Origin of the sequence: Enterobacter cloacae complex sp. I1M, from assembly GCF_014982425.1 — a bacterium.
In the GTDB taxonomy this organism is placed as follows: domain Bacteria; phylum Pseudomonadota; class Gammaproteobacteria; order Enterobacterales; family Enterobacteriaceae; genus Enterobacter; species Enterobacter intestinihominis.
Window position 1 is genome coordinate 184,509 of sequence record NZ_JADCLG010000010.1, and the last position, 57,671, is coordinate 242,179.

The window sequence follows — 57,671 nt, forward strand, 5'->3', positions numbered from 1 at the left end:
CGATGGCGAAAGCCAGCCAGGCCGCGTGGATCCATTCAAACTGCTGCATGGGTCTGCTCCTTCTGCTGTTTGGCTGGTTTGCGCGTACCCGATTTAATCAGCACGATACCTGCGACCAGGGTCGTCAGCCCGGCAATTTTCATTGTCGTCAGGGTTTCATCAAATATCATGACGCTGAACAGCGTAATCAATAAAATACCAACACCTTCCCACAAAGCGTATGCCACGCCCAGCGCGATTTTTTTAACCGCGAAAGAGAGGAATATATAGGAAAGCGTAATCATGACCAGCATCAAAATAAATCCGGTGCTGCCGTCACTCACGCTCGCCCATTTCATCGACAAGGTGCCGGTAATTTCAGCAACGATAGCCAGAGCTAATAAAATCCAGTAAAACATGTTTTTCTCCTGCTTGAGAATATAATCCATCGAGGCTCGCTGCGAACAGCAAACCAAAAAAGTGGGAATTAAATCAGTTAGCTAAGCGCATAGCGCCAGCTCAGGCAGAAGACGTGACTATAGCGCGGAACGCCAGTGTTGTTCACCGGAAAGCGTGCAGAGGGAGGTAGAAAACAGAGCAGAGTTGTTTGAAAAATACGTCCTGAACAAATTGTCCATAAAATTACAATTATCCGCGGTGTTGCTTCTCGTCTTTGCGGATGAAAATTGTCCTCAGTAGTTGAACACGCCTGATTTGTATCATAAGCCAGGAATTTACTCAAAGCCTTTTCATTTCTTTACCCAGTCTGTTTGATTTTGGTTAGTTTTTTTAATCCGCTTTCCCCTCTATTATAAATAAAAAACTGTTCAGGAACGTCCATGGCCAAACCCATTATCACCCTCAACGGGCTTAAGATCGTCATCATGCTGGGCATGCTGGTGATCATTCTGACCGGCGTTCGTTTTGCGGCCGATATCATCGTGCCCTTTATCCTGGCGCTTTTTATCGCGGTGATCCTCAATCCACTGGTGCAGCGAATGGTGCGGCTGCGCATCCCGCGTGTGCTGGCGATAAGCCTGCTTATCAGTATTATTATCGTTGCGATGGTGCTGTTAGTCGCCTATCTGGGAACCTCCCTGAACGAGCTGGCGCGGACGCTGCCGACATACCGCTCTTCCCTGGCGACCCCGCTGCTGCAAATTGAACCCTGGCTGCAACGCGCGGGTATCGAAGTCTCGGTTGAGGAACTGCTTAAATACATCGATCCGAATGCCGCCATGACGATTGTCACCAGCCTGCTGGCACAGCTCTCCAACGCCATGACCTCGATTTTCCTGCTGTTCCTGACGGTTGTGTTTATGCTGCTGGAAGTTCCACAGCTGCCTGCAAAACTCCAGCACATCATGGTGCGTCCGGTAGAGGGAATGGGTGCTATTCAGCGCGCGCTCGACAGCGTTTCACGCTATCTGGTGCTGAAAACGGCCATCAGCCTGGTGACGGGATTAGTGGTCTGGGGGATGCTCGCCGCGCTGGATGTGCGTTTTGCCTTCGTCTGGGGGCTGCTGGCCTTTGCGCTCAACTATATTCCTAACATCGGCTCCGTGCTGGCGGCGATCCCCCCTATCCTTCAGGTGCTGGTTTTCAGCGGTTTGTATGATGCCCTGATTCTGCTGGCAGGCTATCTGGTGATTAACCTTGTCTTCGGGAACATTCTCGAACCACGGATAATGGGACGCGGGCTGGGGCTTTCAACTCTTGTTGTGTTCCTGTCCCTGATTTTCTGGGGCTGGCTGCTCGGGCCTGTCGGCATGCTGCTCTCCGTTCCGCTGACAATTATTGTCAAAATTGGCCTGGAGCAGACCGCCGGTGGACAAAGTATCGCTGTACTGCTGAGCGACATGAGCCATAAGGCCGATTAATTGTCCATCGACAGCATAGGCTTGCCCGTTCTTCCCGCTTCGCGGTAGTTGCCCACTGCCCGCTGCCATTCCGACAGCGGGTAGAGGGTAACATCGCTGCACTGGCTGGCGCGCAGTTTAGGCCAGATGCGCCGAAACTCCGCCTGCCACGCCTCAGCGCTCAGCGCGTCCAGATAGTTACGAATGTGAAACCACGCCACGCGCGGCAACGGCCGCTGCTGCCGGAAGGTCTGCCCGGAGAGTAGCCCGTAGCAGACAAAGGTACCGGTTTCGGGCATCACGCTCAGGATCGCCTCCGCCAGGCTGCCGCCCGTGGCGTCGTACACCACCTCCGCTTGCGCGGCGGCAGCGTTGACGGCGGCCGTATCATCTTGCGCAATCGGGACGATCCCCATTTCAGCCAGACGTTGAGCGTGCACGGGCGAGCGATGGATCCCGTAAACCGCCTCTGCACCCGCCTGGCGTGCCCATTGCCCGAGCAGAACGGCGCAGTCAGAACCGGCAGCGGTGAGCAGCACCGTTTTCCCGACCGGAGGATAACGGTCCAGCATCATCTGAGCGGCAAGCGGGTTGATATACGCCCGCGCGGCAAGAAGCGAGTCGACGTCGTCCGGGACGGGAACCGCATACGCCACCGGGCAGTCGACATAGCGCTGCCAGGTTCCCTGCCCCCGTAACGGCAGGACCCGCTTGCCCAGCAGCGCCGGGTAAGCGGCGGGCGTTTCGGTCACTATTCCGACCCCTTCATAACCGGCTATTGCGGGCAGCGGCGTGCGATGGCGATATGCCCCGGTGATGGGGATGAGATCGGAGGCGTTCACCGGAGAAAAAAGCATGCGCACACGTATCTCTCCCGGCTGTCGCGGTGACAATGGTGTGGTTTCCGCTTGCAGTACCGATTCAGGCTCACCAAACCGGCGATACCAGAGGGCCAGATTACGCATTGCGATCGCGCCATCCCATTTCCGGTGCGACATGTTTCAGGATGGACTCGATCACATGTGCGTTGTATTCCACGCCCAGCTGATTCGGCACGGTAAGCAACAGCGTATCCGCTTCCGCGATCGCTTCATCCTTTTTCAACTGTTCAATCAGCTTGTCTGGCTCTGCGGCATAGCTGCGTCCGAAAATGGCCCGCGTTTTCTCATCCAGATAGCCAACGCTGTCGCTCTCATTGCGGCTTGAACCGAAATATATCCGGTCGCGATCGTCCATCAGGGCAAAAATACTGCGGCTGACCGAAACGCGTGGCTGACGGGTATGCCCTGCCTCGGCCCAGGCCTGTCGGTAGGCACGGATCTGTTTTGCCTGCTGAATATGGAACGGCTCGCCGGTTTCATCATCTTTCAGCGTTGAGCTTTGCAGGTTCATCCCCAGTTTTGCCGCCCATACTGCCGTTGCATTGGAGCCAGCCCCCCACCAGATACGATCGCGTAAGCCCTCTGAATGCGGCTCCAGACGCAACAATCCCGGCGGGTTTGGGAACATCGGCTGTGGGTTAGGCTTCGCAAACCCTTCACCGCGTAATACATCAAGCAGTACCTCAGTGTGACGGCGCGCCATATCAGATTCGTTTTCCCCGTCCTGCGGCACGTAACCAAAATAACGCCAACCATCAATCACCTGCTCCGGGGAGCCCCGGCTGATACCAAGCTGTAATCGCCCGCCGGAGATGAGATCTGCCGCGCCAGCATCTTCCGCCATATACAGCGGATTCTCGTACCGCATGTCGATCACGCCCGTACCGATTTCGATGCGTTTGGTTTTCGCGCCTATCGCAGCCAGCAAGGGGAATGGCGAACTGAGCTGGCGGGCAAAGTGGTGCACGCGGAAATAAGCCCCGTCCGCGCCCAGCTCTTCAGCGGCGACAGCCAGATCGATGGACTGTAGCAGCGTGTCAGCTGCGGTTTGCGTGCCGGACTGGGAAGACGGCGTCCAGTGACCAAACGACAAAAATCCGATCTTTTTCATAGTGGAGTATCCTGATAAAGCATTGCGTTATCCCTACTCTACGCATTAACCGATGAGAATAAATGGTGATTATTTAACGGAATGCTTCAAATAAACTGACAGAAATACGCAAATCGCACGCTGCCTTCCCGCAGAGGAGGCATTCTCCTGGCATCTCAAAATGGGATATAGTGTGAACTATTCTCTTTTTTAACAGGTAACATCAGCAATGGCTCTGATCCCCAAAAACTACGCACGGCTGGAAAGCGGCTACCGTGAAAAAGCCCTAAAAATTTACCCGTGGGTCTGTGGACGCTGCTCGCGGGAGTTTGTGTATTCGAATCTTCGTGAACTCACGGTCCACCATATCGACCACGATCACACCAATAATCCGGAAGATGGCAGTAACTGGGAGTTGTTGTGCCTGTTTTGCCATGACCACGAACACTCAAAGTACACCGAAGCGGATCAGTATGGCACCACCGTTGTCGCAGGTGAGGATGCGCAAAAAGACGTGGGTGTCGCCACGTTTAACCCCTTTGCCGATCTCAAGGCGATGATGAACAAGAAGAAGTAATATCGGCGGCTTTACTGCCCATACCTGCCGTATGGGCAGTCAGAAAGATAAAGGTAATGTATTCCAGTCACAGATTGAACAAGGAGACGGCCTTAATATCGGCTTCAGGATTCACGCGTTTTACAGCCTCTAAAAACGCAGCAAAGTTTTGATTAAACACCGTCAGATTATTATAAAATTGCACCTGTTTTTCACGGGTTCCCTCAAGATAGCTCACAGACCAGATCCGCCTGTTATTTACCACTGTCGAGCCCGGCTTAATTTTTACGATAGCCGCCAGCTCAATTTTACGGGTGACGCTATTTATGACCTCATATAAATACTGCTCATCATAAAAGTAGGTTTTACCTGACGATCCGCCAAACCAGGAAGGATGGGTAGAGATTTTTTTCATTCCCCGGCTGTCGGCAACGATGCGCTTTGGATGCCGAATACGCCTGATGAAAAAGCGCATCAGCGTAATCAGTGCCGTGAAAGACAGCACCACGAAAATAAAATTAATGCTCTCCCGCATATTTCGTTACCTGCCACGCATAACTCAAAGTGGCGAAGTATAGCGTAGCCCGGTAGCTCAGGGAACGTACGCGATGCAATCGCAGATGGAACGGGAAATGCTCTTACCTCGCCACGCAACATGATGTGCGGATCTCCTCACGGTTAAGTGATATTAACAATTGCTGCTAAGTTGTAAGTTTCTCCTTGCCGGACAGGACAAATCAGTTATCGTGCCAGGCAACTTTTTCAGCAATAAAAAACAGTGGGATGCGCTATGGCGATTTTTGATGGTCACAATGACCTGTTGCTTAATTTATGGCTTCACCATCGCCAGGATCCGGTAACGGCCTTCTTCTCCGGCATTGAGAACGGACACCTCGATTATCCGCGCATGCAGCAAGGCGGATTTTCCGGCGGGCTGTTCGCGCTGTTCGTGCCGCCGCAGGAGTATATCGCCCGCATGGCGCCGCACTACGCCAGCGAGCCGTGGCAACCGATCGACATTCTCTGGCAGCAGTTGACGATCCTCAAGCAGCTTGTCGCACACTCCGATGGACGGGCGCGATTGTGCCTGAGCGCGGCAGATATCGAACGCTGCCGTCAGGATAAGGTGCTGGCGATGGTGGCGCATATTGAGGGTGCGGGCGGTTTTGACGGCGAGGGTGGCGATCTACAGGCTTTCTATGCCGCTGGCGTGCGCAGCATTGGGCCTTTCTGGAACATTGCTAACCGTTTTGGCACCGGCGTTAACGGAGCGTTTCCCGGCAGCCCGGACAGCGGCCCAGGGCTTACCGCAGAGGGTATCGCCCTTATTAAGCACGCTAACGCCCTGAACATGCTGATTGACGTTTCTCATATGAATGAAAAGGCGTTCTGGGATACTGCTCGTCATTCCTCTTCACCGCTGGTCGCCACCCATTCCAACGCCCATACGCTGTGCCCGCAACCGCGTAATCTGACCGATCGGCAACTGCTGGCTATCCGCGACAGCGGCGGCGTGGCAGGGGTCAATTTCGGCAACGCCTTTCTGCGCGCCGACGGTAAACGCGATAGCGATACCCCGCTGAGCACAATCGTTCGCCATATCGACTATCTTATTAACATCATGGGCGAAGATCATGTCGCGCTGGGCTCCGATTTTGACGGCATCACGTTACCTGATGATTTGCATGATGTGAGTGGTTTACCGCGGCTAATCAGCGCGTTGCGTGACAGCGGCTATGATCAATTTGTGCTGAATAAGCTGCTGTGGGGCAACTGGCAAAAGGTATTGCAAAATGTTTGGCAACAATAGGTTACGTTGTAAACATTACGTTAATTCCTTACATCTTTCGGGTTGAGCTTTGCCCCACTGTGACGCATTATTTGATGACCATCACAAAACTGGCACAAACAATGGTGTTGGTGCTGCATTTTTAAAGAGGAAAATACGATGTGGAAGAAACCTGCTTTTATTGATTTACGTCTTGGCCTGGAAGTGACGCTGTACATTTCCAACCGCTAATCGCTCAGCCCGCCATCCGTGCGGGCATTTTTGTTTTACTACCTGGCCTATCTTCATGTTTATTAAAGTCCTCGGTTCCGCCGCCGGCGGCGGTTTCCCTCAGTGGAACTGTAATTGCGCCAACTGTCAGGGTTTGCGCAACGGTACCCTTCAGGCGACCCCCCGCACCCAGTCGTCGATCATCGTCAGCGATAACGGCGAAGAGTGGATACTGTGTAACGCCTCGCCCGATATCAGCCAGCAGATTGCCCATACGCCAGAATTGAATAAGAAAGAGGTTCTGCGCGGCACGCATATTGGCGGCATTATTCTCACCGACAGCCAGATTGACCACACCACCGGGCTGCTCAGCCTGCGCGAGGGGTGTCCGCATCAGGTATGGTGTACGCCGGAGGTGCATGAAGATCTTTCCAGCGGATTCCCGATTTTTACCATGCTCCGGCACTGGAACGGCGGCCTGGTTCATCATCCGATTGCGCCGCTCACCGCCTTTAGCGTGGAAGCCTGCCCTGATTTGCAGTTTACCGCTGTCCCCATCGCCAGTAACGCACCGCCCTATTCGCCGTGGCGCGACCGCCCGCTGCCGGGGCATAACGTGGCGCTGTTTATCGAAAACCGCCGCAACGGTCAGACGCTGTTCTACGCGCCGGGTCTCGGTGAACCCGATGCCGCCATCCTGCCGTGGCTTAAAAAATCGGACTGTCTGCTGATTGACGGCACCGTCTGGCAGGACGATGAACTGCAGGCCGCTGGCGTCGGGCGCAATACCGGCCGCGACATGGGCCATCTGGCGCTCGGCGATGAACACGGCATGATGGCGCTGCTGGCCTCACTGCCGGCAAAGCGCAAGATTCTGATTCACATTAATAACACTAACCCGATCCTTAACGAGCAGTCGCCGCAGCGTCACGCCCTCACGCAGCAGGGAATTGAAGTGAGCTGGGACGGGATGACCATCACGCTTCAGGACTAACTATGCACATTCGTGAAACGCTCTCGCCGCAAGAGTTTGAACACGCCCTCCGGGCGAAAGGCGCCTACTATCATATTCACCATCCGTACCATATCGCGATGCATAACGGCGAGGCCAGCCGCGAGCAGATCCAGGGCTGGGTGGCGAACCGGTTTTACTACCAGACGACGATCCCGCTGAAAGATGCGGCCATTATGGCGAACTGCCCGGATCCGCACACGCGTCGCAAATGGGTGCAGCGGATCCTCGATCACGACGGCAGAAACGGTCATGACGGCGGGATCGAAGCCTGGCTACAGCTGGGCGAAGCCGTAGGGCTTAGCCGCGACGACTTAATCAGCGAACGCCACGTGCTGCCCGGCGTTCGTTTTGCCGTGGACGCTTACGTTAACTTCGCCCGCCGCGCCAACTGGCAGGAGGCGGCATGCAGTTCGCTCACCGAACTGTTTGCCCCGCAAATTCATCAGTCGCGTCTCGACAGCTGGCCGCAGCACTATCCGTGGATCAAAGAGGAAGGCTATTTTTATTTTCGCAGCCGCCTCAGCCAGGCCAGCCGCGACGTTGAACACGGTCTGGAGCTGGCGAAGAGTTACTGCGATAGCGCAGAAAAGCAGAATCGGATGCTGGAGATCCTTCAGTTCAAACTCGATATCCTGTGGTCGATGCTCGACGCGATGACCATGGCCTACGCGCTACAGCGTCCGCCTTATCACACGGTCACCGACAAAGCGGCCTGGCACACAACCCGACTGGTATAAGCATGCAAAAAAACTCCATCGTCGCTTTTCGTCGCGGCTATCGCCTGCAATGGGAAGCCGCTCAGGACAGCCATGTCATCCTTTATCCGGAAGGCATGGCTAAACTCAATGAGACCGCCGCCGCAATCCTCGAACTGGTCGATGGCCAACGCGACGCGGCGGCCATCATTGCCATACTCAACGAACGGTTCCCGGAAGCCGGCGGCGTGGATGACGACGTCGTAGAATTCCTGCAAATCGCTTATCAACAGAAGTGGATTATTTTCCGTGAGCCAGAATAAACCCACCGTCAATCCACCGCTGTGGCTGCTGGCGGAGCTGACCTATCGCTGTCCGCTACAGTGTCCTTACTGCTCTAACCCGCTGGACTTTGCCCGGCAGGATCAGGAGCTGACCACTGAACAGTGGATTGAGGTTTTCCGCCAGGCGCGGGCGATGGGCAGCGTGCAGATAGGTTTTTCCGGCGGCGAACCGTTGACGCGTAAAGATCTGCCGGAGCTGATCCGCGCCGCCCGCGATCTCGGTTTTTATACCAACCTGATCACCTCAGGAATTGGCCTGACGGAAAGCAAGCTCGACGCGTTCAGCGAGGCTGGTCTGGACCATATCCAGATTAGCTTCCAGGCCAGCGATGAAGTGCTCAACGCCGCGCTGGCGGGGAATAAAAAAGCCTTCCAGCAGAAGCTGGCGATGGCCAAAGCGGTCAAAGCGCGCGATTACCCGATGGTGCTGAATTTCGTCCTGCACCGGCACAACATCGACCAGATCGATAAAATCATCGAGCTGTGCATCGAACTGGACGCCGACGACGTCGAACTTGCCACCTGCCAGTTCTACGGTTGGGCGTTCCTTAATCGTCAGGGGCTGCTGCCGACGCGGGAACAGATTGCCCGAGCGGAACGCGTGGTTGCCGACTATCGGCAAAAAATGGCCGCCAGCGGCAATCTGACCAACCTGCTGTTCGTCACCCCTGATTATTACGAAGAGCGACCAAAAGGCTGTATGGGCGGCTGGGGGTCGATTTTCCTCAGCGTGACCCCGGAAGGCACGGCGCTGCCCTGCCACAGCGCGCGCCAGCTACCGGTGGAGTTCCCCTCGGTGCTTGATCAGAGTCTGGAATCCATCTGGTATGACTCTTTCGGCTTCAACCGCTATCGCGGGTTTGACTGGATGCCGGAGCCGTGCCGCTCCTGCGATGAAAAGGAGAAGGACTTCGGCGGCTGCCGCTGTCAGGCCTTTATGCTCACCGGGAATGCTGATAACGCCGATCCGGTGTGCAGCAAATCGCCGCATCATCATAAAATTCTGGACGCGCGACGCGAAGCAGCCTGTAGCGACATGAAAATCGGCCAGCTTCAGTTCCGCAACCGTACACGTTCGCAGCTTATCTATAAAACCCGGGAACTGTAGCGATAATGACCACCCGCATCGTGGAGCTAGCAGGCGGATTACGCGCAACGCTGGTGCATCAGCCGCAGGCGACACGCGCGGCGGCGCTGGCGCGCGTGAGTGCCGGAAGCCATCACGAGCCACCGCGCTTCGCCGGTCTTGCGCATTTACTTGAGCACCTGCTGTTCCGCGGTAGCCAGCGCTATCAGGGCGACGATCGACTCATGGCCTGGGTCCAGCGTCAGGGCGGTAGCGTCAATGCCACCACGCTGGCTCGCCACAGCGCATTTTTCTTCGATGTGGCCGCCGATAACCTGTCCGACGGCATCGTACGACTGCGGGATATGTTGCAGGCGCCGCTGCTTTCATGCGATGACATACAGCGCGAAGTGGCGGTCATTGATGCGGAAAACCGGCTCATCCAGCAGCATGATTCCGCCAGGCGCGAAGCGGCGGCACGCCACGCGATGGAAGAACCCACAGTTTTTCGCCGTTTTCAGGTGGGTAGCCAGGATTCTCTGGGGCAGGACACGGGATCGCTGCAAACCGCGTTGCGCGACTTTCATCGGCGCTATTATGTGGCCGGACACCTGCAATTGTGGCTGCAAGGGCCGCAAACGCTGGATGCGCTGACCGAGCTTGCCCATACGTTTGCGTCCGGTTTTGCTTCTGGTGGCATGCCTGAAACCGCTCCCCCGTTGCGTCTTAGCGCTGAAGCAGATTTTCAGCTGGCAGTGACGGAGCGACCCGCACTGTGGCGTTGTCCGTTAATTCGAAAAAGTGACAACGTCACCTTATTTCGGGAGTTTTTACTGGACGACGCCCCCGGAAGCCTGATTGCCGGGCTGCGGGCGCGAGGGCTGGCAGAAGATGTCGCCCTGAACTGGCTTTATCAGGATAACGATAACGGCTGGCTGGCGCTAACGGTTGATAGCGAACGACCCGAGGAGGTTGACCCGCATATTACCCACTGGCTACGGGCGCTACAGCAAACGACGGATGAGCAGCAGCGGCATTATTATCGGCTGGCACAGCAGCGTTTCAGCGCCCTGCCGATGCTGGAGCAGCTGCGCCAGCGGGCGTTCGGTTTTGCGCCCGGTGCGGCGCCCGTAAGTTTTTCCGCCTTTTGTGCCGATTTACTGGCGGCGCCCACCTCGTATCTGGCCTGCAAAAAAATTGAAACCGCTGAAATTATCGCCAGCCAGGGGTTTGCTCTGCCGCTTAGCCATTGGCGTCGCCAGCCGGTTGCAGATGATAGCCCCATCGCGTTTTCCTTCTACCCGCAGACTGCCAGGTATGTTACGCCAGCCCCGACGTCAGAAGCCGCTCCGCTGCTGCATTTGTCGGCGCAGACACAACCGCCAACGCTGATCCTGCGCAGGCCTTTTTATTCGTGCGTGGAACGGGCGCAGGGGGTGGCGATGGGCAAACAGTTACGCCCTCTTCTTGCTGAACTGCGCCATATTGACGGCAGCGGCGAGTGGCAAACGGTTGACGGTAGCTGGCAGCTCACCCTGCGGCTACCTGACGCCGTAGCTACGGCGGAACACATCATCGGGGCGATAATCGATCGCCTCTCCCACCCCGCCCCGGCTCTTACGCCAGTGCCAGAAGGCATTGCCATCCGTGAGCTGCTTCAGCAATTGCCTGAACGTCTGGCATCGGATCCGCCACGAGACGGCTGGCTGGCGGCGCTAGTTGGCGGCAGCGTCGCACACGCGCACGGGTTAGCCCGGCAGCTTGGCCTGCTCCGGGCGCCGGTTAACGCTAAGCCGACGCCATTAAGCGGTTGTCCCGGCGGGATCGAACACATTCCGCACGCCAGCGCGGATTCGGCGCTGCTGGTGTTTATTCCCCTGCCGCCGGGCGCGTCGCTCGCCGCGCTGCGGCTGCTGGCATTATGCTGCGAACCGCAATTTTTCCAGCGCCTGCGCGTGGAACAGCAGATTGGCTACGTGGTCAGCTGTCGTTATCAGCGTATTGCCGATCGCGATGGCCTGCTGCTGGCGTTACAGTCGCCTGACCGCTCTCCAGTGAACCTGTTGGGTTGCTGCAAACAATTTTTGCGTGAGCTGACGCTGTGCGATGTGACGGCGTTCAGCGTATTGCGACAGCAGCTGGCGATGCAAATCCGGTCACCGATGAATGCCAGCGCCACGGCAGTCGCCGCCCTGCGCCAGCGCTATGGTTTACCGGTGTTAACGCCGCAGGCTGTTGATGCCCTGCAACATGACGAGATAATCGCACTATGGCGCGAGATGACTCGCCATCGCCGTCGCTGGCGGGTGCTTTTCACGGGCTGACCGGACCCGCCGCTTTCTTCATATCCGTGGTTTTTAGTCAAAAAAAAGCCCCGTACTACGACGGGGCCAGGTTGCTTATTTCGCTGTTATTTATCCAGCGCGTAGGCAATCACGTAGTCACCACGATCCGGCGACTGGCGTGCACCGCCAGCAGAGATCAGAATGTACTGTTTGCCGGTTTTCGGTGATACATAGCTGATAGGTCCGCCCTGGCTACCCACCGGAAGACGCGCTTTCCACACTTCTTCCCCCGTAGAGGAATCAAAGGCGCGCAGGTAGTAATCCTGGGTTCCCGCAATGAAGACCAGACCGCCCTGCGTGGCCAGCGTACCGCCCAGCGTCGGCATACCGACAGGCATTGGCATACGCATTTTTACCCCAAACGGACCGGTATCCTGTACGGTACCGACCGGCACCTGCCAGACGATTTTCTGCGTTTTCAGGTCAATGGCGGAGAGAGAGCCAAACGGTGGTTTCTGGCACGGAATGCCCAGCGGTGACATGAAACGGTTTTTGTTGACCGAATACGGCGTTCCTTTCATCGGAACGGCGCCCATCCCGGCGTTCACGGCTTCACCGCCCGTGTTTGCCACCGCGCTCTGCGGATCTTGCTTAATCAGCTGAACCCACAGGCCCAGACGCATGTCATTGACGAAGATATACTGGTTGTTCGGATCGGTGGACAAACTGCCCCAGTTCATTCCCCCCAGCGAGCCCGGGAAGCTCAGGGAAATATCGGTTCCCGGCATCGTGTACAGACCGTCATAACGCATTGATTTGAAGCTGATACGACAGGCCAGCTGGTCAAACGGCGTCGCCCCCCACATATCAGATTCTTTCAGGGTTTCTGCGCCAATCTGCGGCATCCCCACAGAGCGAGGCTGCGTTGCCGGGTACTGTTCACGTGGAATATCCGCTGGTTTTACCGGAACCTCTTTCACTTCAGTGAGCGGTTTACCCGTCAGACGATCGAGAACGTAAATTTGCCCCGCTTTAGTGCCCACTACCACCGCGGGCTTGTTGCCCTCTTTCGTTGGGAAATCAACCAGGCTCGGCTGCATCGGGATATCGAAATCCCAGAGGTCGTTATGCACGGTCTGGTATACCCACTTCTCTTTCCCGGTAGTCGCATCCAGCGCGAGAATTGAGGTGGCGTATTTGTGATCTTCCGGAATACGGTCAGCGCCCCACAGGTCGACAGAGGAACTTCCCATCGGGATAAACACGGTATTCATCGACGCATCCCAGGACATAGGGGCCCAGGAGTTTGCGGAGCTGCGTTTGTAGTGTTCGCCGGGCTTCAGAACATAGTTCGGATCCGGATTACGCGGATCGAACGCCCAGCGCAGCTTGCCGGTGATCACGTCATAACCACGTATTACGCCGCCCGGCATATCGGTGCTGACGTTATCCGCAACGCGGCCGCCAACCACGACCGTGGTACCCGCCAGCGTCGGGGCCGACGTCAACACATAGGTTGGATCTGACGCGTCGCCCATTCCTTCATGCAGGTTAACGCTGCCGTTAGTACCGAAGTCCGGGCAGAATTTGCCGTTATCGGCGTCTAACGCGATCAGCTTACCGTCAATGGTATTCATCAGGATACGGCGCTGGCATGCCGCGCCCGGTGCGACCTGCGCTGGCAGAACCGGTGTGGAGCCGGCTACTGTTGGCTGTGCCAGCGGTTTGGTGGCATCAAAGTACGCCAGGCCACGGCAGCGCATCCAGATGGCAGACTTAGCGTTGATTTCCGCTTTCCAGATCTCTTTCCCGCTATCGGCATCCACGGCGATCACGTTGTTATGCGGCGTACAGAGGAAGACACGATCGCCTACCTGTAGCGGCGTTTGCTGATCTTCTGCGCCATTGCCATCCGGACTTTGCGGAATATCACCGGTATGGTAGGTCCAGACCGGTTTCAGGTTTTTCACGTTGTCACGGGTTATCTGGTCCAGCGCCACAAAGCGACTACCGCCAGCCGTATTACCGTAGTGATCCCAGTTCTGCTGTTTCGCCTCTTCTTTTACCGGCACCAGCGGGCGCTTTTCGCCGCTAAACGGCACGGTCGGATGGGGTTGAAACATCTGAACAAAGGTGACGCCCATGCCGATAATAAGGACCGCGCAGACCGCCATCGCCCCTTTCGTAGAGGACGGTTTTCCTTCACGCTTACGCAATGCAGGCCAGGTGGCTGCTGCCAGCACCATCAGCCCGGCGGGTACCATTAATCGGGAAACCAGGGGCCAGAAGTCGAGTCCGGCATCGAAAAATGCCCAAATCAGGGTGCCAAGAAACACCAGAGCAAACAGCCCTACGGCAGAGGATTTGCGGCGGAAAAACTGAATTGCAGAGAGCAGCGTGAAAACCCCGGCAATGAGAAAGTACCAACTCCCCCCCAGGGAAACCAGTTTAAAACCGCCGATGGCAAAAAACAGCCCCGTCACAAGAAGTACCACACCCACCAGCAGGCACCACGGGCCTAACCAGCCCAATGGGCGGGGATTATTGTCTGACATAAAAATGAATCTCCTGATTACTTTATATAAAGCAGGGTTTTATTAACTGCCACGATGTTAAAACCCTGCACAACGCTAATTGTTCGTATGCGAAGCATAAATTAAAAAGAGAACGTAGACAAAACCTATTATGTCGGAAGAAATGAAAACCAGCGCAATTGCATGGGTTTAACAGGGTTAAAATAGCGAATATCGCTAACTACGTCACCGATGCTGGAATATATGACCAGCCGGAAGTTGCTTAAAGGATTAATATCAGGATTCCCCCAAGGCCGGTCTTATAGCGTCAGATTTTTACAGCTGAGCCTTCAAACAGAAGATTTAATTAAGCAATAACCATGAATAAGCACAGGGATAAACCTGAGTTCAGTTTCAGGAAGAAATTATCAATAATTTTAGAGCGTCTGGTGCGTTGAACATTCCGTCATTATCAGCACTGAAAATGTGACTTTCCGCATCAAAGCGGACTCACAGCGTGACAATACAAACACTATCAAATCACTTAATGAAGTCTTGAATCGCAGAAAAGCCAAACAGTAATTCACTGTGCTTTCACTACACGTTGACTTTACACCAAGACTAGCGCATATTTTACAGCACAAATTAACAAGACAATTTTTGGAGGACGTTTTCTATGCCAGCCCGTGATTATCCCGACAAGCGTGTTGCTCGCGGTGTAGCAAAGGAGGCCGATCTCAGGATGTTAAGTGCGCGCATCGATCCAGCGCTGATGGAGTACATCCGCATTACTGCGTATGAAACACGGAAAAGTAAGCAGGAAATCGTGGCGGAAGCGTTAGCACTTCACCGCCAAAGGAATCAGATTGTGTCATAAACACCAAAAGCCCGAAAAATCCCCCGGGCTTTTGCTGCTGTCTGGATTACTCCACCAGCGTATTTAACGTCTCCAGCGCCTCAGGCGGCAATACCAGATCGGCTGCCGCCAGGTTTTCACGCAGATGCGCCACCGAAGAAGTACCCGGGATCAAGAGGATATTTGGCGAGCGTTGCAGCAGCCATGCCAGCGCCACCTGCATAGGCGTCGCATCCAGTGAATCCGCCACCGCCTGTAGCCCGGAAGATTGCAGTGGCGTGAAACCACCCAGTGGGAAGAACGGCACCCAGGCAATCCCCTGCTGCGCCAGCGAATCTACCAGCGCATCGTCACCGCGATTCACCACGTTGTACATGTTCTGTACGCATACCACGGAAACCATCTTCTGCGCTTCAGCCACCTGCGAAGCGGTGACGTTGCTCAGCCCAATATGGCGAACCAGCCCCTGTTGTTGCAGCTCCGCGAGGGTGCTTAGCGGCGCGGCAATCGAGCCTTCCGCTGGTCCGTGGGCGCTAAACATGATCCGCAGGTTAACCACGTCCAGCACATCTCGCTTCAGGTTGCGCAGGTTGTCATGCACCGCCTGCGTCAGCTCCTGGGCGGAAAACGCCGGCAGCCAGGAGGCGTCCTCGCCGCGTCGGGCTCCGATCTTAGTCACAATCGTAAGGTCGTCCCGGTACGGATGAAGCGCCTCGCAAATAAGCTGGTTGGTCACATGGGGGCCGTAAAAATCGCTGGTATCAATGTGATTTACCCCCGACTCTACCGCTTCACGCAACACCGCCAGCGCCGCATTTTTGTCTTTTGGCGGACCAAAAACGCCAGGTCCGGCAAGCTGCATCGCGCCATAGCCAAACCGTTTAACCGTACGCGTTCCGAGCGTGAATGTTCCGCATTTATCTATGCTGCTCATGCTGACCTTCCTCATTAAAATGATCCGGGTTTACAACAGGTTCCCCAACGAAACCATTAGTTAAGCAATAGTAAAATTAAAGTTTAAATTCGCTACGACGATAGTATTGATGTAACCCTGCCTCTTCTATTACGGATGACCGTCATGCTGAAAAATCTGCACGTGATTACCGGTATTATCTTTGCCCTCACCATATTCTGTCTGCTGCAAGTTGTCACGGGAGGGTTGTTCTACTCTGCCGTTAACAACGATCGTCACAACTTTCAGAACTCCGGGTTGCTCAATGCCCAGCAGGAGAGCCTGAGCGACAGTGTGAACACCCTGGTGAAAACGCGCGTTACCGTCACCCGCGTGGCGATCCGCTACCTGAAAAACCAGCGCGACCCGGCCTCTCTCGCGGCAATCAATACGCTGCTGGGCACCGCGAACGGTTCGCTGGCCAAAGCCGAAGACTATTACAAAAACTGGCAGGCGATTCCGCAGGTGAAGGGGCAAAATGCCGCGCTCACCGAAGAGATGCAGAAAGCCTGGAAGAACATGCACGAGGTAATGCGCTTGTCCATTGCGTACTTGCGCGCCGATAACTATCAGGCCTATGGCGACCTGGACGCCCAGCAGGCGCAGGATGAGATGGAGGCGGTCTATACCCGCTGGCGCGCGGAAAACAACGTCCTGCTGAAAGCCGCCGCCGAAGAGAACCAGAACAGCTTTACCCAGATGCAGTGGACGCTGGCGGCGATCTTCCTGACCGTTATCGCCGTGCTGGTGGTGATCTGGCAGGGTTTACAGCACCTGCTCCTGAGACCGCTCAACGCCATCATGAACCATATTCGCACCATCGCGAGCGGCGATCTGACGCAAAACGTCGCGATTACCGGGCGCAACGAAATGGGCCAGCTGGCCGCCGGTCTGCATGAGATGCAACAGTCGCTGGTCAGCACCGTCAGCGCCGTGCGCGGCAGCACAGATTCTATCTACACGGGCGCAGGAGAAATTGCCGCCGGGAGTAACGACCTTTCCGCCCGAACCGAGCAGCAGGCAGCCTCGCTGGAAGAGACCGCCGCCAGCATGGAAGAGCTGACGGCCACGGTGAAACAGAACTCGGATAACGCTCGTCAGGCGACGCTGCTGGCAAAGAATGCGTCTGAAACCGCCGCACGCGGCGGCCAGGTGGTGAATAATGTAGTGCGTACCATGAATGACATTGCCGACAGTTCTCAGCAAATTGCGCATATCACCGGCGTTATCGATAGCATTGCCTTCCAGACCAACATTCTGGCGCTCAACGCGGCGGTTGAAGCCGCCCGTGCCGGCGAACAAGGCCGCGGCTTTGCGGTCGTGGCAGGCGAAGTACGGACGCTGGCCAGCCGCAGCGCGCAGGCGGCAAAAGAGATCAAAGGGCTTATTGAAAACTCCGTCAGCCGGGTGAATACCGGCTCGGAACAGGTGAGCGAGGCGGGTGCGACCATGAAAGAGATCGTCGCGGCCGTGACACGCGTAACCGATATTATGGCTGAAATCTCGTCGGCGTCTGACGAGCAAAGCCGCGGTATTGAACAGGTCAGCCTGGCGGTCTCGCAGATGGACAGCGTAACGCAGCAAAACGCCGCGCTGGTACAGGAGTCGGCAACGGCGGCGGCGGCGCTGGAAGATCAGTCTGAACAGCTGCGCCAGGCCGTGGCGGCATTCCGGCTGAACATGCAGGAAAACACCGCTCCGCGGCCAAAAAATACAAAAGCACCGCAACTGTTGCGTCCCGCCACGGTCAGTGCCTCAGGTGACACATACTGGGAGACGTTCTAGGCCTTACCGTTAACGGCTGCGCTTGGCGTGACGTTCCCAGTTCTCCTGTTTCGCCTCATCGGATTTTCGGAGTGAAACATAACATGCCCCGCTGCCGCCGTGATGCGGCAGCGCCACGCAGAAAGCCTGCACGTCCTCGAACTCAGTTAACCAGCGGGCAAGATAACTGCGCACCACGTTCGGGTGCGAATTCTGCTCGCGGCCCTTCCCGTGAATGATAATCAGGTTACGTAAACCGTCGCGGCTGGCCTGGCGAATGAAGGCGTACAGCATCTGGCGGCAGCGTTCGGCGGGCTGACGCAACAGATTTAAGCTGGCCTGTCGGGCGTATTTACCCGAGCGCAGCTTGTCAATAACGCCCTGCTGAACGCCCTCGCGCTGGAACATCAGCGGCTCTTCAAGCGGCAAGAGTTCCAGGAAACCCAGTGTGAGAAAGTTGTCGAGCTGCTCGGTATCGATCTCCTGGCGAACCCGGGTATTACGGCTTTGCTGCCAGTGGATATCGGTGCAGCGTTTCAGGGGCTGGACATCCTCCATGGCGTCAAGAAAAAGTGATTTGTCGTCAGGGTTCATGGAAATCCTCCGGGCACATCGGGGCTTGTACTATACCTGCACCGGGCAGGGGCCTCAATAACCCTTACCGCAAGGGGCAAGATAAATATTAATCTGATGAATATATATAGCTACCATTAAAGTTATTTAAATATTACTTAACTAAAACTACAGCAGAGTTAAAATAAGTGATTTGCGTTGAAATTTTGTAAAACCAATGACGTGCCGCCTTTCTTTTTTCAGGAAAGATGTTATACCTAAATATACCTGCCTCATGGATATAATACCCAGGATTTGCGAAAGGACGCACTGCTGTGTGTACTGTAGGGTCTGTCTGATGTCGGACAGGCTCTATTTTTTCTTTGGCAATTTCACGATAAAACTATTTTTCTCGCTTCCCTTCTGAATTGTGTAATTAATGATTCAGCCAGGGGCGTCTGGCGTGCATCACGGCGCTGAATTAAATAATAGGCCGCTCTGGGAAGTGTTTCCACAACCGGCAGCATGACCAGCCGGTGCGCCAGCAGCGGGTCACAGCCCAGCTCCTGCGGCAGCACGCTCAGGAAGTCACTTTGTGCGACAAGGCTAATACAGGACGAAAAGGTTTCGCAAACGACGCCAATACGCGGTATCTGCGAGCGATGATGAAATATATCCTCAAGCTGCTTATAATAACTTCCCCGCGGCGTTGGCATTGTCCAGTTATAACGAAGAAGTTCATTAATAGAGGTAGCCCCCAACGCCGGATGTCCTTCCCGACAAAATACCGCAAAAGGTTTCTCAAAGAGTTTTTCAAACGTAAACTCGTGATCGTAAGGCCCCTGATAATAGGTATTGATGGTAAAGTCCAGCTCACCCTGGCGTAATTCATTGATCATTGATACCAGCTGACCTTCCATAATCCGCACCTTGATCTGAGGATGCTGCGCATGAAAACGGGAGATAACGGCGGGCATCAGGCTGCGCGCCACGCTGGCACCCATCCCAATATTGATCTGCCCGGTCAGCTCCCCCTGACGCTGACGGATATCATCCTGCGCTGCGCGAAGCTCTTCCAGAATCAAATTAGCGCGGTGATAAAACCCTTCCCCGCACTCGGTCAGGGCGACACCTTTACTCCGGCGCACAAACAGCTGTGCCGCCATGCCCTCTTCCAGCTCTTTAATGGATTTAGTCAGCGCGGGCTGCGAAAGATTCAGCACCCGGCTGGCTCCGCGAATACTGCCCTGACGCGCCACTTCGACAAAAGCCCGAATTTGATGAAATTTAATCTGAAATGACATAGCACGACCGATAACCGTTGTTTATCAGAGTAAAGAAACTGTCATCTACTTTAATGGAATCGGATGTGCGAGGGTAATTCCTGAACGGTTAAAACTGTGAAAAATCGCTTAGTGATAAGTAAAAACTATCACAGCGTGAAGCAGTTCACATATTTTAATGATGACAGGAAAAGATATGAACGCACTGGCGCAGTACATCCACACATTATCCCCCCAACTGAGCGCATGGCGTCGCGATTTTCACCATTTCGCGGAATCCGGCTGGGTGGAGTTTCGCACAGCCGCGAAAGTCTCGGAGATCCTGGACTCGCTGGGTTACGAGCTGGCGATGGGTCGCGATGTCGTGGATGCCGAAAGCCGGATGGGGTTGCCCGATGACGCAACCCTGGCGCGGGAATTTGCCCGCGCCCGCGCGCAAGGCGCACCGGAGAAATGGCTCTCGCCGTTCGAAGGCGGGTTCACCGGCATTGTCGCGACCCTGAATACCGGTCGCCCCGGCCCGACGCTGGCCTTTCGCGTGGACATGGATGCGCTTGATCTGAGCGAAGCGCATGACGACAGCCACCGGCCGTACCGCGACGGTTTTGCCTCCTGCAACCCGGGCATGATGCACGCCTGCGCGCACGACGGCCACACCACCATTGGTCTGGGGCTGGCGCAGGTGCTTAAGCAGCATGAAGCCCAGCTCAACGGCACCATCAAACTGATCTTCCAGCCTGCCGAAGAGGGTACGCGCGGCGCCCGCGCTATGGTCGCTGCAGGGGCGCTGGACGACGTGGACTACTTTACCGCCATTCATATTGGAACCGGCGTTCCGGAAGGGACGGTGATCTGCGGCAGCGATAACTTCATGGCGACCACCAAATTTGACGTGCGCTTTACCGGCGTTGCCGCACACGCTGGCGGTAAACCGGAAGAGGGCCGTAACGCCCTGCTCGCGGCGGCCCAGGCCGCAATCGCGCTGCATGGCATCGCGCCACACAGCGAAGGCGCGTCCCGGGTTAACGTCGGAGTCATGCAGGCGGGCAGCGGACGCAACGTGGTTCCGGCTGATGCGTTGCTTAAGGTTGAAACCCGCGGTGAAAGCGAGGCGATTAATCAGTATGTCTTCGATCGCGCGCAGGCGGTGATTACCGGCGCGGCAGCACTCTACGGCGTAACAGCCGGGATAAACCTGATGGGGGCGGCGACCTCCAGTGCCCCCACCCCGGCTTGGGTCGATTATCTGCGTGAACAGGCAAGCCAGGTGCCCGGCGTGACTCATGCCATTAATAAGGTCAAAGCGCCTGCGGGCTCCGAAGATGCCACGCTAATGATGGCCCGCGTGCAGCAGAACGGCGGCATGGCCTCGTATATGGTCTTCGGCACCGAACTGAGCGCCGGACATCACAACGAAAAATTCGATTTTGATGAGCAGGTGATGAACGTTGCCATCGAAACACTGGCGCGAACTGCGCTTAATTTCCCGTGGACGCGAGGTGTGTAATGCAGGAGAACTACGCTTTTATCGCTGATGCCATCGACACGCGATGTCAGACGTTTACCGATATTGCCGACGACATCTGGGATCATCCCGAAACGCGCTTTGAAGAGTTCTGGTCGGCCGAACGGCTTGCCAGCGCGCTGGAAGCCGAGGGCTTTACCCTGATGCGGGAAGCCGGAGGCATTCCCAACGCCTTTATTGCCAGCTACGGCAGCGGCAAGCCCGTTATCGCCCTTCTGGGCGAATACGACGCCCTGGCCGGGTTGAGCCAGCAGGCGCACTGCGCGACGGCGCAATCCGCCACCCCGGGGGCTAACGGCCATGGCTGCGGGCATAACCTGTTGGGTACTGCTGCCTTTGCCGGTGCGGTGGCGGTGAAAAGCTGGCTGGAACAGCACGGCGGCAGCGGAACGGTACGATTTTACGGCTGCCCCGGCGAGGAAGGCGGCTCCGGTAAAACCTTTATGGTTCGTGAAGGATTATTTGACGACGTGGACGCTGCCGTGACCTGGCATCCGGAAGCCTTTGCCGGGATGTTTAACGTCAGCACGCTGGCCAATATTCAGGCCGCCTGGCGGTTTAAGGGGATCGCCGCCCACGCCGCAAACTCCCCACATCTGGGACGTAGCGCGCTGGATGCCGTGACGTTGATGACTACCGGCACAAACTTCCTCAACGAACACATCATTGAAAAAGCGCGCGTTCATTACGCCATCACCGATACCGGCGGAATTTCGCCTAACGTGGTGCAGGCCCAGGCCGAAGTGCTGTACCTGATCCGCGCCCCGGAGATGGCCGATGCGCAGCAGATCTACGCGCGCATCGAGAAAATCGCCCAGGGCGCGGCGATGATGACCGAAACCACTGTCGAGTGTCGCTTTGATAAAGCCTGCTCCAGCTATCTGCCGAACCGTACGCTCGAAGCGGCCATGTACCGCGCATTGCAGCATTACGGCACGCCGGACTGGACGGAAGAAGAACGCGAATTTGCCCGTGAAATCCGCGCCACGCTCACGGCAAACGACCTGCAAAACAGCCTGAAAAACATTGCCGCAACGGGAGCCGAAGAGGGAAAAGCCTTTGCCCGACGCCATCACGAAACGCTACTGGTGGATGAAGTTGCCCCTTACGCCATCACCGATAACGTGCTGGCAGGCTCCACCGACGTGGGGGATGTCAGCTGGAAGATGCCTGTCGCACAGTGCTTTAGCCCCTGTTTTACCGTCGGCACCCCGCTGCATACCTGGCAATTGGTGGCGCAGGGGCGTACCTCTATTGCCCATAAAGGCATGCTGCTGGCCGGAAAAGTGATGGGCGCGACCGCGCTGCATCTGCTTCAGGATGCCGACCTGCTGCGAAAATGTCGGGAAGAATTTGAACAACACATAACACAAAAACCGTACGAGTGTCCGATCCCGCAGGACGTGACACCGTCACCTTTAAAATAAAAAAACACAACACAACACAACAACAGTCCTGAGGAACGCCCATGAGTATGTCATCCATACCTTCGCATTCCCCATCCGGTAAGCTCTATGGCTGGGTTGAAAGGATCGGTAATAAAGTGCCGCACCCTTTCCTGCTTTTTATCTATTTAATTGTCATCCTGATGGTCGCGACAGCCGTGCTGTCCGCCTTTGATGTGAGCGTGCGCAGCCCGGCCGACGGCAGCATGGTGGCCGTAAAAAATCTGCTCAGCGTGGAGGGGTTGCACTGGTTTTTGCCGAACGTGATTAAAAACTTCAGCGGTTTTGCGCCGCTGGGCGCCATCCTGGCGCTGGTGTTAGGCGCGGGTCTGGCCGAACGCGTGGGTCTGCTGCCCGCGCTGATGGTGAAAATGGCCTCGCACGTCAGCGCGCGTTATGCCAGCTATATGGTGCTGTTTATTGCCTTCTTCAGCCATATCTCGTCCGACGCGGCGCTGGTGATCATGCCGCCGATGGGGGCGCTGATTTTCCTCGCCGTTGGCCGTCATCCTGTTGCGGGCCTGCTGTCGGCGATCGCGGGCGTCGGCTGTGGGTTTACCGCTAACCTGCTTATTGTGACCACCGATGTGCTGCTCTCCGGCATCAGCACGGAGGCAGCCAGCACCATCGATGCGGCCATGCACGTCAGCGTGATCGACAACTGGTACTTTATGGCCAGTTCGGTGATTGTCCTGACGATTGTCGGGGGGTTGATTACCGATAAGATCGTTGAGCCGCGCCTGGGTAAATGGGAAGGCCGGAGCGATGAAAAGCTGGAGACGCTGAGCAAAGAGCAGCAGTTCGGCCTGCGCGTCGCCGGGATCGTCTCGCTGGCGTTCATTGCGGCTGTGGCGCTGATGGTGGTACCGGAGAATGGCGTGTTGCGCGATCCAATCAAACACACCGTACTTCCCTCGCCGTTTATTCAGGGTATTGTGCCGCTGATAATTCTCTTCTTCTTCGTCGTTTCGCTCGCCTACGGCATCGCTACCGGTAAAATCCGCCGTCAGGGAGATCTGCCGCACCTGATGATCGAGCCGATGAAGGAGATGGCGGGTTTTATCGTGATGGTGTTCCCGCTGGCGCAGTTTGTGGCCATGTTTAACTGGAGCAACATGGGCAAGTTTATGGCCGTGAGCCTGACGGACGCGCTGGAGGCGGCGGGGTTGAGCGGGGTTCCGGCCTTTGTCGGCCTGGCGCTGCTGTCGTCCCTGCTGTGCATGTTTATTGCCAGCGGGTCGGCCATCTGGTCGATTCTGGCCCCCATCTTTGTCCCCATGTTTATGATGCTCGGCTTTCATCCGGCGTTCGCCCAGATCCTGTTCCGTGTCGCCGATTCTTCGGTGATCCCGCTGGCGCCCGTGTCACCCTTCGTTCCGCTGTTTTTAGGCTTCCTGCAACGCTACAGACCGGAGGCTAAGCTGGGTACCTACTATTCGCTGGTCTTGCCCTATCCGCTTATCTTCTTAGGGGTATGGCTGGTGATGCTGGTGGCGTGGTATCTTGTCGGCCTGCCGATTGGACCGGGTATTTACCCGAGGCTGAACTAAGGAATACTGATGCTGAGATTACTCGAAGACAAGATTGCGACACCGCTGGGGCCGCTTTGGATTATCGCGGATGAAGCGTTCAATCTTCGCGCTGTTGAGTGGGAAGAGCACAGCGACCGGATGGTTGAGCTGCTCAACATTCATTATCGCGCCGAGGGTTACGAGCGTATTACAGCCCGTAATCCTGGCGGGCTGAGCGATAAACTGGCGGCCTACTTCGAGGGCGATCTCAGCATTATTAATACCCTGCCAACCGCCACGGCGGGTACCCCTTTTCAGCGCGAGGTGTGGCAGGCGCTACGTAACATTCCCTGCGGGCAGGTGATGCACTACGGTCAGCTGGCAGAACAGCTTGGCCGTGCCGGCGCGGCGCGCGCAGTCGGTGCGGCAAATGGCTCTAACCCCGTCAGCATTGTGGTGCCTTGCCATCGCGTGATTGGGCGCAACGGCACCCTCACCGGCTATGCCGGGGGCGTACAGCGCAAAGAGTGGCTGCTGCGTCACGAAGGGTATTTTCTGCTGTAATTCCCAGGCTTTTTGTGCTTAATTTTCTTCCTGTTAGGTTCATAATCCTTAATCATTCTGTGGAATTTCAAGGAGATGGCAACACGCTGCCGTCTCTTGTCTTTATTGGGGGTTTGCCAGACTTACGTCCTTACCAAAAAGATGTTAAAATTGACCAATATCAATTAAGGCTTGAGCAAACCTATGATCCCGGAAAAGCGAATTATACGACGCATTCAGTCTGGCGGTTGTGCTATCCATTGCCAGGATTGCAGCATCAGCCAGCTCTGTATCCCGTTTACTCTGAATGAGCATGAACTCGATCAGCTTGACAATATCATCGAGCGCAAAAAGCCTATTCAGAAAGGGCAGACGCTGTTTAAAGCGGGAGACGAACTGAAATCGCTCTATGCTATCCGTTCTGGCACCATCAAAAGCTACACCATTACCGAACAGGGCGACGAGCAGATCACTGGCTTCCATCTGGCGGGCGATTTAGTCGGCTTTGACGCCATCGGCAGTGGCCATCACCCGAGCTTTGCTCAGGCGCTGGAAACCTCTATGGTTTGTGAAATCCCGTTTGAAACGCTGGACGATCTGTCCGGTAAGATGCCAAACCTGCGTCAGCAGATGATGCGTCTGATGAGCGGAGAGATCAAAGGCGATCAGGATATGATCCTGCTGCTTTCCAAAAAGAACGCAGAAGAGCGTCTGGCCGCCTTTATCTATAACCTCTCCCGCCGTTTCGCGGAACGTGGCTTCTCCCCACGCGAATTCCGTCTGACCATGACGCGTGGCGATATTGGTAACTATCTGGGCCTGACCGTGGAAACCATCAGCCGTCTGCTGGGTCGTTTCCAGAAGAGCGGAATGCTGGCGGTTAAAGGTAAGTACATCACCATTGAAAACGGTGAAGCCCTGGCCATTCTGGCGGGTCACTCACGTAACGTGGCATAACTCTCCCGGATATCTTATGCCAGGTCGATAAATTTTCATGATTATTGATCTGGCAAAAACTTCCCCCCTGTTTCATTCAAGATATATAGGTTACTCTTTTACTTACAGACTGTGGTGACAGTAGTAAGGAGACCTGTATGGCAAAGTATCAAAATATGCTGGTGGCTATCGATCCGAATCAGGACGATCAGCCAGCATTACGACGTGCTGTGTATTTACATCAACGGATTGGTGGCAAAATTAAAGCCTTTTTGCCGATTTATGACTTCTCATACGAGATGACCACCCTTCTGTCGCCTGACGAGCGCACCGCTATGCGTCAGGGAGTGATCAGCCAGCGTACCGCGTGGATCCGCGAGCAGGCGAAGTATTATCTGGAAGCGGGCGTACCTATCGATATCAAGGTGGTCTGGCACAACCGTCCTTTCGAAGCCATTATTCAGGAAGTGGTGGCCGGTGGGCATGACCTGCTGCTGAAAATGGCGCACCAGCATGACAAACTGGAATCCGTGATTTTCACCCCGACCGACTGGCACCTGCTGCGCAAATGCCCTTGTCCGGTATGGATGGTGAAAGATCAGCCGTGGCCTGAGGGCGGGAAAGCCGTCGTGGCGGTCAATCTGGCCAGCGAAGAGGATTATCACAATTCGCTGAACGAGAAGCTGGTGAAGGAGACCCTTCAGCTTGCCGACCAAGTTAACCATACCGAAGTCCATCTGGTGGGAGCCTATCCGGTTACGCCAATCAATATCGCCATCGAGCTGCCTGAATTTGACCCGAGCGTGTATAACGACGCGATTCGCGGTCAGCATCTGCTGGCCATGAAAGCGCTGCGCCAGAAATTCAGTATCGATGAGAACATGACCCACGTAGAAAAAGGGTTACCGGAAGAGGTTATTCCGGATCTGGCGGAGCATTTGCAGGCCGGGATTGTGGTGCTGGGCACCATTGGCCGGACCGGTATTTCTGCCGCGTTCCTGGGTAATACCGCCGAGCAGGTGATCGACCATCTTCGCTGCGACCTTCTGGTTATCAAGCCGGATCAGTATCAGACGCCGGTTGAACTGGACGATGAGGAAGACGATTGACCCCAAAATGAAAGCCCGCCGGTAACGGCGGGCTTTTTTTATTGCGCTTCGCTCAACCGTTGCGCCGGTGCCTCGTCGCCAGCATTCATCCAGGGCGCGTGCAGAACCATGCTCGGCAGCGCCAGCTTGATCTCCTGCTGGTTCAGCCCCTCCAGAATACGAATATTGATCTCCTGCTGAATATCCATGTACTTGTTGTAATCCGCCGTATTAACGATATGGACCACCTCGAAGGTCAGGCGATCGCGATCGAAGCCCAGGAAATGGGCGCGGTCAAACTTCGTTTCCCCGACGTCGGTAATGATCTGTTTGACCATATCACCCACTGAACGCAGTTTTTCCGGCGCCGTGTCGCTGGCGACCCCGAAGGTAAAGACGATCCGGCGCGTTTGCATCCGCTTGTAGTTATGCAGCGTCTGTTGCAGCAGGATGGCGTTCCCGCAGACAATCTGCTCCCCGCTCAGGCTACGGATACGGGTGGTTTTCAGGCCGATGTGCTCTACCGTCCCGGCGACATCGTTAAACACCACAAAATCGCCGATTTCGAACGGCTTATCAAAACCGATGGAGAGCGATGCAAACACGTCGCTCAGGATCGTTTGCACCGCGAGGGCGATAGCAATACCCCCTACCCCAAGGCTGGCAACCAGAGCAGTGATGTTGACGCCCGCGTTAGCAAGGATAGACAGCAGCATCACTGACCAGACAATGGCACGGAGGATAAGCCCCGTGATCACCAGCGTCACCGGGTTTTTATGGCTTCCCGGCGCCAGCATGACGTGACGAAGCCACGATACCACCCCCTGATCCATCCACAGCGCCACCTGGATGGCGAAGACCAGGAACCAGGCGTGGCTCACGGTACCAAAGAGATGATCCGGTAAGTCGACGAAACGCAGGCTGAACAGCAGCGCCACGACAAAAAGCAGGAAGCGGCTGGTGCGGTTAAGCATATCCGTCAGGATAAAACGCATCCGGTTGGTGGTGGGATGCTTGTCGCCCCAGGTGGTGATCCCTTTCTTAACAAAGGCGATCAGGCGCGTCAGCAGCCAGTACACCAGCAGAGTTACAAAGACTACCGTGGCGACGCCAATCCAGAATGATGGCGTCATCATCAGCGCGATGATGTCAAAGCGGGACAGAAATTGCATTACACCTCCTCGTATTACACAAAGGGTAAAGTATAGACAGAGGAGAATGGCTGACCGCAGAAATAAGAAAACCGCCCCCAGGGGCGGTTTGACAGGATGAAGCGGAATTAAAGAGATTTCAGAATCGCATCCACGCTGGCCTTGGCGTCGCCAAACAGCATGTGGGTGTTATCTTTAAAGAACAGCGGGTTCTGCACGCCAGCATAGCCGGTGTTCATAGAGCGTTTGAAGACAATGACGTTCTGCGCCTTCCACACTTCGAGAACAGGCATACCCGCAATCGGGCTGCGCGGATCATCCTGCGCCGCCGGGTTAACGGTGTCGTTGGCGCCAATCACCAGCACGGTGTCGGTGTCGGCGAAATCATCGTTGATCTCGTCCATTTCCAGCACGATGTCGTAAGGCACCTTCGCTTCCGCCAGCAGCACGTTCATGTGGCCTGGCAGACGCCCCGCCACCGGGTGAATACCAAAGCGAACCTTGATACCGCGCGCGCGCAGTTTCTCGGTGATTTCCGCCACCGGATACTGCGCCTGCGCCACCGCCATGCCATAGCCCGGGGTGATGATAACGGAATGCGAGTTTTTCAGCATCTCTGCGGTGTCTTCCGCACTGATTTCACGGTGTTCACCCACTTCCTCATCAGAACCGGTTGATGAACCATCAGAACCGAAGCCACCCGCGATGACGCTGATAAACGAGCGGTTCATCGCCTTACACATGATGTAAGACAGGATCGCACCGGAAGAACCGACCAGCGCACCGGTGACAATCAGCAGGTCGTTGCTCAGCATAAAGCCTGCTGCTGCCGCTGCCCAACCGGAGTAGGAGTTCAGCATGGAGACGACTACCGGCATATCTGCCCCGCCGATAGACGCCACCAGATGCCAGCCGAAGGCCAGCGCGATGATGGTCATCACCAGTAACGCCAGCACCTGCAAGCCTACGCTTTCGGTACGCACGAAGACCACCAGCAGCACAAAGGAAACGACCAGCGCCGCCAGATTCAGCTTGTGGCGGTTAGGCAGCATCAGCGGTTTGGAAGAGATCTTCCCGCGCAGTTTGCCGAACGCCACGATTGAGCCGGTGAAGGTCACCGCACCAATGAAGATGCCGAGGAACACTTCGGTCAGGTGGATGTTCACCAGAATCGGTTCCAGACCCGGTTCGTGGTACAGATAGCTGTTGAAGCCCACCAGCACCGCGGCCAGACCCACGAAGCTGTGCAGAATAGCAACCAGCTCCGGCATCTCGGTCATTTCAACGCGTTTCGCCAGACGAATACCAATCGCACCACCGATGATCATCGCCACCAGGATCCACGCCACGTTGCCGGTGTCCGGCCCAAAGATGGTGGCAATCAGCGCAATCGCCATCCCGGCGATACCAAAGTTATTTCCCTGCTGAGACGTTTCGTGTTTGGAAAGCCCCGCCAGACTGAAAATAAACAGGATTGCAGCAACAATGTATGCGGCTGTAACTAATCCTCCAGACATATGCTACCCCTTAGCCTTTACGAAACATTTTCAGCATGCGCTGAGTCACGGTGAAACCACCGAAAATATTGATACTGGCGATCAGCACTGCAATGAAGCTCAGGAAGCTGATCCAGCCGCCATGACCAATTTGCAGCAATGCCCCAACCACGATAATCCCGGAGATGGCATTGGTAACCGACATCAGCGGGGTATGCAGCGCATGGGAAACGTTCCACACGACGTAGTAACCCACCACGCAGGAGAGCGCGAAGACGGTGAAGTGGCCAAGGAACTCTTTTGGCGCGACGTCCGCCAGCCAGCCAAACAGGATAATGACCAGCGCCATGATGGCGTATTTGCGCCACGGCGACGCAGGTTTCGCTGGTTCTGCAGGCTCAGGCGCCGCTTTCGGCGCAGCCTGAGGCTGAGCGGAAACCTGTATCGGCGGTGCAGGCCAGGTGATTTCCCCTTCACGCACCACGGTCACGCCGCGCACCACCACATCATCAAAATCAACGGTGATGTTGCCGTCTTTCTCTTTGCAGAGCAGCTTCAGCAGATTAACGAGGTTCGTGCCGTACAGCTGAGAGGACTGGGTTGGCAGACGTCCTGGCAGGTCGGTATAACCGATCACCTTCACGCCGTTCGCGGTCGTCGTGACCTGATTTGGCACGGTATACTCACAGTTACCGCCGTTTTGCGCCGCCAGATCGACAATCACGCTGCCCGGCTGCATGGAATCCACCATCTCACGGGTGATCAGCTTCGGTGCCGGTTTACCCGGAATAAGCGCGGTGGTGACAATGATGTCCACCTCTTTTGCCTGCGCCGCAAAGAGCGCCATTTCCGCCTTAATAAAGGCTTCAGACATGACCTTCGCGTAACCATCACCGCTGCCCGCTTCTTCCTTGAAGTCCAGCTCAAGGAATTCGGCGCCCATACTCTGCACCTGCTCCTTCACTTCCGGCCGGGTATCAAACGCACGAACAATAGCGCCCAGGCTGTTTGCGGCCCCAATAGCGGCAAGACCTGCCACACCGGCACCAATTACCATCACCTTCGCGGGTGGTACTTTGCCTGCGGCCGTAATTTGACCGGTAAAGAAGCGACCAAACTCATGCGCAGCTTCGACAATGGCGCGATAGCCGGCAATGTTTGCCATAGAACTCAGCGCATCCAGAGACTGCGCGCGCGAAATACGCGGCACGGAATCCATCGCCATCACGGTGACACCGCGTGCCGCCAGCTTCTCCATCAGCTCCGGGTTTTGGGCTGGCCAGACAAAGCTCACAAGCGTCGTGCCCGCGTTCAGCAGTTCAATTTCACTCTCTTCCGGTGCGTTTACCTTCAGAATAATGGGTGATTGCCAGACCTCAGCACCGTCCACTACGTCCGCGCCAGCCTGAGTAAAGGCCTCGTCATCGAAACTCGCCAGTTTGCCCGCGCCGCTTTCAATCGCGACGGTAAAACCCAGTTTAAGCAGTTGCTCCACCGTTTTTGGTGTTGCCGCTACGCGGGTTTCATTGGCTAACCGTTCTTTTGGTACCCCAATACGCATAGTTTTCCCTTCCATCGGTTTGTGATGATGGTTTGTCGATAATTGCCCGCGGTTCGTATCAATTTTCACCATCGCGATAACGACGGAGAATGATTAACCCCGGAAAATAAAACAGTAACAAACTTTCTATAACCTACTGAAAATAGCGCCCGTGATCTACCGCCAGAAAACACTATTTCTTATTTTATCTGTGAAAAATAAGCGATCGGGGTCACTGACAGAGATATTTACCTTAAATTCGCCTTCAGGACCGATAAATCGCGCAAGCGAAGCGGTAAAAACATGATATAGCGCCATAAAAGAACAACTCATTAACATTAAATTAACTTGTAAAAGTCATATGCTTAATCAGTTTTTCTTGTGAAACGCCTGTTTTTTCCACATATCACAAAATGTTATCGAATCAGGTCCTTTGCTGAGCACAGGCTGTGAAAAATGCCGCAGACAGCGACGGGTGTTAAATGCCATAATCGGGACCGTCTCAAATTAACAACAACACCAGTACATGGTTTGCGCAAGGCGAAGGATTATTTTTATGAAGCTTAAGAACACACTCCTGGCGTCCGCACTTCTTTCCGCGACCGCCCTGTCAGCGAATGCTGCGACAGAGTTGACGCCGGAGCAAGCGGCAGCGTTAAAACCTTTTGACCATACGGTCATTGTGGGTCGGTATAATTCCATTGGCGATGCCGTCGCCGCCGCATCAAAAGCCGCCGATAAAAACGGCGCTGCCTCGTTTTACGTTGTTGACCAGTCCGATCAGGGCAACAGCGGTAACCAGCGCGTGACTGTTGCGCTGTACAAAGAGAATGCCCCAAAGGCAGATGAACAGAAAAACCGCGTGATTAACGGCATTGTTGAACTGCCGAAAGATCAGGCTGTTCAGCTGGAACCGTATGACACCGTGACCGTTCAGGGCTTCTACCGCAGCCAGCCTGAAGTTAACGATGCCATCACCAAAGCTGCGAGAGAAAAAGGCGCTTACGCGTTTTATATCGTGCGTCAGGTTGATGCCAACCAGGGCGGAAACCAGCGCATTACCGCCTTCATCTATAAGCAAGATGCGAAAAAACGCGTAGTGCAAAGCCCGGATGCGATTCCAGCGGATTCAGAAGCCGGTCGTGCTGCGTTAGCAAAAGGCGGTGAAGAAGCGAAGAAAGTTGAAATTCCGGGCGTAGCAACGTCTGCGGCACCAAGCGCTGAAGTGGGTCGTTTCTTTGAAACCCAATCCACCAAAGGCGGTCGTTATACCGTTACGTTACCAGACGGCACGAAAATTGAAGAGCTGAACAAAGCCACTGCCGCGCAGATGGTGCCGTTCGACAGCATCAAGTTTACGGGCAACTATGGCAACATGACAGAAATCTCCTATCAGGTGGCGAAGCGTGCTGCGAAGAAAGGCGCGAAGTATTACCACATCACCCGCCAGTGGCAGGAACGTGGCAACAACCTGACCATTAGTGCCGATCTGTACAAGTAACAAAACGGTTTCATAAAGGCGGCGCAGTGCCGCCTTTTTTGTTACTTTTTTTCTGATTTCTGCCCCATGTCATTGCATGCATCCGTCACACTCCGTAAAATCCCGCGCCTTAGCGTGATCCACCATTTTTATGCGCCTTAGCGAAATAATTATTCTGGATTTGGACTTTTCATAACAGGAAGCCAATGGAAAAGAAACTTGGCCTGAGTGCGTTAACTGCACTTGTATTGAGCTCAATGCTGGGCGCGGGCGTATTCAGTTTGCCGCAGAACATGGCGGCCGTCGCCAGCCCGGCCGCATTACTGATTGGCTGGGGCATCACCGGCGTCGGGATTTTGCTGCTGGCGTTCGCCATGCTGCTGCTGACCCGTATCCGACCGGATCTGGACGGCGGAATATTCACTTACGCCCGTGAAGGTTTTGGCGAGCTGATTGGCTTCTGCTCCGCCTGGGGCTACTGGCTGTGCGCGGTGATCGCCAACGTCTCCTATCTGGTTATCGTCTTCTCGGCGCTCAGTTTCTTTACCGATACGCCCGAACTGCGCCTGTTTGGTGACGGCAATACCTGGCAGTCCATCGTCGGCGCCTCGGTGCTGCTGTGGATTGTTCACTGGTTGATTTTGCGCGGCGTTCAGACCGCGGCCAGCATTAACCTGGTGGCGACGCTGGCCAAGCTGGTGCCGCTTGGCCTGTTCGTCGTGCTGGCCTTCCTCGCCTTCCGTCTCGATGTCTTTACGCTCGATTTCAGCGGTATTGCGTTGGGCGTTCCCGTCTGGGAGCAGGTGAAAAATACCATGCTGATTACCCTATGGGTGTTCATCGGTGTTGAAGGTGCCGTCGTGGTCTCTGCCCGCGCGCGTAACAAACGCGACGTGGGACGCGCCACGCTGCTGGCCGTCCTGGCGGCGCTGGGCGTTTATCTGCTGGTGACGCTGCTGTCGCTCGGTGTGGTGGCCCGCCCTGAACTGGCGGAGATGCGTAATCCGTCCATGGCCGGGCTGATGGTGAAAATGCTCGGTCCCTGGGGTGATGTGGTTATCGCGGCAGGTTTGATTGTCTCCGTCTGCGGCGCGTACCTGAGCTGGACCATTATGGCGGCGGAAGTTCCGTTCCTGGCCGCCACGCACAAAGCGTTCCCGCGCCTGTTTGCCCGTCAGAATAAAAACAGTGCGCCATCGGCCTCTCTGTGGCTCACCAACGTCAGCGTGCAGGTCTGTCTGGTGCTGATCTGGCTCACAGGTTCGGACTATAACACGCTGCTGACCATCGCCTCCGAGATGATTCTGGTACCCTATTTCTTAGTGGGCGCATATCTGTTAAAAATTGCGACCCGCCCGGCACACTATGCGGTAGGCGTAGGTGCCTGTATTTACGGTCTATGGTTATTGTATGCTTCCGGCCCGATGCATCTGCTGCTGTCCGTGGTGCTCTACGCGCCAGGCCTGCTGGTGTTTATCTACGCTCGCCGTACGCATCAGCTTGATAATGCCCTTAAGCGCCGCGAAATGGCGTTGATAGGTTTGCTGTTAGTCGCTGCCGTACCGGCAACGTGGATGTTAATGGGATAGCGCCGCCTGTCCCATTGTTGAACTGAAAAGGAGATTACGATGGGACACACGCAGCAACGCCCAATATTGATCACTGGCGCAGGCCGTCGCATCGGCCTCGCCCTCGCCCATCACTTTCTCAATCTTCGCCATCCGGTTATCGTCAGTTACCGCACGGAATATCCCTCCATTGAAGGGCTACGACATGCCGGAGCCGTCTGCATTCAGGCGGATTTCTCCACGGATGAAGGTATTCTTGCTTTCGCGGAAAAAGTGAAATCGACCACCCGCGGGCTGCGGGCGGTTATTCACAACGCCAGTACCTGGCTTCCTGAAAAAGCAGGACATTCGCTCAGCGAAACGCTCGCCTGCATGATGCAGATCCACGTTAATGCGCCTTATCTGCTCAACCATGCCCTACAGGATCTGCTACGCGGACACGGCCATGCCGCAGGCGACATTATCCATTTCACCGATTACGTGGTGGAGCGAGGCAGCGATAAACACATCGCCTACGCGGCCAGCAAAGCCGCGCTGGATAATATGACTCGCTCGTTCGCGCGCAAGCTGGCCCCCGAGGTAAAAGTCAACGCGATTGCCCCGGCGATGATTTTATTTAACGAGGGCGATGATGCCGAGTATCGTCAGCAGGCGCTTAACAAGTCGTTGATGAAAATTGCGCCCGGCGAGAAAGAGGTGATCGACCTGATCGATTATCTGCTGACCAGCTGTTACGTCACGGGCAGGACGTTTGCCGTGGACGGTGGCCGCCCGCTGCGCTAGTGAAAGCGGCTCCAGAAGAAGATGAGCACCCAGGCGCTGAGGCTCCAGCAGACCACCGCCCCGCCAAGCGCCAGGGGCAGACGCAGAAAACCGGTGAAGTACCACAGCGACAGCAGATAGATGAAATACGGGATGATTGACCACATCCCGAATACAATGGTGGCACGCAGCGCCTCTATACCCCGCTCAGAGGCCACAATATAGTGCGCGATTAACGCAAAGGTGGGAAACAGCGGGATAAGCCCGGCAATGTAGTAGTTCTTCGTTTTAGCCAGCACCCCAATCAGCAGCACGACCAGCGCACCCAGCGCGGCTTTGATCAACAGCCCCATTCTTTTCCCTTAACAATCAAATAACATTCCCGTGCAGGATAACGGAACTCCGGCTAATTATGAAAGATTAATGGAAGGTTAAGGTTGTGCGGTGTATGTTGACGTTTTTCGCGATGACAGACGTAGTATGAATAAGATTGTTTATGTTGAAGATGAACCCGAAGTGGGTCAATTGATCGCCGCTTATCTGGGTAAACATGATATTGAAGTGGTTGTCGAACCTCGTGGCGATCGCGCTGAAGACGTCGTCACCCGCGAAAATCCGGACCTGGTGTTGCTGGACATTATGCTGCCCGGAAAAGATGGCATGACGCTTTGCCGGGATCTGCGCGCGAAGTGGGACGGCCCGATCGTTCTGCTGACCTCTCTCGACAGCGATATGAATCATATTCTGTCCCTTGAGATGGGCGCGAATGACTACATCCTGAAAACCACGCCGCCGGCGGTCCTGCTTGCCCGTTTGCGCCTTCATCTGCGTCAGCGTGCCAGCGCTGAGCGTGAAGCGCCTGCGCCCTCTTTAACGCCGCATAAGGCGATGCGGTTCGGCACGCTTTCTATCGACCCGGTCAACCGACAGGTTATGCTTTCCGGGGAGCTGATTGCGCTCTCAACCGCAGATTTTGACCTGCTGTGGGAGCTGGCAACTCATGCCGGGCAAATTATGGACCGGGATGCATTGCTGAAAAATCTGCGCGGCGTAAGTTACGACGGAATGGATCGTAGCGTTGATGTGGCGATTTCTCGCCTGCGAAAAAAACTGCAGGACAGCGCCACCGAGCCCTACCGCATTAAAACCGTACGTAATAAGGGCTACCTGTTTGCCCCGCACGCATGGGAAACCTGAAAAAAAACTACACAGTAAATTTCGAAAAATAACTTGCGATGCATCAGGAATGTTATCGGTATACGTCGTAAGTTTTCGATTATATGCATCGTTAGTCATGAAATATCCCTTGATCACATTCCTCTTACCTGTTCAATTTCGATGTGCATTTTTCGCGTAAACAAAAGTAGCTCTAATGTATTTCATTGCTATAGTACAATATATATTCAGCAGTTCAGGAACCATCATCGATCAAAAATCCGTCACTTAAATGCACATTGTGTTAAAAATGAACTTTACAATTGACTAAATTATTATCTTATCCTTATGAAAACAAAGGGGATATAGTTAGCATATAAATAATATCGATCTTTTTCAATAGCTTACGCGTTTGCAGAAATCTAATTCTCATGCTAAACCTTATACTCTCTCAATTATTTAATGAACGAGGTATAGCAATGTCATGGAGAGTCATTAGCTCGGTAATTTGTCCTAACACGGGAATCGTTTATTCAAGCATCTTGGGACTCAAGTTCTTGAAACTCATCATTTGGTATGAAAGCGATGTCTATTTGTACCCCGGCGATAGGATATATCCGACAAAGAATGGCGTCTTCATTAATGGCGTTTTCAAGCCAATATCGATATACAACATCTCCCCTTACAACGAGATGTTATGGAGTGAAATTAAAAACAAGATGGCCTGCCCATACAATCGAAACCAGGAAGAGGAGATATGTACCTACGCGGTGCATTGCAACGCGCGTAAGTGTCCGCATGGGTTTGCCACGAATCCACTGATTGTCAGCACAGTCAAATCCAGACATTAACGAATGTTGGTAATGTTCAGGTTACAAAGATAAGTATCTTTGTCGCACCGTTTGCGTCGGATACCTCTCACTGGTAAACGCCATAAATAAAGCCACCCGCAGGTGGCCTTTGTCATTGTTATTCTGATTCACAAATACTCTCAATCGCAAATAAACTCGTATAGCGAAGCGTAAACGGATTACCCGGGCATTGATGGAATAAAGCGATGCCGTGTTTTATTACCTTTCGACGAATACCCCTTTTCAACGCATCATGCCTGACTTGCGCCCATAGCGACCCTGCTGGTAAAAGACGTGTAGTGAAGCCCCTGTTTCGGTGAAATTAATGAAGAAGCTGTTTGTTCAGTTTTATTTACTGCTGTTTGTCTGCTTTCTGGTGATGACCATGCTGGTCGGGCTGGTCTATAAGTTCACCGCAGAGCGTGCGGGCAGACAATCCCTGGACGATCTGATGAAAAGCTCGCTCTACCTGATGCGTAGCGAGCTGCGCGAAATTCCTCCGCATGACTGGGCACGTACGTTAAAAGAGCTGGATCTGAATCTGTCGTTTGATCTGCGTATCGAACCCCTGAAGGATTTTGATTTAGCGCCGCCGGCGATGCAGCGTTTGCGTGACGGAGACATCGTCGCACTGGACGAGAAATATACCTTCATTCAGCGTATTCCGCGCAGCCACTATGTCCTGGCCGTCGGGCCAGTGCCCTATCTCTATTACCTGCACCAGATGCGCCTGCTGGATCTCGCCCTGCTGGGCTTTATTGCCATCTCGCTCGCTTTCCCTGTGTTCATCTGGATGCGACCGCACTGGCAGGACATGCTGAAACTGGAATCCGCCGCACAGCGTTTTGGGGAGGGTCATTTAACTGAACGCATACATTTCGACAGCGGTTCCAGTTTTGACCGTCTCGGTATTGCCTTTAACCAGATGGCCGATAACATCAACGCCCTGATTGCCAGCAAGAAGCAGCTTATCGACGGTATTGCGCATGAACTGCGCACTCCGCTGGTACGCCTGCGTTATCGCCTGGAGATGAGCGAGAACCTCACCGCCGCGGAATCGCAGGCCCTCAATCGGGATATTGGCCAGCTTGAAGCGCTGATTGAAGAGCTGCTGACCTATGCCCGCCTCGATCGGCCTCAGACGGAGTTGCACCTCAGTACGCCGGATCTTCCCGTCTGGCTACAGACGCATATTAACGATGTGCAGAGCGTTAACCCTCAGCGAAAACTGCTTACAGCCATTACCCCCGGCGCGTACGGCGCGCTGGACATGCGCCTGATGGAACGCGTGCTGGATAATCTGATGAACAACGCCATGCGCTACAGCGAAACCACGCTGCGCATAGGTTTAGATTTGCAGGGGAGCCAGGCAATTCTGTGTGTGGAAGACGATGGCCCCGGTATTGAGCCAGCGGAGCGTGAAAAAGTTTTCGAGCCGTTTGTGCGCCTCGACCCCAGCCGCGACCGTGCTACCGGCGGCTGTGGTCTGGGGCTGGCTATTGTCCGTTCTATTGCCCAGGCGATGGGCGGTTCGGTTCGCTGCGAAGCGAGCGAGCTGGGCGGGGCCCGGTTCGTCTTTAGCTGGCCGATCTATCACAACATTCCTCTTCCCGTACCTGCCTGAACTAAACCGCACGCTGGCCTGACCCGGCGTGTTGTGCTATATCAGTAGTATGTTGTAACTAATTAAGGGCTATTATGGCGACTTACGATCTCATCGAAAGGCTTAACACCACATTTCGGGAAATAGAGCAGGCGTTACTGACCCTGACGGCGCAACTACAGGGCTGCCGCCTGCTGGCCGCCCGCGTCTTTTCCCTGCCCGAGGTGGCGAAAGGCGCGGAACACGACCCGCTGAACACCATTGAGGTAACGCAGCATATCGGTAAAGTGGCGCTGGAACTGACGTTGCAGCACTATCGCCGCCTTTTCATCCAGCAGCAGTCCGAAAATCGCAGCAGTAAGGCCGCCGTTCGCCTGCCCGGCGTCATCTGTCTGCAAACGGATATCGCAACGCGTGAAGCCATTGAGGCGCAAATTACGCATATTAATACGCTGAAAGCCGCCTTCGAGAAAATCGTGACCGTTGAGTCCGGGCTGGCACCGGCTGCCCGTTTTGAATGGGTGCATCGCCAGCTTCCGGGGCTGATCACCCTGAATGCTTACCGCACGCTGACGGTACTGCGCCACCCCGCCACGCTGCGCTTCGGCTGGGCCAACAAGCACATCATTAAAAACTTCACGCGCGACGAGATCCTGGCTCAGCTGGAGAAAAGCCTGAAATCGCCGCGAACGGTCGCCCCGTGGTCGCGGGAACAGTGGATTGAACGGCTGGAGCAGGAGTACCACAGCATTGCCTCCCTGCCAGCTGATACCCGTCTTAAAATAAAGCGTCCGGTGAAGGTGCAGCCTATCGCTCGTGTCTGGTATGCCGGACAGCAAAAGCAGGTGCAATACGCCTGCCCGACACCGCTGATTGCGCTCTACGATGCCGATCAGGGTGCGGTGGTGCCGGATATCGGAGAACTGCTGAACTACGATGCTGAAAACGTTCAGCATCGCTATAAACCCCAGGCACAGCCGCTACAGCTGATTATCCCGCGGCTGCACCTGTATGTGGCGCAGTGATTACCTGATGCTGCCCACCATCGCTTCCGGGCGGACCCAGGCATCAAACTCGGCGTCCGTCAGGTAGCCCAGCGCCAGCGCAGAGGCTTTCAGGGTAAGCCCCTCTTTGTGGGCTTTTTTAGCGATTTCGGCCGCTTTGTCATAACCAATATGGGTGTTTAGCGCCGTGACCAGCATCAGGGACTCATTCAGCAGCTGGCTGATTCGCTCGCGATTAGGCTCAATGCCCACCGCGCAGTGCTCGTTAAAGCTCTCCATGCCATCGGCCAGCAGACGAATCGATTGCAGTACGTTGTGGATCACCATCGGGCGATAGACGTTAAGCTCGAAGTTACCCGACGCGCCGCCCATGTTGACCGCAACGTCATTACCCATCACCTGACAGCACAGCATGGTCATGGCTTCGCACTGCGTCGGGTTTACTTTACCCGGCATAATGGAGCTGCCCGGCTCGTTTTCCGGAATGCTGATTTCGCCGATGCCGCAGCGCGGGCCGGAGGCCAGCCAGCGCACGTCGTTGGCGATTTTCATCAGCGAGGCTGCCAGCCCTTTCAGCGCGCCATGGGTATGGACCAGCGCATCACAGGTCGCCAGCGCTTCGAATTTATTCGGGGCGGTAACAAACGGCTGCCCGGTGATCTTCGCCAGCTCTTCGGCCACACGCACCGCGTACTCGGGATGGGTGTTTAACCCGGTGCCAACCGCCGTTCCGCCGAGCGCCAGCTCCGCCAGATGCGGCAGGCTGTTGTCTATATGCTTAAGATTGTGCTCCAGCATCGCCACCCAGCCGGAGATCTCCTGGCCAAGCGTCAGCGGCGTGGCGTCCTGCAGGTGCGTACGACCAATTTTTACAATGTCGCCGAAAGCCTGCGCTTTCTCGTTAAGCGTAGATTTGAGCACGTTGAGTTGCGGGATAAGCTGCTCGCGGATAGCGATGACGGCCGCCACGTGCATGGCCGTCGGGAACACGTCGTTGGAACTCTGGCTTTTATTCACGTCATCGTTCGGGTGAACCTTCCGCTCCATGCCGCGTACGCCGCCAAGCAGCTCGCTTGCGCGGTTCGCCAGCACCTCGTTCATGTTCATGTTGCTCTGGGTGCCTGAGCCGGTCTGCCAGATGGCAAGGGGGAATTCGTCGGGATGTTTGCCCGCCAGCACTTCGTCGGCGGCATTGATGATGGCGGAGGCTTTATCGGCATCCAGCAGGCCCAGATCCTGATTGACTTTGGCGGCAGCGCGTTTGGTCAACGCCAGCGCCTGGATTAGCGAGACGGGCATTTTCTCTGTCGAAATGCGGAAATGCTCCAGCGAACGCTGGGTTTGCGCGCCCCATAGCTTGTCGGCCGGGACGTCGATGGCGCCCATGGAGTCTTTCTCGCGGCGATGCATTGTCATTACTTACTCCTTGATAACAAAGATGGGATTGCTCACATGCTTAAGAGATAAGTATTGATGACTTCTGAGAAACGTTATGGCGCTTTGTGCGCTCTTTTTGATGTCGGGTGGCGGCTGCGCCTTACCCGACCTACGAGGATGTAGGCCGGGTAAGCGTCAGCGCCACCCGGCAATTTACAGAATTACTTCACACACGCCGAACACTGGGAAGACTGGATCTGTTTGAAGAAGTCGTTACCTTTGTCATCCACGAGGATAAACGCCGGGAAGTCTTCCACTTCAATTTTCCAGATCGCTTCCATACCCAGTTCCGGGTACTCCACGCACTCGAGGCTCTTGATACTGCCCTGCGCCAGCACCGCTGCCGGGCCGCCTATGCTGCCAAGGTAGAAGCCGCCGTGCTTGTGGCACGCGTCCGTCACCTGCTGGCTGCGGTTGCCTTTCGCCAGCATGATCATGCTGCCACCGTTGGCCTGCAACTGGTCGACGTAGGAGTCCATACGGCCCGCCGTGGTTGGGCCTAACGAGCCGGAAGCATACCCATCAGGCGTTTTTGCCGGGCCTGCGTAGTAGATCGGGTGATCTTTAATGTACTGCGGCAGCCCTTCACCGTTGTCCAGGCGCTCTTTCAGCTTCGCATGGGCGATGTCGCGGCCAACAATAATCGTCCCGTTCAGAGAAAGGCGCGTTGAAACCGGATACTGCGAAAGCTGCGCCAGGATCTCCTTCATTGGGCGATTCAGGTCAACGCGTACCGCTTCGCCCTCACCCGCTTTACGCAGTTCTTCAGGGATGTATTTGCCCGGGTTGTTCTCCAGCTTTTCGATCCAGATGCCGTCGCGGTTGATCTTCGCTTTGATGTTACGATCCGCAGAGCACGACACGCCCATCCCCACTGGACAGGATGCACCGTGGCGCGGGAGGCGGATCACGCGAATGTCATGCGCGAAGTATTTGCCGCCAAACTGCGCGCCCAGCCCCAGATTCTGCGCTTCGGCCAGCAGTTCCTGCTCAAGCTGCACGTCGCGGAACGCCTGACCATGTTCGTTACCTTCCGTTGGCAGGCCATCGTAGTATTTGGTTGAGGCCAGCTTAACGGTTTTCAGGGTGCTTTCAGCAGACGTACCGCCAATCACAAACGCGATATGGTACGGCGGGCAGGCCGCAGTGCCAAGGGTGCGCATCTTCTCAACCAGATAGTTCTTCAGCTTGCCCGGGGTAAGCAGCGCTTTGGTTTCCTGGTAAAGATAGGTTTTGTTGGCTGAACCGCCGCCTTTGGCAATGCAGAGGAATTTGTACTCGTCACCGTCGACACTATAGAGGTCAATCTGCGCAGGCAGGTTGGTGCCGGTGTTCACCTCTTTGTACATATCCAGCGCCGCGTTTTGCGAATAGCGCAGGTTATCTTCGGTGTAGGTATTGTAAACGCCGCGCGCCAGCGCCGCTTCGTCACCGCCGCCGGTCCAGACGCGCTGGCCTTTTTTACCGGTGATAATCGCCGTGCCGGTGTCCTGGCAGGTCGGCAGAATGCCTTTCGCCGCGATATCAGAGTTACGCAGGAATTGTAGGGCAACGTACTTGTCGTTCTCGCTGGCTTCCGGGTCGCTCAAAATATCGGCAACCTGCTGCTGATGCGCCGGACGGAGCATAAAGGAAGCATCGTGGAAGGCTTGCTGCGCCAGCAGCGTCAGCGCCTGCGGGTCAACTTTGAGGATCTCCTGCCCTTCAAACTCAGAGACAGAAACGTAATCGCGGGTTAACAGGTAATACTCGGTCCGATCCTGACTGAGGGGGAAAGGATCCTGATAATGGAAGGGTTTATTCGACATTGTTCTCTCACTTACTGCTTCGGTCTGTTTATTCAGGGCAGATGTTCCGCTGCCCGGCTTAAAAGCGAGTCAGCTTATCCTACACAATTTTTTAACAAAAACTGAGACTAGTACGACTTTTTACATCCGCAGGTTACTTCCATTCGGTTTATTGCTTTAATACGCGAAGTTAATTCCACATATGAATCAGGGCTTGATAATGCAAAAACTCATCAACTCAGTGCAAAACTACGCCTGGGGAAGTAAAACTGCGTTAACGGATCTCTACGGTATCGCCAACCCGGACAACCTGCCGATGGCAGAGCTGTGGATGGGCGCGCACCCGAAGAGCAGCTCAAAAATTGAAGATGCCAGCGGCCAGGTGCGCAGCCTGCGTGATGTCATCGATGCCGACAAAGCCGCGCTGCTCGGCGATAAAGTGGCGAATCGTTTTGGTGAGCTGCCTTTTCTGTTCAAGGTATTGTGCGCCGACCAGCCGCTCTCCATTCAGGTTCACCCGAACAAAAAAGCCTCTGAGCTGGGCTTTGCCAAAGAAAATGCCGCCGGTATTCCGTTAGACGCCGCAGAGCGTAACTACAAAGATCCTAACCACAAGCCGGAACTGGTTTTCGCCCTTACCCCTTTCCTGGCGATGAATGCCTTCCGCGAGTTTTCCGAGATCATCTCCCTGCTGCAACCGGTCGCTGGGGCTCACAACGCGATCGCCCACTTCCTGGAAAACCCGAACGCAGAAGCCCTGAGCGCGCTGTTTGCCAGCCTGTTGAATATGCAGGGCGAGGAAAAATCCCACGCGCTGGCGGTGCTGAAAGCCGCGCTGAACGGCCAGCAGGGTGAGCCATGGGACACCATTCGCATAATTTCCGCGTTTTATCCGGACGACAGCGGCCTCTTCTCTCCGCTGCTGCTGAACGTGGTGAAGCTCAACCCGGGCGAAGCGATGTTCCTGTTCGCTGAAACCCCGCACGCCTACCTGAAAGGCGTGGCGCTGGAGGTGATGGCTAACTCCGATAACGTACTGCGCGCGGGCCTGACGCCAAAATACATCGACATCCCTGAGCTGGTTGCCAACGTGAAGTTCGTGGCGAAACCAGCTGCGGAGCTGCTTACTCAGCCGGTGAAAAACGGCGCAGAGCTGGACTTCCCGATTCCGGTTGACGATTTTGCCTTCTCCCTGCATGACCTCAGCGCAGACGAAACCGCTATTGCACAGGAGAGCGCCGCGATCCTGTTCTGTGTGGAAGGCGAAGCGACGTTGCATAACGGTAGCGAGCGTCTGCTGCTTAAACCGGGGGAGTCCGCTTTTGTCCCGGCAAACGAGTCGCCTGTCTTCGTGAGCGGCACTGGTCGCCTGGCGCGCGTTTTTAATAAGCTTTAGGGACTTACTGAATTTTTTAACAACTCTTGCTAAGCTAGTAACAGGCGTTGTAACACCAGGCGGTTTTAACCGCCTGGTTTCATTTTAGGGATAATCGCAATGAAAAAATCGGTCGTAGCGGTAGGAGTGATTGTTGCTTTAGGCGTGATCTGGACGGGTGCTTCCTGGTATACCGGGAAACAGCTGGAAAGCCGTCTGGCAGAGATGATGGCACAGGCAAACAGCGAAATTAAGCGCAGCGCGCCTGAAGCAGGTCTGGAGCTGAGCTACCAGAACTACCAGCGTGGCGTCTTTACCAGCCATATGCAGGTGGTGGTGAAGCCGGTAGCGGGCAATCAGAACGCCTGGCTGAAACCGGGCCAGAGCGTGGTACTGGATGAAGTGGTCAGCCACGGTCCGTTCCCGCTGGCGCAGTTGAAAAAGTTTAACCTGATCCCCTCTATGGCATCCGCCAGAACCGTACTGGTAAATAACGAGGTGACAAAGCCAATTTTCGATATGGCGAAAAATGAGTCGCCGTTTGAGATCAATACCCGCATCAGCTATGCCGGTGATACGCGTTCCGACATCGACCTGAAAGCGCTGAATTACGAACAAGGCACCGATAAAGTCGCCTTCAGCGGCGGTAATTTCCAGCTTGATGCCGATCGCGACGGCAAGAATGTCTCTCTGACCGGCGATGCCGCCAGCGGCCTGGTGAATTCAGTCAATGAATATAACCAGAAGGTTCAGCTTACCTTCAACAACCTGAAAGCCAGCGGCAATAGCCGTATGACCGATTTTGACGAGCGTATTGGCGATCAGAAGCTGAGCCTCGATAAGATCGCCATTGCGATTGAAGGTAAAGAGATGGCAGTGCTGGAAGGCATGGATCTGGACGGCAAGTCTGACGTTTCCAAAGACGGTAAAAGCATCAACACCCAGCTGGATTACAGCCTGAAAAGCCTGAAAGTACAGAATCAGGACCTGGGTACCGGCAAGCTGTCACTGAAAATTGGCAACATTGACGGCCAGGCATGGCACGAATTTAGCCAGAAATACAGTAAAGAGAGCCAGGCTCTGCTGACCGATGCCGCCCTGCAACAGAACCCGCAGGCGTACCAGCAGCAGGCGATGGCCGTGCTGTTTAATAACCTGCCGATCCTGCTGAAAGGCGAGCCGGTAATTACCGTTGCGCCACTGAGCTGGAAAAACGACAAAGGCGAAACCAACTTCAACCTGTCGCTGTTCCTGAAGGATCCGGCGGCCGCGACCGGCGAGCCGCAGACCCTGGCGCAGGAAGTTGACCGCAGCGTGAAATCGCTCGACAGCAAGCTGACCATCCCGATGGATATGGCAACCGAGTTCATGACGCAGATTGCGAAACTCGAAGGGTATGGTGAAGAAGATGCAGGTAAACTGGCAAACCAACAGGTGAAAGGCCTGGCGGCGATGGGCCAGATGTTCCGCATCACGAAGGTGGAAGACAACACCATTTCCACCAGCCTGCAATATGCTAATGGCCAGGTAACGCTCAACGGCGATAAAATGCCGCTGGAAGATTTTGTCGGCATGTTTGGTATGCCGACGCTGGGCATTCCGGCACCGGCTGAACCGGCAGCGCCGCCAGCAGTACCGCAGCAGTAAACGAAAAACCCCTCGCATGAGGGGTTTTTTTATTGCCAGGCGATGTGCAGCGGAGATTACTTCACCGTCACTAACCGCGCCGCCACAATCTGATGCCCGGCCTGCACGTCCGTATTTTCAATACGCTGCATAATTCGGTCTGCCAGGGTGTATCCCATTTCACGAGCCGGCGTCGTCGCCCAGACGATGGGGAGATCGTCTAGCGCATTTTCACCGACATCCGCAAATGCCCCCAGCGCCACCTGATGGCCGAAGAACGTTTCTACCCCGCCCTCACCGCTCTGGCGTCCGGCGCGGATCAAGCCGAACCACGCCCCCATCGCAATCACATCGTTATAGCAAATCACCGCGCTGATCGTCGGGCTGTTGCGAAGCAACGTGCCGATGGCTTCGGCGGCTTTTTTCTGGCTGGATTCACACTCCACCACCCATTCGCTGTGAAACGGCAAGCCGTATTTGATGAGCGTGGAGCAGTAACCGCCCACCCGCTCGGCACGCGTCAGGGACGAGCTTTTACCGCCGAGCCAGGCGATGCGCTGATGGCCGCGATGAATAAGATGCTCGGTCAGCATTTGCGCGGCCTGCATGTTATCCGGCCGAAGGGTATCGGCTTCGTCGAGATAGCTGGCGCGCGACGCAAACACCAGCGGTACGCCTTTCTGCGCCGCGCGCTCACACAATTCACTGCCCACACCGGACGCGCCGGCCACGATCACCCCATCCACCCCTTGCGTCAGCAGCATATCCAGCCTGGAGAGCAGTTGCTCCGGTTCGCGCCCACCGTGGAGCAGGAAAACCATTCGTCCCTGCGCTTCAAGCGCCTCGGTAAGCCCGGCGGTCAGTTCTGCATAAAACGGCGACGCGAGGTCGCGAACAATCAGCCCTATCACCCCGCTTTGCCCACCGCGCAGCGCCGACGCCTGGCGATTACGCACAAAGCCCAGTTGCTCAACGGCCTCGTTGACGCGCTGACCCGTAGCAGGAGAGATGCGCCCCTTCCCGCTCAATACCAGCGAAACGGTGCTAACGGAAACCCCCGCCGCCAGCGCGACATCGTTGATGGTGATCTTTTTCGCTACAGCCATGTGGTGGCGTGACTCCTTGATAATGAGATCGCTAAAACGTTTTATCAATACGTTATCTTTATACTACCAGTAAAAGCCTGAGAATGTGATTTAGCGCGCACTAAAGTTTGATAAAACGTTTTATCTTTTCGCCCCATCGCGGTCGTTAAATCTCTTTCTACCATTTAAGGAGTCGTTTTATGACGACGAAAGCAGCACAAAAAATATCGCTGTGGGAGTTTTTCCAGCAACTGGGTAAAACCTTTATGCTGCCCGTGGCGCTTCTCTCATTCTGCGGGATTATGCTGGGGATCGGCAGCTCGTTAAGCAGCCACGACGTCATTACCCTGATCCCTTTCCTCGGAAATCCGGTACTTCAGGCGATCTTCATCTGGAGACTATTAAGTCTTTTAACGAAGTGGCTTGATGTTGGATTGATGTGCGGTAACTTCTGCTATGTTGCCGCGATACGATTTGTCATGTGCAATGAACTAACGTCGTTTCGCGGTAACTTTATGCCCCACCCATGCCCCATCACACCACCCTGTCATCCTGCATCACGCTGTTGATGAAGAACGTCACCCGCCCCATCACCTCAACCTCTTCCGCAGCCTCCCCCTCTATCGCTTCACCATCATCACAAATCAGCGCCCTGCCCATGACCCTGGCAAACTGAGTCCGTCCGCCGCTGAGGATTAGCAGAACCTGATTCTGTACCAGTCTGGTGCACGGCTCGATAACCGCAAAGCCAGACGAGGTTTCGAGGATGCGGCTGTCCATGCCGATCCCGCAGATAATTTCCGGAGATAAACGCGGTGCTACGAAATCAGCCGCCGGTGAAGGAAATCCCATCAGTGCACCCTCCCCATGTTACGCAAGATCCAGTAACGGTTTTCGCTACCATCTGTCGTTTTATCAGCGAAACCAGGTTGGTTGCGCTCTATCCACTTGTTTGCATCGTCACGGGTAAAGTGCCAGTTAAAACCACGCAACTTTTGTATGAAGCGGTCTGTGCTCAGATAGCGGTATCCCTTGGGGTTAAGCTGTATGGCCGCAACAAAGGCGGCATGAATGTCTGCTGTGCGTGGCATAATCACCTCACAATATAACTGTATGTATATACAGTATCGTCAAATATGAGGGTCGATCAAGTTTCACAGTGGTGCTAAACTTCAGACCTTTCCGAATTGACTGATTTATATAATGTTAAAGCTCTTTGCTAAGTACACATCAATAGGTGTTATCAACACGCTCATTCACTGGGTTGTGTTCGCCGTTTGCATCTACGCATTCCATACAGGTCAGGCACTTGGCAACTTTGCCGGATTCGTTGTGGCTGTGTCTTTCAGCTTCTTTGCAAACGCCAGGTTCACGTTTAAGTCTTCGACAACCACGATGCGCTACATGCTGTATGTAGGGTTTATGGGATCCTTGAGCGCAGCTGTTGGTTGGGCTGCCGATAAGTCCGGTATGGCTCCAATTGTGACTCTCATTCTCTTCTCCGCTATCAGTCTGGTGTGCGGCTTTATCTATTCAAAGTTCATTGTCTTTAGGGATGCGAAATGAAAATTTCTCTGGTCGTTCCGGTATTTAATGAAGAAGATGCTATTCCAATCTTCTACAAAACCGTGCGGGAGTTTGAAGAGCTACAACAGCATGAAGTAGAGATAGTCTTTATCAACGACGGCAGTAAAGATGCGACAGAATCAATAATAAATGCGCTCGCTGTGGCCGATCCGCTTGTCATTCCTCTTTCCTTTACCCGCAATTTCGGTAAAGAACCTGCGCTGTTTGCAGGACTGGACCATGCAAGCGGTGAAGCTATTATCCCGATAGATGTTGATTTGCAGGACCCAATTGAGGTTATACCGCACCTGATAGAGAAATGGCAGGCCGGGGCGGATATGGTGCTGGCTAAACGCTCTGACCGGTCCACCGATGGGCGACTCAAGCGTAAGACCGCAGAGTGGTTCTATAAGCTGCACAACAAAATCAGCAATCCGCAGATCGAGGAAAACGTTGGCGACTTCCGCCTGATGTCTCGAGATGTGGTTGAAAACATCAAGCTAATGCCAGAACGCAACCTTTTCATGAAAGGCGTTTTGAGTTGGGTTGGCGGCCGCACTGATGTTGTTGAATATGCCCGCGCAGAACGTGTTGCCGGGGATTCTAAGTTTAATGGCTGGAAACTGTGGAACCTAGCGTTAGAGGGTATCACCAGTTTCTCAACTTTCCCACTGCGCATGTGGACGTATATCGGCTTGTTCGTTGCTGGCCTGGCCTTCATCTATGGCGCATGGATGATCGTCGACACGTTAGCGTTCGGCAACCCGGTTCGCGGCTATCCATCAATGCTGGTTTCAATACTTTTCTTGGGCGGGATTCAGTTGATAGGCATAGGTGTGCTTGGGGAATATATCGGCAGAATTTATGTTGAAGTTAAAGGAAGGCCTCGATACATCATCAAAAAAGATTTCAATGATATTCGGAAGGACGAGAAATGATTAGTCAGACTTTGGGAAAAGAGATTCAAATAAAGTGGGTGTTGTTCACATTTGTATTCGCAGTTGTGGCTGTGTTTTTTACGGTTATTCATCCGGTAACTATTACTTCTGGCGATGAGTGGATCAACCTTTCTTCCGGTAGGCAAGCATATCCGCAATGGGGCGGTTTTAACCCTATCAAGGTAGTTCCTGAGGTATCTTTCCCACTATTTGGTAACATTGCCTCATCTGTCGTTATGCCTCTTGGGTTTACATTCCTTGAAGCTATTGCTTATTTGACAGCGGTTTTAGTTGCAGTTCTTGTTGTGTTATTCCTTTATCAATTCTATCTTTTGATGAGGAAGACCGCAGGGTTATCAACTTACACAAGTTCAGTTTTAGTGATCTTCTACTTACTGTGCCTGTTCGGCCTATTCAGAACTCTAAATAATAATAACAGTCCATACCTGTTGTGGGAGCAAAATCTTACCTGTTATTATCACTATATTGTTCCAGCCCTAATAAACGGCACGCTGGCACTTTACGTTTTAAGAATGTCGTCAACCTTAAAGCCATTCTTTTACGAAAGAGCGATCTTTTCTGGCGTTCTGATATTTTCCATTTACCTATGTGTATTTTCGAACATTTTTGCCAGTGTTTTGCTTGCAGTTATGTGCGGTGTGGTACTTCTTCTGAATCTCATTAGCAACAGATTTAAAATTGTTGAGACGATTAAGGATTACCCTTTCCACTGCATCACTCTGGCGATGTGGGCTATTTCTGCTCTCTTTGAAATGAACGGAGGAAGAGCGGACCGAATGGCAAAAGATCATCTGGATATTTCAGGTACAGTCAATGCATTTTACTCACTGCTTAAATTAACAGATCGCACCTTCTTCATTGTGCTGACTGTTGGATTGGTTTGCGGTGCAGTGTTTTTGCTAAGAAGAAATTCAGATGAAAGTACTGAAGGTAAAAGATACGCTTTCTGGGTATCGGTTATCTCTGGTGCCATCACTACATTGGCTCTTATTCTGGTGTGCGCAAAGGCTAGTGCTAACTATGCCACTCGACCTGTGGCAATGTGGGGTTCTTTTATGTACTTGATAGTTGCTGCCAGTTTGGGCTTGGGGTACTTCATTGAGCGCTTTAAGGCTGTTCACTATTTCGCGCCAATAGTTATGCTGTTCTTAATTAACAAGACCACGGACCAGTCTCATTCTTTGCGAGAGTCAAATAGTGGGAACGTTCCTTTTTCAGTTGCTTACGCGATAGGTCAAGATATGATTGAGCAGGTGCAAAACGCAGTTAATGGAAACCAACGCACAATGACCCTACATGTGCCCAAGGGTGATAACAATGACAACTGGCCGTTCCCGGTAACAAGAGGAAAAGCCATTTCAGAAACTCTTAAGTCCAATGGGTTGATACCTCGTAACATTGAGATAAAAATCCAGCCGGACAGAGAAATGAATGCCAAATATGGTATGCCAATCTGAATAGTTGCGCCCCATTAGGGGCGCATTAGTTATGACTTAATATTCAATGATTCTACGTTCCCAGTACCACCGGAAATGCTAACTGCCGTCGCTCCTGAGGTTGAGCGCGCGTGATTGGTATACGCCATGTTATAAGCCCCGCCACCAAGTACCACAGAATAAATCATAGAAGGCCCTACTGCGTAGTTATCAGATGCATTGCAACGGTTGCAATTGCTTAGATTAATGCCGTTGTACGTGCCGGTTGTGGTAAACCCGGCATCCGCAATGCTATTACCCATAACCCGCAGCCCCTCACAGGATGCTAAGTCAATACCATGACCCCTGACTCTTCGTACTTGGTTCTGGCTAACACTTCCGTATGTCACAGTATCCATAACAATACCAAGACCCGCGGAGCCGTTCCCGTCAACTATATTACCGTTGACATTTGTCATGAAATTAGCCGAAGTTGTTCCAGTCATAATCACCCAGATAGCTCGTGATGTAGACGTATAGATGACATTATTTGTTATCTGAACATCGGCAAAAGTCTGATTCTGATACTCAGGGGTTGAGTTTGACGGGTTGTAATAACGGATGCCTGTAAAGCAGGCCTCAATATTGTTATTTGAAATGATGATGCGGCCACAAGACCTGTCTCCGATAAACACTCCATCGTTACATTGGTGAATCTGATTTCCGGTTATAATCATGCCGAAGCAGTTCTGGTGGTCAATTGCGTTATTCGGGAAACCGCGCACAATATTATCAGTGGTGCTCAGGTGGATCTGGGCAGATGCTGATATCCCCTGGCAGTCTGCCGTCGTACCTGAAGCGGAAACTACAATGTTGTTACGCATGGTATTAAAGTAACCTTGAGATGTTCCTATGGTATTTCTCATTAGGATTCCCCAAGCGCAATTGGTGCAAATGTTCCCCTCCATAACAGCATGTTCGTTCTCGTTGAACCAGATACTGCAACGGTAGTTGCCTGTTCCTAAAAGACCGCAAGAGTCTGTCTGGTTATTCCTGGCAACAACTCGCGAGGCGGTGCTGTATATCGCGGTTAGCCCAGTATTGGTTACTTTACAGCTCTCAACAATAGTACCTGTTGCGGTAGATTCTACATTAATACCAAGAACTTTAGAGTTGCTCCCCTCAATACGTATTCGTCGTATAGTGTGGTCTGCGTTGCGCACGCGCACAACATTGAAAGATGCAGCGACATCAGTAACGACAAGACCCATATTCTGAAAAATTATGGAGTTGCTGTTGTTGATTGTGCATTCCCCGGTTACATTAAATGTAGCTCCGAGCCCATCAAATATGGCGTTTTGTGACACAGCGGCTGCCGCCGCCGCATTAATGGCTGTATGTGCTGTAGGGGTAGTTGCGTCAACCCTCGGTAGCGCTCCGAACATATACGGTGATATATAACCGACGTTTACCCGCACCCATGCAGCGCCACCGCTAGTTTTGATGATTGTCCCGTTGTTATCAGCGTACGACGATCCTGACATTACGGCCCGGAACTGACCACCACCATAGCCGGTATTTGCGGTGTGCTCCCGTACGGTGATGCGCTGCTTGTCATAGGATGGCTCTATAGTTCGAAGCGTAGCAATGTCTGGACACTCACCAATTAACTTCTCGCCATCCATCGCGGCCAGTGCTGCACGAAGAGATGCATCACCGACACCAACCCATGAACCAGGACCAACGCCACCAGTGCTGGCAGGGGTAGAGTTTTCCGGAACAACTTTCGGGCCGGATGCAAACGTACCAGTCCATTTGTAATATTCGCCGTCGGCGGTGTTCAGCAGCACCTCATTAGGGTTGTTGATAGTCGCGCCGGTGGTGAATGTTTTCCCTGTAAGGATAACGTAACCGAAGGCGTTCATTGCCTGCTGCGCGATGTAATTGATTCCCTCGATTGTGTAGTGCTTCTGACCAAATCGATCGATATAAGTCCACCCCATCGAAGTGACGAACTCGTCAATTTTCCCGGCGTTATACTTCAGATCGCGTGGTGATTCGCTTGGAACAGGCAGGTTGGTAGGTGTAGTAGCCATAATTATTCCATAAAAAACCCGGCACGGTGGCCGGGTTGGGGTTGGTCGGGGACGGTTCTTATTGGTAGATGGCGTCGCTGTATTCCGCGACGGTCAGAGATACCGTGTTATCTGTGTTCGGTTTGATGCTGTTGACTGTCCATAGTTGGCTGTCCAGTTCCTCCACCGTCGCAATGAGGTAGCGCGACGGGAGCTGGACAGTGTCTCCGTTCCAGATATTGAGCTGAATGCCGGGTATAGCCGCGGTGAATCCGTACTTCGTGTCGCTACGGGCGGTGGCCGGATAGCGCGGAGTTGGGTTACCCAGGCTGTCGGTAACCAGCACATACATCGAGCCGTTAAACGTGATCGGCTCGCTGGTATCAAAGTTATTCCCGGAGCGTCCGGTGATGTAACCCTGCTGCTGGTTGCTGTCGTAGATGTCAGGCATCTGTATGACGCTGCCGACCTGGATAATGCCGTCCTCAAACACTTTGGCGTTCATCTTCACGCGCGAGTAGATTAGGCGCTTGGTTTCTCGTAATGCGCGCTCCCGGGCCTGATACTCATTACGAAAGCCGACTATCTCCAGCTTGTTCGGATTTTCCGCTTCCTGTTCGACGATGGCGCCGTTTAGCACGCGATAGTTGATGTACGTCTTATTGTTCGTGGTCGGGTGGACGTAGGACACCTGTACGCCGTCATAACCGCCAGGAAGAGTGGCCTCGTACGTCATTTTGTACTCGTCCGTCTTCATGTTGGCCCGGTTGAATACTGCCGCCGGGTAGTCAACCTTCTGATCGCGAGTGAAGGTCAGCACGCCGTCATCCCAGTACGCCACCACTGAAGCCGCGTTGCAGATCGCCTGCACGCGGTCACCGAGAGAGTCATTCTCATCGTCAAACGTGTAGTCGAAGTAACCCAGGCGCTCATCAGGCAGGCTTTCGGCAATCGAGTACAGCCCGTACAGGTCAATGCTGCTTACCGGCTGCTCGCCCATAATGAGCCAGGTATGCGCCACCGCATCAGCGAACGAGCGCGACGGACGCAGCGTGTAATCCACCGTCTGCGTGTCCAGGCTGTACGTGATAGTGTGGCGGGTCACCAGCGCGTTATATTTGCGCTCGCGGCTGCCAAGTGCGTTCTCTGTCGCCCTCACCTTCACCCGTACAAGCGTGTCGGTCGGGTGAACGACGTTTGTCCTGATGTTGATGCTGTGGATCTCTTCGACCTTGAGCAGTGACGCGTCACCGGAGTTATCCGTGCGCTGGAAGCTGACCGCGTATTTCCCGAGCCCGCCGGTCGGAGTGATCTTGTCAGTGCGATAAAACACCTCGCTCGTCGACTGGTGCGGCGTCGTCTGCCGGTAAGTAAACGTCTGCTGCGTTCCCGGCACCTGGTTGTAGTCGTCGTCGATTTTCCAGATGACCACCTTCCAGTTCGTTTCTTTCTTACCGCCCAGGCTGGACTGCGTATGAAGCCACAACTGGGTTGACTCAACTGGAGAGAAGAACGGCCCAACCACCAGCGCCTCGTTATCGTTGAGGATGAATTTCGTGGTGTTGATCATGGCATTCGCCGGGATGTCCTGCGGCCCCTCCAGCTGGTTCATCGTAAACGTGTACCAGCGCACCGGGTCAACAACCGCGCCGTCGTTTGTTTCAACGGCGGAGATCAGCGTTCCGGAGAATGTCGCATCGGTAGTAACGTTGCCGGAGGCCGTGCTATACGTCACGTTGATGGTGAAGGTTACAGCGTGCGGCAGCACCAGCCCCATGAAATAGTCGAACTCAGCCTGCTTAACGATTTTCATCGCTATCTGGCCGCCGGAATACGTTCCGCTGACCACCGTGTTTGCCGTTGCTGTTTCGATCGGGAAGTCGCTGGCTTCGTTCTGCCCGGGAACCTCCTGCCCGTCGACGTCATCGAACCCGTAACCTTCAACGATCTGCGGGATTACTTCGCCAGGCTGGAAGAACTGGAATTCAGCACCTGCAAGAGAGCCCAGGCTTGATTCTGAGTAGCGCACGGACTCGTAATCGTATTTGCCGATACCGATACACATCCATTCAGTGACGTACTTCAGGCCTCCGTCTGTGGAAGTCTGATGAACGTATTCAAATACCGATTCCTGAATCAGATCCGGGAACGAACGGATTTGGCCGTAGATATCCGGCTTGGCTTTGTAGACGCGCGCGGTGTTTGTCTGACCGGTCAGGCTATTGTTCGGTGAGTCGACGGTATTACCGCCGTTGTTCGCGATTGCCGGCTTCGGCGCCAGGAACGAAAACACCTGGCCAACGACTTTAAAAATCGGGCTCAGGATGTCGCCGACAATGCCCTTCGGCTGGTCGAATATCTGGATGTGGTCCAGCTCACTCAGCTCAAACGCCAGTTCGTCATCGTCGCCCAGCTTCACACCATTGCGGACGATCAGCAGGTCGCGGTGGAAAGTAGCGTCATTGACCGCCAGCCAGTCATAAAAAAGGGTGCCGTTTGGCACCCTGCAACGCAGCTTAGGCGTTCCTGGGAAGTTCGATATCTCAACCAGCGCCATAAGAAAAATACTCCACTTTGGTAAATGCCCGCTGAATGACCAGCAACGAGTCCATGCGCACGCTTCCGTTCTCGCCGCGTGAATGCAGCGCCTGCCTGTTAAGCACCAGCCCAACATGCGCCGGTTGCGCGCCGCGGTACCCGACGAATATCCCGCCCTCGACAGGCTTATCGACCGGTCGCCAGAAAACGACGTCTCCCTGATAGCAGGTGAAGAAGTCGGACCCGGCTTCGTAGTCCGGCGTCTGGTGCAGCTCAATGCCGAGGACATGGCGGTAATACAACACGCACAATCCCCAGCAGTCGACTTTTTGGAACGAGCAGGCCCGGTTAGCCCACGGCACGCCGATAACCCGCCGGATAAATTCATCTTTAGTCATGCGCGTGCCTTATAGGTACTGGAGTCCAGTGTATTCGCGGGGATCGTATAATTTTCCAATATTATTATTGAGCGGGTTGGTCACAGACAGGGTTACCGACGCGGAGTCGGCGTCGATGTCTACCGTCTTGACGTATAACTGCCATGACTTTATCGGCACCGAAACGTCGCCGCTGTCGAAGATCTGCCGCGTAGCCGTAATAGCTGTTAGCCGATCCGCCCCTTTCCACTGCTTCATGAGAGCTTTGATGTCAGACGACAGCCGCCCTAACTTCGCCGTCGCGTCGATCACCGGCGTGCCGCTCTGCTGGCTCTCTTCGATTTCAAATCGCGCTGGCGTGTACGTCTGGCCGCCAAGCGTCTTCGGGAAGAACTGCTTATCGACCAGGCGGACATAGCCGAAGGATGGATGGTAGAACGTGATGGTGTCGTACAGTCCGCGCGTCGGGCGCTGCTGCTTATAAGCTCTGAAGGTAGGCATCACGGCACTCTCGGTAAAGATTCCGGGTCGCGCCCGTCAGGATAACCAGTGACAACGATATCCAGCCACGAATCCCACGGCGGCGGCAGCTCAACAATGATGTCGTCAAATTCGTCGTCGGCGTTGTAGAGGTGGTTCGCGATAACGGTCCCTGTCCATGTCACCACCCCGCCAGAAATATTGGTCTGGACAGGGAAACCATCTTTCGTAAAGTGAAGCTCCTGAACTTGCAAGCCACTACCGCCAAGATTTATCGGCATTCTGAACCAATAAAGACCGCCGTGAAGATAGTTTGGACTACGTAACCATTGCTGAAATGCTCGGTCTTCCGCCAAGGTGAAAATCCACGTCAGTGACCAGGTCACTTTCAGGTCGTCGGTTTGATTCTCGAAGATAGCCGGGCCGACCGCTGGCTGATCGGTCTGGAACCCGGTATCGAGAGTCATGTTTTTGCTGGCCTTCTGCGCCAGCGGCAGCCAGTCGGGATAGTCGATAATTGGCATCAGCCCTGCCCTCTTGGCGTGCGTTTAACGTTCATGTTGCTGGTTATGGCGTTACTGATTGGCCCGCCGTTGTTCAGGTCAGCGACGATTAAATCCACAGTCACGCCGCCATTTCCGTCAGAACTGGCCTGCGCATCTATTGATGAACCGTTATAGTTCTGAACATTTAAGACAACGTTGATGCCTCCCCCACCCTGCATATCCTTATTGCTGATCACCTTGCCGTTGTCGCCCGGTATCATGTACTGCTTACCGGTACTGGCCTGGTAAATCTCAGGTTTCCCTCGCTCACCGACCTGATAAAGACCTCCTGCATTCACCGGGCCGCCATTGTAACGCATACCGGTTAAAGCAAGGCCCTGTGCCAGGCCTACCGTTGAAGCAATTCCTGTCATGGCAGGAACTGAGTTGGCCCCAAATGAAGCGAGGCTAGCCATGGCGGCGGCAGGAGCCCAAGCTGTAGCCAAGATTGCAGCCTGAGATGCTCCAGCAGCAGTAGCCGCTGCGCCCAATGTCTGACCGATAATGAAGTTTTTGAGAGCCTCAACTCCAACCTGGACTAGCGCATTTACCACGCTGTTCAGCATCGTATTCCCGAGCGAACGCATAGCATCCTGCGCTGACATCGTTCCGGTGATCAGCCCGGTTAACGCATTGGATGCATTACCTGAAAACGCATCCACCGCGCTTGTCAGCATTTCATAACCAAGACCTTGTTGGCTGAGCAGTTGCCACTGAGAAGCTGTCATCTGCTCATTGAACTGGTTTTCCTGCGCAGTCTTTAATGCAAGGTACTGGGCATCGGTAGCAGCCTTTGCAGCAACGAACTGATCGTAATTTATTTTCCCTTTTTGGTAACTTTGCTGGAGTATCGCCTGTTCCTGCTGCTGATATTGCTGCATCAGGGCTAACTTCTGGTTATTTTCGTTCACCAGTTGCTGTACCGGGTCAACTTCGGCTCGGGCAGAAGCTACCGGATTGACTGTGGCCTGGGCGTTAATCTTGGCGAGGTTATTCTGGTGCTCGAGCGCCATTTTCTCCGTGGCAGCGTTATACTCCTTGAGATCTATTTTCCCAGCG

At 54.5% G+C, this 57,671-nt stretch carries 53 protein-coding genes and 1 pseudogene (2 of these 54 cut by a window edge); 30 read left to right on the top strand and 24 right to left on the bottom strand.

Annotated features, from left to right (window positions below):
* Positions 1–49: the 5' end (the start) of a multidrug/spermidine efflux SMR transporter subunit MdtI gene (gene mdtI / locus INF86_RS06000; RefSeq protein ID WP_022647960.1), read on the bottom strand. 281 nt of this gene lie to the left of the window's left edge; only the first 49 of its 330 coding nucleotides appear in the window; the start codon lies at positions 47–49; its stop codon lies beyond the left edge, outside the window.
* Entirely contained in the window at positions 36–398 is a 363-nt protein-coding gene (gene mdtJ, locus INF86_RS06005; protein ID WP_032624865.1) for a multidrug/spermidine efflux SMR transporter subunit MdtJ, read from the bottom strand. Before mdtJ ends, mdtI begins: the two co-directional genes overlap by 14 nt.
* A 420-nt stretch (positions 399–818) precedes the next feature.
* On the opposite strand from mdtJ, the gene INF86_RS06010 reads away from it, so the two are divergent.
* On the top strand, positions 819–1,859 hold the full coding sequence (locus INF86_RS06010; RefSeq protein WP_003857467.1) for an AI-2E family transporter: 1,041 nt from the start codon (positions 819–821) through the stop codon (positions 1,857–1,859).
* On the opposite strand, the gene INF86_RS06015 is transcribed toward INF86_RS06010, so the two are convergent.
* Complete coding sequence (locus INF86_RS06015; protein ID WP_063150624.1) at positions 1,856–2,803, bottom strand: zinc-dependent alcohol dehydrogenase family protein; 948 nt, start codon at positions 2,801–2,803, stop codon at positions 1,856–1,858. The two genes, INF86_RS06010 and INF86_RS06015, sit on opposite strands and share 4 nt — an antisense overlap.
* A complete protein-coding gene (locus INF86_RS06020; RefSeq protein WP_193543324.1) occupies positions 2,796–3,830 on the bottom strand; it encodes an LLM class flavin-dependent oxidoreductase in 1,035 nt (344 codons plus the stop codon). The genes INF86_RS06015 and INF86_RS06020 overlap by 8 nt, the downstream gene beginning before the upstream one ends.
* 208 nt (positions 3,831–4,038) lie before the next feature.
* Here INF86_RS06020 and yajD point away from each other — a divergent pair, with 208 nt between their 5' ends.
* Positions 4,039–4,386, top strand: a complete 348-nt coding sequence (gene yajD, locus INF86_RS06025; protein WP_006808895.1) for an HNH nuclease YajD — start codon at positions 4,039–4,041, stop codon at positions 4,384–4,386.
* 67 nt (positions 4,387–4,453) lie between these two features.
* Here yajD and INF86_RS06030 read toward each other — a convergent pair whose 3' ends face one another.
* A complete protein-coding gene (locus tag INF86_RS06030; protein ID WP_193543325.1) occupies positions 4,454–4,900 on the bottom strand; it encodes a hypothetical protein in 447 nt (148 codons plus the stop codon).
* Between the two features lie 255 nt (positions 4,901–5,155).
* Between INF86_RS06030 and INF86_RS06035 the strand changes: the two genes are divergently transcribed.
* From INF86_RS06035 to pqqF, 7 genes are all read left to right on the top strand, one after another.
* Positions 5,156–6,175: a dipeptidase gene (locus INF86_RS06035; RefSeq protein WP_038415974.1), complete on the top strand. Its 1,020-nt coding sequence runs from the start codon at positions 5,156–5,158 to the stop codon at positions 6,173–6,175.
* A 138-nt stretch (positions 6,176–6,313) separates the two neighbouring features.
* On the top strand, positions 6,314–6,385 hold the full coding sequence (gene pqqA / locus INF86_RS06040; RefSeq protein ID WP_002905689.1) for a pyrroloquinoline quinone precursor peptide PqqA: 72 nt from the start codon (positions 6,314–6,316) through the stop codon (positions 6,383–6,385).
* 55 nt (positions 6,386–6,440) lie between these two features.
* Entirely contained in the window at positions 6,441–7,358 is a 918-nt protein-coding gene (gene pqqB, locus INF86_RS06045) for a pyrroloquinoline quinone biosynthesis protein PqqB (RefSeq protein ID WP_022647954.1), read from the top strand.
* Positions 7,359–7,360: 2 nt separating this feature from the next.
* Positions 7,361–8,116, top strand: a complete 756-nt coding sequence (gene pqqC / locus INF86_RS06050) for a pyrroloquinoline-quinone synthase PqqC (protein WP_069596504.1) — start codon at positions 7,361–7,363, stop codon at positions 8,114–8,116.
* Positions 8,117–8,118: 2 nt separating this feature from the next.
* Positions 8,119–8,397 carry a pyrroloquinoline quinone biosynthesis peptide chaperone PqqD gene (pqqD, locus tag INF86_RS06055; RefSeq protein WP_003857508.1) on the top strand — a complete coding sequence of 93 codons (279 nt, stop codon included), beginning with the start codon at positions 8,119–8,121 and terminating at the stop codon, positions 8,395–8,397.
* Positions 8,384–9,526, top strand: coding sequence for a pyrroloquinoline quinone biosynthesis protein PqqE (gene pqqE / locus INF86_RS06060; RefSeq protein ID WP_045308495.1), 1,143 nt, complete (start codon positions 8,384–8,386; stop codon positions 9,524–9,526). Before pqqD ends, pqqE begins: the two co-directional genes overlap by 14 nt.
* Before the next feature lie 5 nt (positions 9,527–9,531).
* On the top strand, positions 9,532–11,808 hold the full coding sequence (gene pqqF, locus INF86_RS06065) for a pyrroloquinoline quinone biosynthesis protein PqqF (protein ID WP_193543326.1): 2,277 nt from the start codon (positions 9,532–9,534) through the stop codon (positions 11,806–11,808).
* A gap of 86 nt (positions 11,809–11,894) precedes the next feature.
* On the opposite strand, the gene INF86_RS06070 is transcribed toward pqqF, so the two are convergent.
* Positions 11,895–14,324: a glucose/quinate/shikimate family membrane-bound PQQ-dependent dehydrogenase gene (locus INF86_RS06070; RefSeq protein ID WP_193543327.1), complete on the bottom strand. Its 2,430-nt coding sequence runs from the start codon at positions 14,322–14,324 to the stop codon at positions 11,895–11,897.
* Positions 14,325–14,958: 634 nt separating this feature from the next.
* On the opposite strand from INF86_RS06070, the gene INF86_RS06075 reads away from it, so the two are divergent.
* The gene (locus tag INF86_RS06075) at positions 14,959–15,159 is read left to right on the top strand and encodes a hypothetical protein (protein ID WP_023299982.1); all 201 of its coding nucleotides are present in this window, start codon (positions 14,959–14,961) and stop codon (positions 15,157–15,159) included.
* A gap of 46 nt (positions 15,160–15,205) precedes the next feature.
* Here INF86_RS06075 and INF86_RS06080 read toward each other — a convergent pair whose 3' ends face one another.
* Complete coding sequence (locus tag INF86_RS06080; protein WP_023299981.1) at positions 15,206–16,072, bottom strand: aldo/keto reductase family oxidoreductase; 867 nt, start codon at positions 16,070–16,072, stop codon at positions 15,206–15,208.
* 144 nt (positions 16,073–16,216) lie between these two features.
* Here INF86_RS06080 and INF86_RS06085 point away from each other — a divergent pair, with 144 nt between their 5' ends.
* Positions 16,217–17,875: a methyl-accepting chemotaxis protein gene (locus INF86_RS06085; protein ID WP_193543328.1), complete on the top strand. Its 1,659-nt coding sequence runs from the start codon at positions 16,217–16,219 to the stop codon at positions 17,873–17,875.
* A gap of 9 nt (positions 17,876–17,884) precedes the next feature.
* Here the strand turns inward: INF86_RS06085 and smrA are convergent, their stop codons facing one another.
* Both smrA and INF86_RS06095 read right to left on the bottom strand, forming a co-directional pair.
* Positions 17,885–18,448, bottom strand: coding sequence for a DNA endonuclease SmrA (smrA, locus tag INF86_RS06090; protein WP_023299979.1), 564 nt, complete (start codon positions 18,446–18,448; stop codon positions 17,885–17,887).
* Between the two features lie 350 nt (positions 18,449–18,798).
* Complete coding sequence (locus INF86_RS06095) at positions 18,799–19,710, bottom strand: LysR family transcriptional regulator (protein WP_193543329.1); 912 nt, start codon at positions 19,708–19,710, stop codon at positions 18,799–18,801.
* Between the two features lie 175 nt (positions 19,711–19,885).
* On the opposite strand from INF86_RS06095, the gene INF86_RS06100 reads away from it, so the two are divergent.
* From INF86_RS06100 to uspE, 6 genes are all read left to right on the top strand, one after another.
* The gene (locus INF86_RS06100; RefSeq protein ID WP_193543330.1) at positions 19,886–21,196 is read left to right on the top strand and encodes a M20 family metallo-hydrolase; all 1,311 of its coding nucleotides are present in this window, start codon (positions 19,886–19,888) and stop codon (positions 21,194–21,196) included.
* Entirely contained in the window at positions 21,196–22,641 is a 1,446-nt protein-coding gene (locus INF86_RS06105) for a M20 family metallopeptidase (RefSeq protein ID WP_105322727.1), read from the top strand. The genes INF86_RS06100 and INF86_RS06105 overlap by 1 nt, the downstream gene beginning before the upstream one ends.
* A 41-nt stretch (positions 22,642–22,682) precedes the next feature.
* Entirely contained in the window at positions 22,683–24,209 is a 1,527-nt protein-coding gene (gene abgT, locus INF86_RS06110) for a p-aminobenzoyl-glutamate transporter (protein ID WP_022647942.1), read from the top strand.
* Positions 24,210–24,218: 9 nt separating this feature from the next.
* A complete protein-coding gene (ogt, locus tag INF86_RS06115; RefSeq protein ID WP_193543331.1) occupies positions 24,219–24,734 on the top strand; it encodes a methylated-DNA--[protein]-cysteine S-methyltransferase in 516 nt (171 codons plus the stop codon).
* Between the two features lie 183 nt (positions 24,735–24,917).
* Positions 24,918–25,670: a fumarate/nitrate reduction transcriptional regulator Fnr gene (gene fnr / locus INF86_RS06120; RefSeq protein ID WP_000611906.1), complete on the top strand. Its 753-nt coding sequence runs from the start codon at positions 24,918–24,920 to the stop codon at positions 25,668–25,670.
* A gap of 137 nt (positions 25,671–25,807) precedes the next feature.
* Positions 25,808–26,758 (top strand): universal stress protein UspE, encoded by a 951-nt coding sequence (gene uspE / locus INF86_RS06125; RefSeq protein ID WP_003857535.1) that lies wholly within the window; start codon positions 25,808–25,810, stop codon positions 26,756–26,758.
* 38 nt (positions 26,759–26,796) lie between these two features.
* Here the strand turns inward: uspE and INF86_RS06130 are convergent, their stop codons facing one another.
* From INF86_RS06130 to pntA, 3 genes are all read right to left on the bottom strand, one after another.
* On the bottom strand, positions 26,797–27,909 hold the full coding sequence (locus INF86_RS06130) for a mechanosensitive ion channel family protein (protein WP_022647940.1): 1,113 nt from the start codon (positions 27,907–27,909) through the stop codon (positions 26,797–26,799).
* A 107-nt stretch (positions 27,910–28,016) separates the two neighbouring features.
* Positions 28,017–29,405: a Re/Si-specific NAD(P)(+) transhydrogenase subunit beta gene (pntB, locus tag INF86_RS06135; RefSeq protein WP_022647939.1), complete on the bottom strand. Its 1,389-nt coding sequence runs from the start codon at positions 29,403–29,405 to the stop codon at positions 28,017–28,019.
* Positions 29,406–29,415: 10 nt separating this feature from the next.
* Entirely contained in the window at positions 29,416–30,945 is a 1,530-nt protein-coding gene (gene pntA / locus INF86_RS06140; RefSeq protein WP_017384575.1) for a Re/Si-specific NAD(P)(+) transhydrogenase subunit alpha, read from the bottom strand.
* 535 nt (positions 30,946–31,480) lie between these two features.
* On the opposite strand from pntA, the gene ydgH reads away from it, so the two are divergent.
* The 3 genes from ydgH to folM all read left to right on the top strand — a co-directional run bounded on the left by ydgH (position 31,481) and on the right by folM (position 34,755).
* On the top strand, positions 31,481–32,425 hold the full coding sequence (gene ydgH, locus INF86_RS06145) for a DUF1471 family protein YdgH (protein ID WP_022647937.1): 945 nt from the start codon (positions 31,481–31,483) through the stop codon (positions 32,423–32,425).
* A 185-nt stretch (positions 32,426–32,610) separates the two neighbouring features.
* Positions 32,611–33,993 carry an amino acid permease gene (locus tag INF86_RS06150; protein ID WP_063150615.1) on the top strand — a complete coding sequence of 461 codons (1,383 nt, stop codon included), beginning with the start codon at positions 32,611–32,613 and terminating at the stop codon, positions 33,991–33,993.
* Positions 33,994–34,032: 39 nt separating this feature from the next.
* Positions 34,033–34,755 carry a dihydromonapterin reductase gene (folM, locus tag INF86_RS06155; RefSeq protein ID WP_023306085.1) on the top strand — a complete coding sequence of 241 codons (723 nt, stop codon included), beginning with the start codon at positions 34,033–34,035 and terminating at the stop codon, positions 34,753–34,755.
* Here the strand turns inward: folM and INF86_RS06160 are convergent.
* Positions 34,752–35,087 carry a GlpM family protein gene (locus INF86_RS06160; RefSeq protein ID WP_022647934.1) on the bottom strand — a complete coding sequence of 112 codons (336 nt, stop codon included), beginning with the start codon at positions 35,085–35,087 and terminating at the stop codon, positions 34,752–34,754. The genes folM and INF86_RS06160 overlap by 4 nt on opposite strands.
* A gap of 127 nt (positions 35,088–35,214) precedes the next feature.
* Between INF86_RS06160 and rstA the strand changes: the two genes are divergently transcribed.
* From rstA to tus, 4 genes are all read left to right on the top strand, one after another.
* Positions 35,215–35,931: a two-component system response regulator RstA gene (gene rstA / locus INF86_RS06165; RefSeq protein WP_032671147.1), complete on the top strand. Its 717-nt coding sequence runs from the start codon at positions 35,215–35,217 to the stop codon at positions 35,929–35,931.
* Positions 35,932–36,368: 437 nt separating this feature from the next.
* Positions 36,369–36,740: an anti-adapter protein IraM gene (gene iraM, locus INF86_RS06170; protein ID WP_022647932.1), complete on the top strand. Its 372-nt coding sequence runs from the start codon at positions 36,369–36,371 to the stop codon at positions 36,738–36,740.
* Positions 36,741–37,065: 325 nt separating this feature from the next.
* The gene (gene rstB / locus INF86_RS06175; RefSeq protein WP_038415962.1) at positions 37,066–38,364 is read left to right on the top strand and encodes a two-component system sensor histidine kinase RstB; all 1,299 of its coding nucleotides are present in this window, start codon (positions 37,066–37,068) and stop codon (positions 38,362–38,364) included.
* A gap of 74 nt (positions 38,365–38,438) precedes the next feature.
* Positions 38,439–39,368, top strand: coding sequence for a DNA replication terminus site-binding protein (gene tus / locus INF86_RS06180; protein ID WP_193543332.1), 930 nt, complete (start codon positions 38,439–38,441; stop codon positions 39,366–39,368).
* Here the strand turns inward: tus and fumC are convergent, their stop codons facing one another.
* Complete coding sequence (gene fumC / locus INF86_RS06185) at positions 39,369–40,763, bottom strand: class II fumarate hydratase (RefSeq protein ID WP_022647929.1); 1,395 nt, start codon at positions 40,761–40,763, stop codon at positions 39,369–39,371.
* Positions 40,764–40,945: 182 nt separating this feature from the next.
* Positions 40,946–42,592: a class I fumarate hydratase FumA gene (gene fumA / locus INF86_RS06190; RefSeq protein WP_022647928.1), complete on the bottom strand. Its 1,647-nt coding sequence runs from the start codon at positions 42,590–42,592 to the stop codon at positions 40,946–40,948.
* A 199-nt stretch (positions 42,593–42,791) separates the two neighbouring features.
* Between fumA and manA the strand changes: the two genes are divergently transcribed.
* Both manA and INF86_RS06200 read left to right on the top strand, forming a co-directional pair.
* Entirely contained in the window at positions 42,792–43,967 is a 1,176-nt protein-coding gene (gene manA, locus INF86_RS06195) for a mannose-6-phosphate isomerase (RefSeq protein WP_063849276.1), read from the top strand.
* Positions 43,968–44,066: 99 nt separating this feature from the next.
* Positions 44,067–45,593 (top strand): YdgA family protein, encoded by a 1,527-nt coding sequence (locus INF86_RS06200; RefSeq protein WP_022647926.1) that lies wholly within the window; start codon positions 44,067–44,069, stop codon positions 45,591–45,593.
* Between the two features lie 56 nt (positions 45,594–45,649).
* On the opposite strand, the gene INF86_RS06205 is transcribed toward INF86_RS06200, so the two are convergent.
* Positions 45,650–46,678, bottom strand: a complete 1,029-nt coding sequence (locus INF86_RS06205; protein ID WP_022647925.1) for a Mal regulon transcriptional regulator MalI — start codon at positions 46,676–46,678, stop codon at positions 45,650–45,652.
* A 179-nt stretch (positions 46,679–46,857) separates the two neighbouring features.
* Here INF86_RS06205 and INF86_RS06210 point away from each other — a divergent pair.
* Positions 46,858–47,052, top strand: a pseudogene (locus INF86_RS06210) (PTS sugar transporter subunit IIBC); the annotation flags it as partial.
* Between the two features lie 139 nt (positions 47,053–47,191).
* On the opposite strand, the gene INF86_RS06215 reads toward INF86_RS06210, so the two are convergent.
* Complete coding sequence (locus INF86_RS06215) at positions 47,192–47,509, bottom strand: hypothetical protein (RefSeq protein ID WP_023306078.1); 318 nt, start codon at positions 47,507–47,509, stop codon at positions 47,192–47,194.
* Positions 47,509–47,748: a hypothetical protein gene (locus tag INF86_RS06220; RefSeq protein ID WP_193543333.1), complete on the bottom strand. Its 240-nt coding sequence runs from the start codon at positions 47,746–47,748 to the stop codon at positions 47,509–47,511. Before INF86_RS06220 ends, INF86_RS06215 begins: the two co-directional genes overlap by 1 nt.
* A 112-nt stretch (positions 47,749–47,860) precedes the next feature.
* On the opposite strand from INF86_RS06220, the gene INF86_RS06225 reads away from it, so the two are divergent.
* The 3 genes from INF86_RS06225 to INF86_RS06235 are packed head-to-tail and all read left to right on the top strand — an operon-like array spanning position 47,861 to position 50,639.
* Positions 47,861–48,223, top strand: a complete 363-nt coding sequence (locus INF86_RS06225; protein WP_045332015.1) for a GtrA family protein — start codon at positions 47,861–47,863, stop codon at positions 48,221–48,223.
* Positions 48,220–49,161, top strand: coding sequence for a glycosyltransferase family 2 protein (locus INF86_RS06230; RefSeq protein ID WP_032673203.1), 942 nt, complete (start codon positions 48,220–48,222; stop codon positions 49,159–49,161). Before INF86_RS06225 ends, INF86_RS06230 begins: the two co-directional genes overlap by 4 nt.
* On the top strand, positions 49,158–50,639 hold the full coding sequence (locus INF86_RS06235; RefSeq protein WP_032104988.1) for a hypothetical protein: 1,482 nt from the start codon (positions 49,158–49,160) through the stop codon (positions 50,637–50,639). Before INF86_RS06230 ends, INF86_RS06235 begins: the two co-directional genes overlap by 4 nt.
* Positions 50,640–50,668: 29 nt before the next feature.
* Here the strand turns inward: INF86_RS06235 and INF86_RS06240 are convergent, their stop codons facing one another.
* The 6 genes in view from INF86_RS06240 to INF86_RS06265 are tightly spaced (at most 58 nt apart) and all read right to left on the bottom strand, a layout consistent with a single transcriptional unit that may run on beyond the window.
* Positions 50,669–52,693 (bottom strand): NosD domain-containing protein, encoded by a 2,025-nt coding sequence (locus tag INF86_RS06240; RefSeq protein ID WP_154051340.1) that lies wholly within the window; start codon positions 52,691–52,693, stop codon positions 50,669–50,671.
* Between the two features lie 58 nt (positions 52,694–52,751).
* A complete protein-coding gene (locus INF86_RS06245) occupies positions 52,752–55,229 on the bottom strand; it encodes a host specificity factor TipJ family phage tail protein (RefSeq protein WP_193543334.1) in 2,478 nt (825 codons plus the stop codon).
* A complete protein-coding gene (locus tag INF86_RS06250) occupies positions 55,216–55,608 on the bottom strand; it encodes an NlpC/P60 family protein (RefSeq protein ID WP_063843752.1) in 393 nt (130 codons plus the stop codon). The genes INF86_RS06245 and INF86_RS06250 overlap by 14 nt, the downstream gene beginning before the upstream one ends.
* Positions 55,609–55,617: 9 nt before the next feature.
* A complete protein-coding gene (locus tag INF86_RS06255) occupies positions 55,618–56,088 on the bottom strand; it encodes a hypothetical protein (protein ID WP_157507387.1) in 471 nt (156 codons plus the stop codon).
* Positions 56,088–56,591: a hypothetical protein gene (locus INF86_RS06260; RefSeq protein WP_193543335.1), complete on the bottom strand. Its 504-nt coding sequence runs from the start codon at positions 56,589–56,591 to the stop codon at positions 56,088–56,090. The genes INF86_RS06255 and INF86_RS06260 overlap by 1 nt, the downstream gene beginning before the upstream one ends.
* A protein-coding gene (locus INF86_RS06265) for a tape measure protein (RefSeq protein WP_193543336.1) crosses the window boundary here: on the bottom strand, positions 56,591–57,671 show its 3' end. Its footprint extends 1,595 nt past the window's final position; 1,081 of the gene's 2,676 nt are visible here — the last part of the coding sequence; its start codon lies off the right edge, out of view — the gene reads right to left on this strand; it ends in the stop codon at positions 56,591–56,593. The genes INF86_RS06260 and INF86_RS06265 overlap by 1 nt, the downstream gene beginning before the upstream one ends.

Coding starts and splice junctions, on each gene's coding strand:
- INF86_RS06255 (WP_157507387.1), bottom strand. CDS start 56,088: ATGCCTACCTTCAGAGCTTATAAGCAGCAGCGCCCGACGCGCGGACTG.
- INF86_RS06080 (WP_023299981.1), bottom strand. CDS start 16,072: ATGAGCAGCATAGATAAATGCGGAACATTCACGCTCGGAACGCGTACG.
- INF86_RS06105 (WP_105322727.1), top strand. CDS start 21,196: ATGCAGGAGAACTACGCTTTTATCGCTGATGCCATCGACACGCGATGT.
- INF86_RS06085 (WP_193543328.1), top strand. CDS start 16,217: ATGCTGAAAAATCTGCACGTGATTACCGGTATTATCTTTGCCCTCACC.
- INF86_RS06150 (WP_063150615.1), top strand. CDS start 32,611: ATGGAAAAGAAACTTGGCCTGAGTGCGTTAACTGCACTTGTATTGAGC.
- ogt (WP_193543331.1), top strand. CDS start 24,219: ATGCTGAGATTACTCGAAGACAAGATTGCGACACCGCTGGGGCCGCTT.
- INF86_RS06235 (WP_032104988.1), top strand. CDS start 49,158: ATGATTAGTCAGACTTTGGGAAAAGAGATTCAAATAAAGTGGGTGTTG.
- tus (WP_193543332.1), top strand. CDS start 38,439: ATGGCGACTTACGATCTCATCGAAAGGCTTAACACCACATTTCGGGAA.
- pqqB (WP_022647954.1), top strand. CDS start 6,441: ATGTTTATTAAAGTCCTCGGTTCCGCCGCCGGCGGCGGTTTCCCTCAG.
- INF86_RS06015 (WP_063150624.1), bottom strand. CDS start 2,803: ATGCGTAATCTGGCCCTCTGGTATCGCCGGTTTGGTGAGCCTGAATCG.
- fumC (WP_022647929.1), bottom strand. CDS start 40,763: ATGACAATGCATCGCCGCGAGAAAGACTCCATGGGCGCCATCGACGTC.
- INF86_RS06160 (WP_022647934.1), bottom strand. CDS start 35,087: ATGGGGCTGTTGATCAAAGCCGCGCTGGGTGCGCTGGTCGTGCTGCTG.
- INF86_RS06250 (WP_063843752.1), bottom strand. CDS start 55,608: ATGACTAAAGATGAATTTATCCGGCGGGTTATCGGCGTGCCGTGGGCT.
- INF86_RS06205 (WP_022647925.1), bottom strand. CDS start 46,678: ATGGCTGTAGCGAAAAAGATCACCATCAACGATGTCGCGCTGGCGGCG.
- pqqD (WP_003857508.1), top strand. CDS start 8,119: ATGCAAAAAAACTCCATCGTCGCTTTTCGTCGCGGCTATCGCCTGCAA.
- rstA (WP_032671147.1), top strand. CDS start 35,215: ATGAATAAGATTGTTTATGTTGAAGATGAACCCGAAGTGGGTCAATTG.
- fumA (WP_022647928.1), bottom strand. CDS start 42,592: ATGTCGAATAAACCCTTCCATTATCAGGATCCTTTCCCCCTCAGTCAG.
- INF86_RS06095 (WP_193543329.1), bottom strand. CDS start 19,710: ATGTCATTTCAGATTAAATTTCATCAAATTCGGGCTTTTGTCGAAGTG.
- INF86_RS06230 (WP_032673203.1), top strand. CDS start 48,220: ATGAAAATTTCTCTGGTCGTTCCGGTATTTAATGAAGAAGATGCTATT.
- INF86_RS06225 (WP_045332015.1), top strand. CDS start 47,861: ATGTTAAAGCTCTTTGCTAAGTACACATCAATAGGTGTTATCAACACG.
- INF86_RS06070 (WP_193543327.1), bottom strand. CDS start 14,324: ATGTCAGACAATAATCCCCGCCCATTGGGCTGGTTAGGCCCGTGGTGC.
- INF86_RS06020 (WP_193543324.1), bottom strand. CDS start 3,830: ATGAAAAAGATCGGATTTTTGTCGTTTGGTCACTGGACGCCGTCTTCC.
- rstB (WP_038415962.1), top strand. CDS start 37,066: ATGAAGAAGCTGTTTGTTCAGTTTTATTTACTGCTGTTTGTCTGCTTT.
- INF86_RS06240 (WP_154051340.1), bottom strand. CDS start 52,693: ATGGCTACTACACCTACCAACCTGCCTGTTCCAAGCGAATCACCACGC.
- mdtJ (WP_032624865.1), bottom strand. CDS start 398: ATGTTTTACTGGATTTTATTAGCTCTGGCTATCGTTGCTGAAATTACC.
- abgT (WP_022647942.1), top strand. CDS start 22,683: ATGAGTATGTCATCCATACCTTCGCATTCCCCATCCGGTAAGCTCTAT.
- INF86_RS06010 (WP_003857467.1), top strand. CDS start 819: ATGGCCAAACCCATTATCACCCTCAACGGGCTTAAGATCGTCATCATG.
- fnr (WP_000611906.1), top strand. CDS start 24,918: ATGATCCCGGAAAAGCGAATTATACGACGCATTCAGTCTGGCGGTTGT.
- folM (WP_023306085.1), top strand. CDS start 34,033: ATGGGACACACGCAGCAACGCCCAATATTGATCACTGGCGCAGGCCGT.
- INF86_RS06075 (WP_023299982.1), top strand. CDS start 14,959: ATGCCAGCCCGTGATTATCCCGACAAGCGTGTTGCTCGCGGTGTAGCA.
- INF86_RS06130 (WP_022647940.1), bottom strand. CDS start 27,909: ATGCAATTTCTGTCCCGCTTTGACATCATCGCGCTGATGATGACGCCA.
- pntA (WP_017384575.1), bottom strand. CDS start 30,945: ATGCGTATTGGGGTACCAAAAGAACGGTTAGCCAATGAAACCCGCGTA.
- INF86_RS06035 (WP_038415974.1), top strand. CDS start 5,156: ATGGCGATTTTTGATGGTCACAATGACCTGTTGCTTAATTTATGGCTT.
- manA (WP_063849276.1), top strand. CDS start 42,792: ATGCAAAAACTCATCAACTCAGTGCAAAACTACGCCTGGGGAAGTAAA.
- INF86_RS06260 (WP_193543335.1), bottom strand. CDS start 56,591: ATGCCAATTATCGACTATCCCGACTGGCTGCCGCTGGCGCAGAAGGCC.
- iraM (WP_022647932.1), top strand. CDS start 36,369: ATGTCATGGAGAGTCATTAGCTCGGTAATTTGTCCTAACACGGGAATC.
- pqqC (WP_069596504.1), top strand. CDS start 7,361: ATGCACATTCGTGAAACGCTCTCGCCGCAAGAGTTTGAACACGCCCTC.
- ydgH (WP_022647937.1), top strand. CDS start 31,481: ATGAAGCTTAAGAACACACTCCTGGCGTCCGCACTTCTTTCCGCGACC.
- INF86_RS06200 (WP_022647926.1), top strand. CDS start 44,067: ATGAAAAAATCGGTCGTAGCGGTAGGAGTGATTGTTGCTTTAGGCGTG.
- yajD (WP_006808895.1), top strand. CDS start 4,039: ATGGCTCTGATCCCCAAAAACTACGCACGGCTGGAAAGCGGCTACCGT.
- INF86_RS06100 (WP_193543330.1), top strand. CDS start 19,886: ATGAACGCACTGGCGCAGTACATCCACACATTATCCCCCCAACTGAGC.
- INF86_RS06245 (WP_193543334.1), bottom strand. CDS start 55,229: ATGGCGCTGGTTGAGATATCGAACTTCCCAGGAACGCCTAAGCTGCGT.
- uspE (WP_003857535.1), top strand. CDS start 25,808: ATGGCAAAGTATCAAAATATGCTGGTGGCTATCGATCCGAATCAGGAC.
- smrA (WP_023299979.1), bottom strand. CDS start 18,448: ATGAACCCTGACGACAAATCACTTTTTCTTGACGCCATGGAGGATGTC.
- INF86_RS06215 (WP_023306078.1), bottom strand. CDS start 47,509: ATGGGATTTCCTTCACCGGCGGCTGATTTCGTAGCACCGCGTTTATCT.
- INF86_RS06220 (WP_193543333.1), bottom strand. CDS start 47,748: ATGCCACGCACAGCAGACATTCATGCCGCCTTTGTTGCGGCCATACAG.
- INF86_RS06030 (WP_193543325.1), bottom strand. CDS start 4,900: ATGCGGGAGAGCATTAATTTTATTTTCGTGGTGCTGTCTTTCACGGCA.
- pntB (WP_022647939.1), bottom strand. CDS start 29,405: ATGTCTGGAGGATTAGTTACAGCCGCATACATTGTTGCTGCAATCCTG.
- pqqF (WP_193543326.1), top strand. CDS start 9,532: ATGACCACCCGCATCGTGGAGCTAGCAGGCGGATTACGCGCAACGCTG.